General features: G+C 71.6%; 32 protein-coding genes, 2 pseudogenes and 1 riboswitch. Of the genes and pseudogenes, 7 read left to right on the top strand and 27 right to left on the bottom strand.

Features of this window, described 5'->3' with window-relative positions; translation table 11 throughout:
* Window positions 1-50 precede the first annotated feature (50 nt).
* From ACWGIG_RS08535 to ACWGIG_RS08585, 11 genes and pseudogenes are all read right to left on the bottom strand, one after another.
* Window positions 51-1265 carry a phospholipase D-like domain-containing protein gene (locus tag ACWGIG_RS08535; protein ID WP_453320783.1) on the bottom strand — a complete coding sequence of 405 codons (1215 nt, stop codon included), beginning with the start codon at window positions 1263-1265 and terminating at the stop codon, window positions 51-53.
* Between the two features lie 147 nt (window positions 1266-1412).
* The gene (locus tag ACWGIG_RS08540) at window positions 1413-2717 is read right to left on the bottom strand and encodes a class I SAM-dependent methyltransferase (protein WP_453320810.1); all 1305 of its coding nucleotides are present in this window, start codon (window positions 2715-2717) and stop codon (window positions 1413-1415) included.
* A 218-nt stretch (window positions 2718-2935) separates the two neighbouring features.
* Window positions 2936-4342: an NAD(P)/FAD-dependent oxidoreductase gene (locus ACWGIG_RS08545; RefSeq protein ID WP_453320784.1), complete on the bottom strand. Its 1407-nt coding sequence runs from the start codon at window positions 4340-4342 to the stop codon at window positions 2936-2938.
* Between the two features lie 349 nt (window positions 4343-4691).
* Window positions 4692-5615, bottom strand: a complete 924-nt coding sequence (locus ACWGIG_RS08550; protein WP_453320785.1) for a Ppx/GppA phosphatase family protein — start codon at window positions 5613-5615, stop codon at window positions 4692-4694.
* Entirely contained in the window at window positions 5612-6202 is a 591-nt protein-coding gene (locus tag ACWGIG_RS08555) for a DUF501 domain-containing protein (RefSeq protein ID WP_453320786.1), read from the bottom strand. Before ACWGIG_RS08555 ends, ACWGIG_RS08550 begins: the two co-directional genes overlap by 4 nt.
* 64 nt (window positions 6203-6266) lie before the next feature.
* Window positions 6267-6752 carry an FtsB family cell division protein gene (locus ACWGIG_RS08560; protein WP_453320787.1) on the bottom strand — a complete coding sequence of 162 codons (486 nt, stop codon included), beginning with the start codon at window positions 6750-6752 and terminating at the stop codon, window positions 6267-6269.
* A gap of 136 nt (window positions 6753-6888) precedes the next feature.
* Window positions 6889-8175, bottom strand: a complete 1287-nt coding sequence (eno, locus tag ACWGIG_RS08565; protein ID WP_453320788.1) for a phosphopyruvate hydratase — start codon at window positions 8173-8175, stop codon at window positions 6889-6891.
* Window positions 8176-8544: 369 nt separating this feature from the next.
* On the bottom strand, window positions 8545-9261 hold the full coding sequence (locus tag ACWGIG_RS08570) for a transglycosylase family protein (protein ID WP_453320789.1): 717 nt from the start codon (window positions 9259-9261) through the stop codon (window positions 8545-8547).
* Window positions 9262-9263: 2 nt separating this feature from the next.
* Window positions 9264-9461, bottom strand: a riboswitch (cyclic di-AMP (ydaO/yuaA leader).
* A 277-nt stretch (window positions 9462-9738) separates the two neighbouring features.
* On the bottom strand, window positions 9739-10854 hold the full coding sequence (locus tag ACWGIG_RS08575) for a transglycosylase family protein (protein WP_453320790.1): 1116 nt from the start codon (window positions 10852-10854) through the stop codon (window positions 9739-9741).
* Window positions 10855-10971: 117 nt separating this feature from the next.
* Window positions 10972-11259, bottom strand: a pseudogene (locus tag ACWGIG_RS08580) (cytochrome P450); the annotation flags it as partial.
* A 47-nt stretch (window positions 11260-11306) separates the two neighbouring features.
* Window positions 11307-13268, bottom strand: coding sequence for a recombinase family protein (locus ACWGIG_RS08585; RefSeq protein ID WP_453320791.1), 1962 nt, complete (start codon window positions 13266-13268; stop codon window positions 11307-11309).
* A gap of 302 nt (window positions 13269-13570) precedes the next feature.
* Here ACWGIG_RS08585 and ACWGIG_RS08590 point away from each other — a divergent pair, with 302 nt between their 5' ends.
* On the top strand, window positions 13571-14824 hold the full coding sequence (locus tag ACWGIG_RS08590; protein WP_453320792.1) for a cytochrome P450 family protein: 1254 nt from the start codon (window positions 13571-13573) through the stop codon (window positions 14822-14824).
* A 92-nt stretch (window positions 14825-14916) separates the two neighbouring features.
* Here ACWGIG_RS08590 and ACWGIG_RS08595 read toward each other — a convergent pair whose 3' ends face one another.
* From ACWGIG_RS08595 to ACWGIG_RS08610, 4 genes are all read right to left on the bottom strand, one after another.
* Entirely contained in the window at window positions 14917-17004 is a 2088-nt protein-coding gene (locus ACWGIG_RS08595; RefSeq protein WP_453320793.1) for a hypothetical protein, read from the bottom strand.
* Window positions 17005-17046: 42 nt separating this feature from the next.
* The gene (locus ACWGIG_RS08600; RefSeq protein WP_453320794.1) at window positions 17047-18141 is read right to left on the bottom strand and encodes a nucleoside triphosphate pyrophosphohydrolase; all 1095 of its coding nucleotides are present in this window, start codon (window positions 18139-18141) and stop codon (window positions 17047-17049) included.
* A gap of 393 nt (window positions 18142-18534) precedes the next feature.
* Complete coding sequence (locus ACWGIG_RS08605; protein ID WP_453320795.1) at window positions 18535-19230, bottom strand: SurA N-terminal domain-containing protein; 696 nt, start codon at window positions 19228-19230, stop codon at window positions 18535-18537.
* A gap of 63 nt (window positions 19231-19293) precedes the next feature.
* A complete protein-coding gene (locus tag ACWGIG_RS08610; protein ID WP_453320796.1) occupies window positions 19294-20355 on the bottom strand; it encodes a glycosyltransferase family 2 protein in 1062 nt (353 codons plus the stop codon).
* 123 nt (window positions 20356-20478) lie between these two features.
* On the opposite strand from ACWGIG_RS08610, the gene ACWGIG_RS08615 reads away from it, so the two are divergent.
* Entirely contained in the window at window positions 20479-23322 is a 2844-nt protein-coding gene (locus tag ACWGIG_RS08615) for a YfhO family protein (RefSeq protein ID WP_453320797.1), read from the top strand.
* 383 nt (window positions 23323-23705) lie between these two features.
* Here ACWGIG_RS08615 and ACWGIG_RS08620 read toward each other — a convergent pair whose 3' ends face one another.
* The 5 genes from ACWGIG_RS08620 to ACWGIG_RS08640 all read right to left on the bottom strand — a co-directional run bounded on the left by ACWGIG_RS08620 (window position 23706) and on the right by ACWGIG_RS08640 (window position 29865).
* Window positions 23706-24113 carry a GtrA family protein gene (locus tag ACWGIG_RS08620; RefSeq protein ID WP_453320798.1) on the bottom strand — a complete coding sequence of 136 codons (408 nt, stop codon included), beginning with the start codon at window positions 24111-24113 and terminating at the stop codon, window positions 23706-23708.
* Window positions 24114-24123: 10 nt separating this feature from the next.
* A complete protein-coding gene (locus ACWGIG_RS08625; RefSeq protein ID WP_453320799.1) occupies window positions 24124-25059 on the bottom strand; it encodes a class I SAM-dependent methyltransferase in 936 nt (311 codons plus the stop codon).
* A 265-nt stretch (window positions 25060-25324) separates the two neighbouring features.
* Window positions 25325-26860, bottom strand: a complete 1536-nt coding sequence (locus ACWGIG_RS08630; RefSeq protein WP_453320800.1) for a protein kinase domain-containing protein — start codon at window positions 26858-26860, stop codon at window positions 25325-25327.
* The gene (locus ACWGIG_RS08635; protein ID WP_453320801.1) at window positions 26857-27561 is read right to left on the bottom strand and encodes a hypothetical protein; all 705 of its coding nucleotides are present in this window, start codon (window positions 27559-27561) and stop codon (window positions 26857-26859) included. The genes ACWGIG_RS08630 and ACWGIG_RS08635 overlap by 4 nt, the downstream gene beginning before the upstream one ends.
* Window positions 27562-27729: 168 nt before the next feature.
* On the bottom strand, window positions 27730-29865 hold the full coding sequence (locus ACWGIG_RS08640) for an N-6 DNA methylase (RefSeq protein WP_453320811.1): 2136 nt from the start codon (window positions 29863-29865) through the stop codon (window positions 27730-27732).
* Window positions 29866-30093: 228 nt separating this feature from the next.
* Here ACWGIG_RS08640 and ACWGIG_RS08645 point away from each other — a divergent pair, with 228 nt between their 5' ends.
* A complete protein-coding gene (locus ACWGIG_RS08645) occupies window positions 30094-30975 on the top strand; it encodes a DUF4190 domain-containing protein (RefSeq protein WP_453320802.1) in 882 nt (293 codons plus the stop codon).
* Between the two features lie 178 nt (window positions 30976-31153).
* On the opposite strand, the gene ACWGIG_RS08650 is transcribed toward ACWGIG_RS08645, so the two are convergent.
* On the bottom strand, window positions 31154-31903 hold the full coding sequence (locus tag ACWGIG_RS08650; RefSeq protein WP_453320803.1) for an HNH endonuclease family protein: 750 nt from the start codon (window positions 31901-31903) through the stop codon (window positions 31154-31156).
* Between the two features lie 217 nt (window positions 31904-32120).
* Between ACWGIG_RS08650 and ACWGIG_RS08655 the strand changes: the two genes are divergently transcribed.
* Window positions 32121-32315 (top strand): antitoxin, encoded by a 195-nt coding sequence (locus tag ACWGIG_RS08655; RefSeq protein ID WP_453320804.1) that lies wholly within the window; start codon window positions 32121-32123, stop codon window positions 32313-32315.
* A gap of 205 nt (window positions 32316-32520) precedes the next feature.
* On the opposite strand, the gene mfd is transcribed toward ACWGIG_RS08655, so the two are convergent.
* From mfd to ACWGIG_RS08670, 3 genes are all read right to left on the bottom strand, one after another.
* Window positions 32521-36054, bottom strand: coding sequence for a transcription-repair coupling factor (mfd, locus tag ACWGIG_RS08660; RefSeq protein ID WP_453320812.1), 3534 nt, complete (start codon window positions 36052-36054; stop codon window positions 32521-32523).
* Window positions 36055-36276: 222 nt separating this feature from the next.
* Window positions 36277-38868, bottom strand: a complete 2592-nt coding sequence (locus tag ACWGIG_RS08665; RefSeq protein WP_453320805.1) for an ABC transporter permease — start codon at window positions 38866-38868, stop codon at window positions 36277-36279.
* Complete coding sequence (locus tag ACWGIG_RS08670; RefSeq protein ID WP_453320806.1) at window positions 38865-39578, bottom strand: ABC transporter ATP-binding protein; 714 nt, start codon at window positions 39576-39578, stop codon at window positions 38865-38867. The genes ACWGIG_RS08665 and ACWGIG_RS08670 overlap by 4 nt, the downstream gene beginning before the upstream one ends.
* A 592-nt stretch (window positions 39579-40170) precedes the next feature.
* On the opposite strand from ACWGIG_RS08670, the gene ACWGIG_RS08675 reads away from it, so the two are divergent.
* The gene (locus tag ACWGIG_RS08675) at window positions 40171-41859 is read left to right on the top strand and encodes an MDR family MFS transporter (RefSeq protein WP_453320813.1); all 1689 of its coding nucleotides are present in this window, start codon (window positions 40171-40173) and stop codon (window positions 41857-41859) included.
* Between the two features lie 371 nt (window positions 41860-42230).
* Here the strand turns inward: ACWGIG_RS08675 and ACWGIG_RS08680 are convergent, their stop codons facing one another.
* The 3 genes from ACWGIG_RS08680 to ACWGIG_RS08690 form a co-directional block, all read right to left on the bottom strand.
* Window positions 42231-43583, bottom strand: a complete 1353-nt coding sequence (locus ACWGIG_RS08680) for a sensor histidine kinase (protein WP_453320807.1) — start codon at window positions 43581-43583, stop codon at window positions 42231-42233.
* A gap of 139 nt (window positions 43584-43722) precedes the next feature.
* Window positions 43723-44274 carry an SUKH-3 domain-containing protein gene (locus ACWGIG_RS08685; RefSeq protein ID WP_453320808.1) on the bottom strand — a complete coding sequence of 184 codons (552 nt, stop codon included), beginning with the start codon at window positions 44272-44274 and terminating at the stop codon, window positions 43723-43725.
* Window positions 44275-44285: 11 nt separating this feature from the next.
* The gene (locus ACWGIG_RS08690) at window positions 44286-44792 is read right to left on the bottom strand and encodes a YwqJ-related putative deaminase (protein WP_453320814.1); all 507 of its coding nucleotides are present in this window, start codon (window positions 44790-44792) and stop codon (window positions 44286-44288) included.
* Between the two features lie 1327 nt (window positions 44793-46119).
* Here ACWGIG_RS08690 and ACWGIG_RS08695 point away from each other — a divergent pair.
* Both ACWGIG_RS08695 and ACWGIG_RS08700 read left to right on the top strand, forming a co-directional pair.
* Entirely contained in the window at window positions 46120-47142 is a 1023-nt protein-coding gene (locus tag ACWGIG_RS08695; protein WP_453320809.1) for an SMI1/KNR4 family protein, read from the top strand.
* Window positions 47143-47158: 16 nt separating this feature from the next.
* Window positions 47159-48409 (top strand): annotated as a pseudogene (locus tag ACWGIG_RS08700) (SUKH-4 family immunity protein); the annotation flags it as partial.

Raw genomic sequence — 48409 nt, forward strand, 5'->3', positions numbered from 1 at the left:
CCCACGACGTGCGTACGTCGTGGGGGCCGCCCGCTTTTTCCGTTCCGCGACTACGAGCCCTTGCAGTAGCTCATGATCTTCGCGTGGTTCTCCTTGAACTGGTCGTAGAGGCCCGCGTTGTCGATCTTCAGCAGCGTCTCGTCGTTGGCGCGCAGCGCCGCGTAGCTGTAGTTGTGGCTGCCGGTGAAGACCAGCTTGCGGCCCGCCCTGCCCTCGTAGGTGCCGTTCACCAGCACGTACTTGGAGTGCAGTCCGACCGGGTTCTTGCCCTCGCGCTTCTCCGCGCACTCGACGCGGTCGGCGATCTTCCCGGCGAGGATCTTGCGGACGTCGGCGCTCATCGCCGTACCGCCGTCGTTGGCGAGGCGCACCTTGCAGCCGGCCGCCTCCATCGACACCAGCTTCGTCGCGACCTCGCGGCGCGAGAAGAGGTTGGCGGCCACCCGCACCTCGGTGCCGGCCTTGCAGTCGACGTTGCCGAGGATCAGCGAGACGGTGTCGGTGGACGCGTCGCCGTTCCACTGCTTGCCCGCGGCTTCCTTGCGCGGGAAGAAGTAGGTCTTGTACGCGCCCGCCGACGGGGTCCTGTAGTAGTTGTTGTCGATCTTGCGCTGGGCGAGATCGGCGAAGTAGTCCTGGTAGACCCCGTAGAGACCGGCGTCGACGATGGTGACCGCGTTGTTGAACAGGTCGGTGCGCTGCAGGCTCGTCATGTTCGCCGAGGCCTGCACGACGACGTTCCTGCTGCCGCCGGTCTCGGAGAACAGCCAGAACTTGTTGTGGTTGATCGAGCCGTCCTCGGAACCGTCCACCAGCTCGCGCGAGCCGATGCAGCCGCGGTTCTTGCCGCAGTTGGTGACGTAGGAGGCCTTGGACTGGTCCGTGCCCAGCGCTGCCTTCAGGGTGTCGTACTGGCCGCCCGCGCCGGTCGCCGCGTTGTCGATGACGATCTTGACGTTGACGCCGCGCTTCTTGGCGTCCGCGAGGGCGCCCGAGACCTGGGTGTCGGTGAAGGAGTAGAGCCCGGCGGTGATGGTGCTGCCCTCCTTCGCCCCCTCGATCAGGCCCTTCACGTGGTCGCGGATCCGGCTCTGGGCGGCGCTGTCGCCCGCCGGGTCGTTGAACGTCGCGGTCGTCGCCACGGCCGCCTCCGCCTCGGGCGCTGCGCCCGCGAAGGCCACGGCCGGGACCGTGAGGGCTGCGACCGCCGCTCCCGTCCCCCACAGCCACATCCGCTTCGTACGCGTGCTCCTGCGGTGCTGCACGTCGATTCCCCTCTTCCTTGACGTGTCCGTACGTGACTCCCGTACGTGACGAAACTCCGCGCCGGACCCGGGGGCCCGAACACGGAGTTCCGCAAAATCTCAACGTAGCGTCACGCCAGGGGGGTTCGAACACCCTCCCTCAGGTGGTCACTCACTCCCCCCACCCCATACACGGGAGCGCAGCGGCATCCCGGACGCCCCGGAGTCCTCCGGGCGGACGGCCAGGATCTGGTTGACGCCTATCTTGTTGCGCTCGAAGGAGAGCGCGGAGGCGGCCATGTAGAGCCGCCAGACGCGGGCCCGGCCCGGGGTGACCGTCCGCAGGGCGGCGTCCCAGTGCTTCTCCAGGTTGGCGACCCAGTGGCGCAGGGTCAGCGCGTAGTGCTCGCGGAGCGACTCCAGGTCGCGGACCTCGAAACCGGCCTCCTCCAGGAGGCTCGCGGTGCGCCCTGCCGGCGCCAGCTCGCCGTCCGGGAAGACGTAGGAGTCGATGAACTCGTCGACGTGGTAGGCGCCTTCGTCGGCGACCGGGCGCCGGGCGATCTGGTGGTTGAGCAGCTTGCCGCCCGGCTTGAGGAGCGCGTACAGGTCGGCCGCGTACTCGCCGTACCGGACGGCGCCGACGTGCTCGGCCATGCCGATCGAGGAGATCGCGTCGTAGGGTCCGTCCCGTACGTCGCGGTAGTCCTGCACCCGGATCTCGATCCGGTCGGTGAGCCCCTCCTCGGCGATGCGCTTGCGGGCGAAGGCGGCCTGCTCGGTGGAGAGCGTCACGCCGGTGACGTGGACGCCGTACGTACGGGCCGCGTGGATCGCCATCGAGCCCCAGCCGCAGCCCACGTCGAGGAGCCGCTGCCCCGGCCGCAGGTCGAGCTTGCGGGCGATCAGGTCGAGCTTGTCGCGCTGGGCGTCCTCAAGGGTGGCTTCCGGGTCGGGGAAGTAGGCGCAGGAGTAGACCATGGACGGGCCGAGGACCAGCGAGTAGAAGTCGTTGCCCACGTCGTAGTGGTGGCGAACCGACTCCTTGTCCCGGCGCCTGGTGTGCAGCCGGCCGGTGCGGCGGCGCAGCTCCTCGGGCGGTGCGGGCGGCGGCGGGAACGGGCCGCCGAGCTTCAGCAGGCCGCGGGCGGCGGCCCGCAGCCTGGGGTCGCGGGCCGGGTGGACGGCGTCCTTGACGTCGCCGTCTCGCTCCCAGATCAGCCCGGCGATCAGGTCCAGGGCCTCGTACAGGTCCCCGACCACGTCGATCTCACCGGCCACCCAGGCGCGGGCGAGCCCCAGCTCCCCCGGCTTCCAGAGCAGCCTGCGCAGCGCCCGGCGGTCGCGGATCGCGAGGACCGGGGCGCCGGGCGGGCCCGCCTCGCTCCCGTCCCAGGCGCGGATGCGGACCGGGAGCGGGGCGGAGAGGAGTTCCTCGGCAAGACTGGTCAGCCGCATTGCGGCATCGGCCATGGTGCACACCTCCATGTCGTCCATGTCATTCATGTCATCGACGTACTACTGGGACTAACACCGGCCGGTGGCTGCCGCATCCCGAAATCGCGTCACGGGACGGCAAAATAGATGGCACTTACATCTACATATGTACGGATACGCCGAAGGGGCCGCCCGCACCACGGATGGCGGACGGCCCCTTCGGGATCAGAACTCGTGTCGTGGCGGACGACGCGTCAGGAGGCCTTGGCCTCGGTCTTCTTCGGCTCGGCCGCAACCGGAACCTTCACCGCATCGACCGGGGCCGGTGCGGGCTTGGCGGCCTCGTAGAACTCCTCGCGGGGAGTCTCCATGGCGCCGAGCGAGACGACCTCGCGCTTGAGGAACATCCCCAGCGTCCAGTCGGCCAGCACGCGGATCTTGCGGTTGAACGTCGGCATCGCCATGCCGTGGTAGCCACGGTGCGCGTACCAGGCGAGACGGCCCTTGAGCTTGATCTTCATCTTGCCCATGACGATCATCGCGACGCCCTTGTGCAGGCCGAGACCCGCGACCGCGCCCTTGTTGGCGTGGCTGTACTCCTTCTGCGGGAAGCCCCGCATGCCGGAGACCACGTTGTCGCCGAGGACCTTGGCCTGGCGCAGCGCGTGCTGGGCGTTCGGCGGGCACCAGGCGTTCGGGTTGCCGGCCTTGCGGCCGACGAGGTCCGGAACCTGGGCGTTGTCGCCACCGGCCCAGATGTAGTCGCTGCCCTGCACCTGGAGGGTGGCCTGGGTGTCGACGTGGCCGCGCGGGCCGAGCGGCAGGCCGTAGCGGGCCAGTGCCGGGTTCGGCTTCACACCGGCGGTCCACACGATGGTGTTGGAGTCGACCTCAAGGCCGTTCTTCAGCACCACGTGGCCGTCGACGCAGGAGTCCATCGACGTCGAGAGGTGAATCTCGATGCCGCGGCTCTCCAGGTGCTCCTTGCCCCAGCGGCCCAGGTCCGGGCCCACCTCGGGAAGGATCTTGTCGGCGGCGTCCACGAGGACGAACCGCATGTCGTCGCGCGAGACGTTGCTGTACTGCTTGGCCGCGTCGCGGGCCATGTCCTCGACCTCGCCGATGGTCTCCGCACCTGCGAAGCCACCGCCGACGAAGACGAAGGTCAGCGCACGGCGGCGGACCTCTTCGTCGGTCGTGGAGTCGGCCTTGTCGAGCTGCTCGACGACGTGGTTGCGCAGGCCGATGGCCTCCTCGACGCCCTTCATGCCGATGCCCTGCTCGGCGAGGCCGGGGATCGGGAAGGTGCGGGAGACCGCGCCGAGCGCGACGACCAGGTAGTCGAAGGGCAGCTCGTAGGCCTCGCCGACGAGCGGCGAGATCGTGGCGACCTTGCGGTCCTGATCGATGGTGGTGACCCGACCGGTGAGCACCTCGGCCTTGGGAAGGACGCGTCGCAGTGGTACGACGACGTGCCTCGGCGAGATGTTGCCGGCGGCGGCTTCGGGGAGGAAGGGCTGGTAGGTCATGTACGAGCGCGGGTCGACGACCGTGACGGTCGCTTCCGCATAACGCATCTTCTTGAGAATGCGTCGTGCCGCGTACAGGCCTACGTACCCACCGCCTACTACGAGGATCCTGGGACGCTCCGTGGTGCTCATGCAATCGAGTATCCACCCCTCACCGGGGGGTACCTCGTGAGCCCCTTCACAAGGTCTGCGGGGCCCTCTGCTACACTCCGCGGCCCACGTGACTCAGGTCATGGTGCGAAGGGGGAACCACCAGGGGTCGGGGGACGTTGAAAACCCCTTCCCAGCAGGCCCGATGGCCCCTTCCGGACGCTGGACCACTTACGCGATTCATACATCCGTAACACGCCCGGAACCGTCCGTTATGCGCGCACTCGGGGTCGCCGCGCCGCCCGATCGGCTCCCGGACGTAAAAAAGGGGCCCAACAGGCCCCTTTTCCTTGTGAAGAACTTCACGAAGTTCGTTCGGCGGGCTTCCGCGTCAGGCTACGGACCACCCGATGCCGTCCAGAATGTCGTGTTCCGAGACCACGACCTCGGAGGCTCCCGCGCGCTCCATGAGGGCGAGCAGGATGAGCGATCCGGCGACGATGACGTCCACCCGGCCCGGGTGCATGGCGGGGATGGCCGCCTTCTCGTCGTGGGTGGCACCGATCAGCATCCCGGTGACCTCCTTGACGCGCTCGTACGGGATCCGGGCGTGGTGGATCGCCGACGGGTCGTACGCGTCGAGCCCCAGCGCGATCGCCGCGACGGTGGTGACGGACCCGGCGAGGCCGACGAGGGTGCGGGGGGAGCCGTCGGCCAGCGGCACCGTCCGCGCGGCCAGGTCGAGGGCGGCCCCGATGTCCTTGCGGATCGCGGCGACCTGCTCGGGGGTGGCCGGGCTGGACGGCTGGTGCCGCTCGGTCAGCCGTACGCAGCCGATGTCGACGGAGCGGGCGGCCCCGACCGTCCCGCGGCCCGTGACGAGCTCGGTGGAGCCGCCGCCGATGTCGGCGACCAGATACTCCCCGCCCTGGCCCGCCAGCTCCTTGGTGGCACCGGTGAAGGAGAACGCGGCCTCCTGGTCGCCGGAGATCACCTCGGGCTCGACGCCCAGGATGTCGAGGACGCCGGAGACGAACTCCTCGCGGTTCTCGGCGTCCCGGGAGGCGGAGGTGGCCACGAAACGGACCTTCTCCGCCCCGTGCGCCTTGATGATCTCCGCGTACTCGCGGCAGGCGGCGAAGGTGCGCTCCAGGGCCTCCGGGGCGAGCCGACCGGTGCGGTCCACGCCCTGGCCGAGCCGGACGATCGTCATGCGGCGGTCGAGGTCGACCAGCTCGCCCGTCGTAGGGTCGGCGTCGGCGACGAGCAGGCGGATGGAGTTCGTACCACAGTCGATGGCGGCGACCCGGGTCACTTGGCGGTCTCCTCGGTCTGGGCGGCGCCCTCGCCGGCTGCCTGGTCGGCGGCCTTGTCGGCGGCCTTGTCCAGGCACGGGGTGACGCAGGGTCCCTTGGCCCACCACTCGGGCAGCAGTGCGAGGGCCTCGTCGCCGAAGGGGTTCACACCGGGGCCCGCGACCAGGGAGTGGCCGACGAGGACGTGCAGGCACTTCACGCGGTCGGGCATCCCGCCGGCGCTGGGGAAGCCCACCAGCTCCTCGATCTCGTCGCGCCGCTTCAGGTAGTCCTCGTGCGCGGCCCGGTAGGTGTCCGCCAGCTCCTGGTCGGTGGAGAGCCGCGCCTGCATCTCCTTCATCAGGCCGGAGCCCTCCAGGGTGCCGATGGCGCCCGTGGCACGGGGGCAGGTCATGTAGTAGAGCGTGGGGAACGGCGTGCCGTCGTCCAGTCGCGGGGCCGTCTCGACCACGTCGGGGTTGCCGCAGGGGCAGCGGTGCGCGATCGCGCGCAGCCCGCGCGGCGGGCGGCCGAGCTGGAGCTTGAACGCCTCGATGTCCCGGTCGGTGGGCTCGGTGCGCGGCGTGGTCGGGGGCGGGGTGTGCATGCGTGCCTTCTGTCGGTCTGTTCCGTCTGTTTCGTACGGAGAGTGGTTCTTACGCAGAGCGGTTCTACGGTTCCCGGCGGTCGGCCTCGTCGACGCCGCCCCAGACGTGGGAGTACCAGGGCCGGTCGGCGGCCCCGCCCTCGCCCGGCCGCTCGGTGGCGCCGGACGCGTCCGGGTCGTACATGGTGAAGCCGGTCTCCCCCGGCTTCACGTAGTGCAGGTGCTCGCGGGACAGCCGCACGATGTACGCGTCGTCGCGGAGCCGGGCCTTGGCGTCGCGGAGCTGCTCGACGCGCCGCTCCGCCTCGTTCCTGGCCTGCTCCTGGTCGGCGATCTCGGTGCGCTGCGAGAAGTAGCTCCGTATCGGATACGCGAGGGCCACCACCAGCGTGCAGACCACCAGGACCAGCAGCGCCGCCCGGCCCGTGAGCCGGGAGCGGCGGGCCTGGCGGCGGGTCTGGGAGCGGTAGACGCGGGCGGCGGTCTGCTCGCCGAGCAGGCGCAGCCTGGTCGTGGTGGAGAACCGGTCGCGGTTGCCCTTCGCGGCCATCCGTTGTCCCTCCCCGTTACGCGCCGACGTCCCCGCACACGGTACGGGACCGGGTACGGGGACGTACGGAGGCTTAAACCTTCAGCGGGGTCTCAACCCCCTTGAAGGCCCAGCAGGCACAGCTTGCGCAGCAGGCTCAGCCCTTGAAGCGGGGGAACGCCGAGCGGCCCGCGTACACCGCGGCGTCGTCGAGGATCTCCTCGATGCGCAGCAGCTGGTTGTACTTGGCGACGCGGTCCGAGCGGGCCGGGGCGCCGGTCTTGATCTGGCCGCAGTTCACCGCGACCGCGAGGTCGGCGATGGTGACGTCCTCGGTCTCGCCGCTGCGGTGGCTCATCATGCACTTGAAGCCGTTGCGCTGGGCCAGCTCGACGGCGTCCAGCGTCTCGGTGAGCGAGCCGATCTGGTTGACCTTGACGAGCAGGGCGTTCGCGGAGTTCTCCTCGATGCCGCGGGCCAGGCGCTCCGGGTTGGTGACGAAGAGGTCGTCGCCGACGATCTGGACCTTGGAGCCCAGCTTGCCGGTGAGAACCGCCCAGCCCGCCCAGTCGTCCTCGTACAGCGGGTCCTCGATGGAGACCATCGGGTACGCGGAGACGAGCTCCTCGTAGTACTCGGTCATCTCGGCGGCCGAGCGGGACTTGCCCTCGAACTCGTACTTGCCGTCCTTGTAGAACTCGGAGGCGGCGACGTCGAGCGCGAGCGCGATCTGCTCGCCGGGGATGTAACCGGCCTGCGTGATGGCCTCGACGATGAGGTCGAGCGCGGCGCGGTTGGACTCCAGGTTCGGGGCGAAGCCGCCCTCGTCGCCCAGGCCGGTGGACAGGCCCTTGGTCTTCAGCACCTTCTTGAGGGTGTGGTAGACCTCGGCGCCCCAGCGAAGGGCCTCGGAGAAGGACTCCGCGCCGATCGGGGCGATCATGAACTCCTGGATGTCGACGTTGGAGTCGGCGTGCGACCCACCGTTGAGGATGTTCATCATCGGGACGGGCAGCAGGTGCGCGTTCGGGCCACCGAGGTAGCGGAACAGCGGCAGGTCGCTCGCCTCGGAGGCCGCGTGGGCCACCGCGAGGGAGACGCCCAGGATGGCGTTGGCGCCGAGGGAGCCCTTGTTCTCGGTGGCGTCGAGGTCGAACATCGCCTGGTCGATCAGGCGCTGCTCGGTCGCGTCGTAGCCGACGAGCTCCGGGCCGATCTGCTCGATGACGGCGAGGACTGCCTTCTCGACACCCTTGCCCATGTAGCGGTTGGGGTCACCGTCGCGAAGCTCGATGGCTTCGAAGGCGCCGGTGGAGGCGCCGGACGGGACAGCAGCACGACCGGTGCTGCCGTCGTCGAGGCCGACCTCGACCTCGACCGTGGGATTGCCTCGGGAGTCCAGGATTTCCCGGGCTACGACGACGTCGATGGACGGCACGAGCATCTCCTTATGGGATGTGACGCTGAGGAAGCAGGGTGCAGGGTCGCTTTCGGCCTTGCGACATGAGCCTAACCGGATCGCGGACGACAGCCAGCCGATCGACCGCCCGCTGGGACGAAAAGATGCCCGAATGCCTGTATTACGGGACGAAGGACATAAGGGTCGTCGCCATGTGTTACGGATCCGTTCACTCAGCGTGCCTACGGGCCCTGCACATATGAGGGGACGCGGACACAAAAGGGCCCCGGCCCGGCGCGTACAGGGGGAAGTCGCGCCCGGCCGGGGACCAGGAGTGCGGAGCGGACGGGGGTGGGCCGTCCGCTCCACGGGGCGGGGACCGGGCGGGGGTGGGCCGCCGAAGTCCCCGCGGGGTCAGCTCAGGTGGAGCTGCTGACCCGGGAAGATGAGGTCGGCGTCGGAGACGACTTCCTCATTCAGGTCCATGATGTGCTGCCAGCCGCCCTTGACGCCCTTCGCCTCGGCGATCTTCGAGAGGGTGTCGCCGGACTTGACCTCGTACTCGCCGTCACCCTTCTTGATCGGGCCGCCGGCCTTCGACTCGACCTTGGGGACCGAGCGGGTCTCGGAGCGCTGCTCCTGCTTCGGGGCCTTGCGGGACTCGGAGCGGGAGGCCGGGGCCTCGGAGCGCTGCTCCTTCTTCGGGGCGGACTTCTGTGCGCCCGAGCCGGTGCTGACGCCCGGGTCGACACCGTCGTTACTGAGGTTGCCGGCGCCCGCGCAGGCCCAGGCGCCGGGGCCCTGGATCTTGAGGAGCTGCTCGGCCACGGCGATCTGCTGGCCCTTGGAGGCCTGGTCGGCGCGCGGCGCGTACTTGGTGCCGCCGGCGGCGGCCCAGGAGGAGTTGGTGAACTGCAGGCCGCCGTAGTAGCCGTTGCCCGTGTTGATGGACCAGTTGCCGCCGGACTCGCACTGGGCGACCGCGTCCCAGGTGTCGACGGAGGCGGCGGAGGCCGTGGAGGCCCCCATCAGCGGAGCGGCGACCGCGACACCGGTGACACCCGCGAGGGTGGCGACCCGGGTGGCCTTGGACGGACGACGGTGCTTGCCCTTGCCGTTGAACAGCGACATGAAAATCCCCTCACCGACGCCTTCGAGGTGAGCTGTCGGGTTCGGGCTGTGAGTTCGCCCGGCCCTCGGTCGGGTCCGCACCGTGTCGGCTGCGTTCCGTCTCGAAGGCTTCACCCCAAGCCGTTCCCGTCACGTCTCTCAACGTCCGGTCCCGGCACTTACCTTGGGTCCCCCGCTCCTGCCTACGGCGCTTTACGCGACGACTGCTCCCGGGGCCCGCCGGCAGGATTCGGCGTGACGGGCTCCGGTGCTCACCGGTGGCGAGCGAGGACGACCGTAATCACAGGTGTCCCCGATGTTCAAAGAGGCACATCGGGGACATTCGGCCCCTACTTGCCCTCCCTGCACGGCCGTTTACGCAGGTCAGAGGGGGCACGGCAGGACCTTCCCGCAGGGACGCGCCAGTTGGGGCAGAGAGACTCATGTCTCACTTGCGCAGAACCGGACATAAGACCCTGAAGTACCCGTGTTCTGGGCCTAGTTTTCGCTCAGGTCGAGGCTCTGGCCTGGCTTGATGAGGTCCGGATCGCCGCCCACGGCCTTGCGGTTGGCCTCGTAGAGCGCGGGCCAGCCGCCGGGCACGTGCGCCTCGTCGGCGATGTGCCAGAGGTTGTCGCCGGGCCGCACGGTGTAGTTGCCCGGCTCGGGTGCGGTCCCGTCCGCCCCCTTGTCGCCGCCGCGGGAGGCATGACCGCCCGCCTCGCGCCCGTCGGCCTTCTCCGGGGCGGACGAATCGTCCTGTCCGGGAAGGGAGTTCTCGGGAGCGGGCTCGCCGCGGTGCTTGCCCTGACTGCCAGCCGCGGGGTCGGGAGTGCCCGGTGTGGCGGGCGTGGTGGGTGTGGCCGGGGACTCGGCGCCGGGGGTCTGCGCACCGGGCGTGGTGGTGCCGGGGAACGGCTGCCCGGCGTCCGGGGCGGCCGGAGTGTCCGGGCCGGTGCTGGGCTCGATGCTGGAGCCGGGAAGCGGCTCGGCGGGCTGCTCGCCGCCGGGGGTGGCGGGCGTGGCCGGAGTGGTGGGCGTCGCGGGAGGGGTGGGTGTCGCGGGGTCCGTCGGCGCACCCTTTTCCGTACCCGCGTCCGGGGTGCCCTCGTGCTGGGGCTCCGTGCCGGGGGTGTCCGGCTTCACGGAGCCCGCCGGGGGCTTGGGCGTAGCGCCGGTGTCCGTACCGGGGTCGGCGGCGTCGACGCCGCCGGAAGCGGAACCGGAACCGGAGCCACCACCCGGGGCGAGCCCGGAGACGACGGCGCAGCTCGGCCAGGCCTGCGGGCCCTCGGCGGCGAACACCTTCTCGGCGACCTTGATCTGCTGTCCACGGCTGGCGAGGTCGGGGCGCGCGGCGTACGCGGTGCCGCCGTACTGCTCCCACTTCTCCTGCGAGAACTGCAGGCCGCCGTAGTAGCCGTTGCTCAGGTCGGCACTCCACATGCCGCCGCTCTCGCACTCGGCGACGCGGTCCCAGGTGTTCGCCTCGACCGCACTGGCACTGGTCGCGCCCAGGAGCGGAATCGCGAGTGCGGAGCCGGTCACCCCTGCCGCGACGATGAGAGCGGGTGCCTGACGCGGGCGGCGGTGCTTACCGTTCCCGGAGCGCATGCGGTTGCCTTTCAGCTGACGGTGACCCGGCTTCTGGCCGTAACTGCCGGGTCGCCCGTGAACGTAGCCGCAGTCGAACACCCGTCACAAGTCGATGCAGTGCAGATCACGCGAAGGTCACATAGCTGACGCACCATCAGCTCCGGGTGTCCGTACGACTTCCCCGAACTCCACCGGGAGGGTGCGCAGTCCGCGCATGATGAGGCCCCCACGCCACCTCAAATCGGCAGGATCTTCCGCGAGTTGCAGGTCAGGGAGGCGGGTCAGCAGGGCCGCCAGAGCCGTCTGCGCTTCGAGGCGGGCGAGGGGGGCACCGAGGCAGTAGTGGATGCCGTGACCGTAGCCAAGATGCTGGTTGTCCCGACGGCTGAGATCGAGGGCGTCCGCATTCTGGAACCGGTCCGGCCGGTGGCGGCGCTGTGGGACCAGACGTCGCCCCCTTGCACTCCCACCTACCCGCGCTGCCCCTGAGCGACCGGGCCGGAACGAAGCTGAACGGTCACGGCGAGTCCAGGCAGCCGGGGGCGCTGGTACGCGGGAGTGCCCCGGGTCCCCGCCTCCAGCCTGCTCATCACTTCGGGCCACAGCCCCGCCCGCCACCACTTCAACTGACGGGTACGAATGGGGTCGACGACTCCCCAGGTGAGGGGCATGTCTCTCCACCCCATGCCGTGGCGAAGCCTGTGCAGCATGCCGCAGAACTGCTGACGGATGTCGTACTTGCCGGCGAAGTGCTTCTTTGACAGGTGCGGACGCAGCATGTCGACTACGGCCTGCCACTCGGCATCCGTCGGGTCCTGGGGGACCAGCGTTCCGGTCTCCCAGTGCCATTCGCTGACTTCGCACTTGGTCCCGGGCTTGAGCGGCCCCTCCCTCACACCGAGGAGCACCTCGATGTGGAACAGGTCAAAGAACTCCTTGCGCTCCTCCCACGACATGGCCGTAAGGCCCTCCCTGCCGTTCCCGACGAAGCCGTCGAAGCTGCGGGCCCGGCGCTCGTGGGCGGCGTAAGTCTCCAGCCAGTGCTCGGCATGGCCCTTCTGCTCGCGGAAGCTCTCCAGTTCGCCCTGCAACTGCTTCACCGACGCCTTGAGAACCAGGGGATCGACACCGGCCCTGATGTACTCGGGCACCCTCCTGTTGATGAGATCTTCCTGCGCGGCAGCCTTCTCACCGAACTCGATGACGCGCCGCTCGTACTTGGCCTTGTCGCCGGGAAGGGTGTCACCCCGGTCCGCGGTCTGTGCCCGAAGACCGGTTCCCTCCTCCGTCATGAGCTCGGTCAACTCGTCGTAGATGGCCTGTTCGATCGCGTCGGCGTTGAAGTTCGGCTCGCCGCAAGAGGTGCCGCCCCTGAGGGTTCCCTTGCAGCGGTACACACGCTCCTGATTGCCGCCGCCTCTGCTGGTTCCGGTGTACACATCACCGCAAGCCCCCTTGATGTGCCCACTGAGGGGGTAGGGGCGGTTGCTCTGCCGTCCGCGCTGGAATCCGATGTTCTTCAGCGTTTCCAGGAGGAGCCCGGCGCGCTCCGCGCCGAAGATGGGTGGGACGCCGATCTTGACCGGTGCGCCGTGGACGGGTGTGCCGTCCTCATGGAGACCAGTGGAGTTCTTTGCGCCGCTTCGGCACGTCTTCCGGTAGACGACATACCCGTCGTGGATGGTCTCGCTGTAGAGACAGTTGCGGAGGTTGGCAACAGTCCAGGGAACGCCGCTCCGGGTGGACAACTCGCGCTTGTTGAGCTCCTTGACGGCCTCGGTGAAGTTCATGCCGTCATCCACGAGCAGCGCGACGGCCGCACCGAGGACCATGGCTTCGTCTGCGTCCGTGACAAGGACGGAGAACTTCCTCCTGCGCCCACCGATCCACGTCACGTCGTCCTGGATTCGATAGCCGTAGGGTGCCGGGCCTCCGGGCCACCCCCCGTAGCTGATCTTCAACTCGCGGCCGGCGACGGTGCGCTCCTTGATTCGTCGCCACTCCATTTCGGAGAAGGTCACGTACTCCTTGAACCGGGACCAACCGGCCTCGGTGCTTGTGTCGATGCCTTCGCTGACGGAGATGAACGCGATGCCCAGATCCGCCATGTCCCAGGCCCACTGGTAGGCAGCGCGAGCAGTACGCCCGATGCGGTCGACCCGGGGAACGAGGATGCGATGGAAGCACTGCCGGTGGGCGTCTGCCACGAGCCGGTCCATCTCGGGACGGCTTTCGAGAACGCCGGAGACTGCCTTGTCGATGTACTTGCCGAAAAGCGTCGCATCAGGATGGATTTCGAGCCAGCTTCCGCAGATCCCGTCCTGGTCCTCAAGGCCGAAACCATCGAGCTGGTTCAGGGTCGATACACGGCTGTACTGAGCAACAACGATCGACGCCGGGGCGCCAAGGCGTGCGCGTGCCACAATGGGCATGTCCAGTCCTCCCAGACTGTTCCGTCCCCGAGGTGTTGCTTCGCCGTCGGGAAGGTTCCGGCCTCATCGCGCTGCTGCAAGCGCTTTGAGGTCGGCGCCATTTTCCGGGAGCTTACCTTTACCTCTGCACAGCGTCGGAAGAATGAATAAGCCCACTCCATGCGAGTAGCAGAAGCGATCCTCCATATCGCACACCCTTGACACAGTGGAACTGGTCGCCGAATTCCTGTGGGGTGCGGCACACATGTCTTACCAGTCGCACCGGCGAGACCCCACGTCAGCGAGCCCGGTACCGTCATGGCGTGAACACGCCGCACTCCACGCCGGAACTCTTCACCTGGGAGTTCGCCACCGACCCGTATCCCTCGTACGCATGGTTGCGGGAGAACTCTCCCGTCCACTGGACAACCCTGCCCAGCGGAGTCGAGGCGTGGTTGGTCACCCGGTACGCCGATGCGCGGCAGGCGCTCGCCGATCAGCGGCTGAGCAAGAACCCTGCGCACCATGCCGAGGATGCGGCAGGGAAGAGCAGGACCGGCATCCCCGGCGAGCGCAGCGCCAACCTCATGACGCACCTGCTCAACATCGACCCCCCGGACCACACCCGACTCCGGCGCCTCGTCTCCAAGGCGTTCACCCCGCGCCGGGTCGCGGAGTTCGCACCCCGGGTGCAGGAGTTGGCCGACGGACTCCTGGATCAGTTCGTGGCCAAGGGGGAGGCCGATCTCATTCACGAGTACGCGTTCCCGCTGCCTATCTACGCAATTTGCGATCTCCTGGGCGTACCCCCCGAGGACCAGGACGACTTCCGCGACTGGGCGGGCATGATGATTCGCCATGGGGGTGGTCCGCGGGGCGGGGTCGCGCGGTCGGTGAAGAAGATTCGGAATTACCTTACCGAGCTGATTCACCGTAAACGCGAAACTCTCGGGACGGACGGATCGGAAGACGACTTGATCTCCGGCTTGATCAGGGCCAGCGATCACGGCGAACACCTCACCGAAGCAGAAGCAGTGGCCATGTGCTTTGTGCTTCTCTTTGCGGGCTTTGAAACAACGTTGAATCTGATTGGTAATGGGGCGCTTGCCCTCATGACAGACCCCGAACAGAGGAGCCTTCTCCAGGAGAGCCTCGAACGTGGCGAAACGGCGCTACTGGAAACAGGTGTTGAGGAACTCCTGCGATTCGACGGCCCTGTCGAGATGGCCACCTGGCGGTACGCGACGCAGCCTCTCGAAATCGGCGGTGTCCCGATCGCCGTCGGTGACCCCGTCCTGGTCGTACTCGCGGCTGCCGATCGTGACCCGGAGAAGTTCGAAGGCCCGGACACCCTTGACCTCTCCCGCAAGGACAACCCTCACCTGGGATACGGCCACGGCATCCACTACTGCATCGGCGCCCCGCTTGCCCGGCTGGAGGGACAGACCGCGCTGGCCACACTGCTGCGACGCCTGCCGGACCTGGAACTGGCGGTGGCTCCGGAAGAGCTTCGCTGGCGTGGGGGGTTGATCATGCGGGGGCTTCGGGTGCTGCCGGTGGCTTTCACGCCGCGTTGATCGCGCGTGGGCCCTCGCCTCGACGGCGAACTCCCAGGTGAAGAGGGTGGGGGCGGGAGATTGGGGGCGGGGGGATGGGTCACGCTCCGGCGCTAACCCGGGTCGGACGTGGGGGCGTTTCCACGATGCCTCGACGGCGGCCCGGGGAGAGAGCCGGTGTTTGGCGTGTACCAGGACGGGGGCGTGTAGTGGATCTCGGGGACCTTTTCCAGGTCCGCGAAGGCGGTCGAGGCCGGGGCGTACCCCTGGTCGGCGGCCTTGCGCAGCCAGCGACGGGCCTCGTCCTGCTGTTCCCCGCGCGCAAGCATGAGCCCCAGCTGGCACTCCTCGGCGGCGCCGCCCTCCTTCGCCGCCGTACGGAGGCACTCCAGCGCCTCGTCCCGCCCGCCCTGGCCTTCCAGTACGAGCCCCAGGCGCACCCAGGCCCACGGGCGCCCGCCTTCGGCTGCCCGCCGGAACAGGGTCGCCGCCTCCGCCTCGGAGGGGACGTCCCCCTTCTCGACCAGCAGCGAGGCAAGGTTGTTCACTGCCCGCAGGTCGCCCCCCTCGACGCCGATGCGGTACCAGTGCTCGGCCTCTTCCCGGGCGCCCGTCGAATGGAGGAGGCTGCCGAGGCTCGCGGCGACCGTGCTGCGGTACTTGGTGTTCGCCGCGGCCTGGCGGTAACGGCGCAGGGCTTCGTCGGTGTCGCCGCTGCCGACCAGCGTGTCACCGAGGCGGTGGGCGGCTGCGGAGCCGCCCCGGTCGGCGACGACGCCCAGCCAGTGCCGGGCCCGGTCGAGGTGGAGCTCGCCGAGGAGCACGGCCGCGTAATTGTCCCCGGCCCGCACCGCCCTCTCCAGGTACGTGACGGCCCTGCCGTGCTCCCCCTTCTCCGCCAGGGCCCGCCCGGCGGCCCAGGCCGCACCGACAGCGCCCTCGTCCGCGTCCGAGGCCCGGACGAACCAGTCCGCCGCCTCCGTGTCGCCGAACTCCTCCAGCAGCCGGCCCAGGTCGAACATCGCCCTGCCGTCCCCGGCCTCGGCCGACTCGCCGAACGCCCCCTTGGCCGCCTCCAGGATCTCCGCCCTGTCGCGCTCCGGGGCGGCCCGGGCGGCGGCGAACCAGGCCATGGCCGCCACGTCCGAGAGGTCGCGCGGCTGCGGCTCACAGCCGAGCAGCGCGCCGTGCACCCGCCAGGTCCCCTCGTCGGCACCGGCGACCAGCATCCCGGCCACGCCGTGGCGCACCTTCGCGGCCCAGGCCAGCGCCTCTTCGGCGGACTCCAGCTCCGGCTTCCGGGACTCGTACTCCTCGTACTCCCAGTGGATCTCCCGCAACGAGATCAGCGGAACCGCCCCCGGGTACCCGCACCGCGCCACGTCCAGCGCCGCCCGCACCAGCAGGTGTCCCCGCAGGTGCCCGCCGGACTCGCCGGCCCACTGCCACTCCTCCCGGAGCTCGGAGCCGACCGCCAGGTACTTCGTCACGTCCTTCTCGTCACGGACGGCCCGGTGCCGGGGGTTCGGGCTCTCCGCGAGACGGGCCCGCTCGGCCCCGCTCCAGCCCTCCGCCACCCTCAACACCTTTGCACTGCGCAGCAGTTGGCCGTGGCCGTCCTGCCCGAAGCGGTACGTACCGTAGTCCGCGTCCGACATCGTGGCGACGATCGGCACGCCCAGGCGGTGGAGCTGGCCCGCCACGTCCAGGTCGAGGCCGCCCGCCCCCAGGTGCCCGACGAGATCGTCGAGCCACAGCACGCAGCGGTTGCCGGCCGGCCCCTGGCGCAGGGCGGAGGGCAGCGTACGGAAGTCCGTGCCCTTCGGGGGCGCGTAGATCCGCAGGCCGGGGCCGACCTCCCGGATCGCCGCCCATGCGCTGAAGGTCTTACCGGCCAGAGGCGGCCCCGTGACCAGCACGAAGGGGTGGGTCCTCAGCAGTGTGCACAACGCCGGGTCGTGGTCCCGGGGCAGGTACGGCAGGACGTCCGAACCGCCCTTGACGGTGGGCGCGCTCTCCGGGGCCTCGCGCGCCATGGGCCAACTCGCCGGGTCAGGAAACGCGTTGCCCTGCGTCGCGATGTAGACGGACCCGACGTGGCTCGACTGGACGACGGACCCGACGTGGTCCGCCTGGACGACGGGCCCGAGCACCCGCCCGGACACCTCGTTGGACACATCCCGGCGATCGCCGCTGCCCACAGTCCCCCACCCACTCCCTAGCGCGCCACTCCCGCCACCGTACTAACCCAACTCCCCCTCCACCGCCAGGATCGCGTCCCGGTACGCCCGCGAGGCGGCGCGCAGGGCGGTCTCCGGGTCCACCCCGTCGGCCTCGGACCGGGCGGCCAGGGCGAGGAGTTGGTGGCCGATGCCCGCGTCGCCCGCCGGGAGCGGGACGTCGAGGCCTGCGGAACGTACCCGTGAGGACAGCTTGGCGGCCAGTGCCAGGGCGGGCTGGGAGAGGGGGATGCCCTCCGTCACCGAGTCGCGCTGCTTCTCGACGGCCTTGGTGCGGAGCCAGGTCGCCTTCACGTCCGCCGGGGTTTCCGCCGTCTCGTCGCCGAAGACGTGCGGGTGGCGGTGGATGAGCTTTTCGATGAGGGTGGCCGCGACGTCGTCGATGGAGAAGGGGGCGTCGCCCGCTTCGCCGTCCTCGCCCTCCTCGCCGGTGGCCTCCTGTGCGATGCGGGCGTGGAAGACGACCTGGAGGAGTACGTCGCCCAGCTCCTCGCGGAGCTCGGTGCGGTCGCCGGCCTCGATGGCTTCGACGAGTTCGTACGCCTCCTCGATGCCGTACTTGGCGAGGCCCTCGTGGGTCTGCTGCGACGACCACGGGCACTCCCGGCGGATCCGGTCCATGACGTCGACGAGGTCGAGGAGGCGGGCGCCGGGGAGGTCGTACGAACCGGGGAGGAGTTCGAGGTCCGGCATCTGTACGCGGTTCGAACCGGCGAGGCGCGCGAGGCCGTCGGTGAGGCGGGCGTCCCCCTCGCCGGAGGGTCCGGTGGGCAGGACGACGACGGTGCGTCCGCCCCCGCCCGCACAGAAGGAGACCAGCTCCTCCGCCGTCGGCACGGCGTGCTCGACGGTGACGCCCGCCTCGTACAGGTACGGCAGCTGCGGGTGCTGCTCGTCCGCGCACAGCACCCGGTCGGCGCCGCGCAGCGTCTGCCAGGCCGGCCACGACAGCAGGCCGGGGGCGACCCGGTGGCTGGCGGTCAGCAGGACGATGCGGCCGGGGCCGGGGCCGGGGCCGTGGGCAGGGGCCGGGGTCGCACCAGGCGACGCGTCGGAGGGGTCGGGGGCGCCGGGTGCTCCGGGTGCTTCTGTGGTCACTCCTCGACGGTACCCGGGAGGTACGACAGCGCAGGCGGGACGGCCCTCGCGGGACGAGCGGGAGCACGAGGGCTGCAGGCGGGGTCCGCCCTCGCTGGAGGACCGGCAGCACGAGGGCCCAGGTGGGGGCCGCCCCGCCGGGCAACCGGGACCACGACAACGCAAGTGCGGACCGCCCTCGCAGGGCAACCAGGAGCACGAGGGCCCAGGTGGGGGCGCCCTCGTCGGGCGACCCGGAGGTACGACAGCGCAGGTGCGGTGGCAGCGCGGTCAGGCGGCCCCGCCCCGGCGGTGGGCACCCGCCGGGCTGCGGGACGCGTCCGGATGCGGGACGCGTCCGGATACGGGCCTCTTCCTGATGCGGGCCGCCTGCGGATTCGGGCCGCGTTCGGGCTACTGGGTCTGGGGGACGCCCGCCTGCTCCGCCGCCTGGGCCTCCGCGTTCTTCGTCTTCTGGGTGATCCAGGGGGCGCGGCGGTCGGTGAGGCCGATCTTCTCGTTGTCCCAGCTGCCGTAGCGCGGATTGACCGTGATCTTCAGGGCCTTGGACGCCTCGGCGAGGACCTTGGTCACCTTTGCCTGGCCGTCCGGGGTGGAGAGGCTGGCCCGGTTCGCTGCGGCGATCTTGTTGAGGAGGATCTCCTCGCGTACGGCCTGCTCGATCTGGTCGGGGGCGATGCCGCGCTGGACCAGCATCTCCCCGAGCTTCTTCTCGCCCTGCGCCTGCTGGACGGCGGCGGCCCGCGCCTGCTGGATCTCCTTGCGGCTGACCTCGACGCCCGCGTCGGCCGCCGCGCGCTCGACGACCTTGCCGAAGAGCATGCTGTGCAGCTTGGCGCGGCTCATCTGGCCGGTGCTGCTGATCAGTTGGGTGGCCTGAGGGGCCTTCGCCTGGGCGGCCCGTACGTCCTTGACCTGGTTCTGGACGGAGGACGTCTCGATGCGTTCGCCCCCCACGAGGGCTGCCGCGCCGGGGTGGGCCTGGCTGCCGCAGGCGGTGAGCACGGGGACTGCGGCGAGCAGGCCGGCGGAGAGGAGGAGCGTGGTGCGGGTGCGGCTGCGGGCGCGGACGTGAGTACGGCGGTGCAAAGGGGGCCTCCCGGGGCGGTGATCGTGCGGCATTGCGACGAACAGGCCTTGCAGTTGTTGATGTTAAGCAGCCGGAGTGGTCCGGGCCACCGGTTCGACCAACGAGTCGTTCACGCGTGGGGATGCGGCGGGTGCGGAGCGGGGGCCGGTGTTCGTCTCGCCGATCAGGAAGTGCGGGCGGCGCTTCGCCTCGTAGTAGATGCGGCCGACGTATTCGCCGACGACGCCGAGCAGCACCATCTGGACGCCGGAGAGGGCCGTCACCGCGACGAGCAGGGTGACATAACCGGGAGTTTCCACGCCGTTGACGAGCGCGTCACCGACAATCCACGCGGTGTACGCGGCGGCAATGGCGAGGAGGAAGAGGCCGAAGTAGAGGGCGGCCCGCAGTGGTTTGTTGTTGAAGGAAATGACGCCGTCGAGGCCGTAGTTGAGGAGTTTTCCGAAGGTCCATTTCGAGCCGCCCTGTTCGCGCACCGCATTCTCGTACTCGAATGTCGCCGTCGGGAATCCGATCCAGGCGAAGATCCCTTTCGAGAAGCGGTTGTATTCGGTGAGGCTGAGCACTGCGTCCACGGCGCGGCGGGAGAGCAGCCGGAAATCGCCGACGCCGTCGACGAGCTCGACGTCGACGAGGCGGTTGACCAGGCGGTAGTACGCGCGGGCGGTGAGGGTGCGGGTGACGCGGTCGCCGGTCCTGGTGCGGCGGGCCACCACCTGGTCGTGGCCCTGGTGGTGCAGGTCGACCATGCGGGCGACGAGTTCGGGCGGGTGCTGGAGGTCCGCGTCCATGATCACCACGGCGTCGCCCGTGGCGTGCCGCAGACCGGCCAGCATGGCGGCCTCCTTGCCGAAGTTGCGGCTGAAGGACACGTACCGGACGCGCGGGTCGGCGGTGGCGAGCGACCTGAGGTGGTCGAGCGTCGCGTCCCGGCTGCCGTCGTCGACGTACACGAATTCGAATTCTGCGGCCGGAGCGGGCTCCGGGGCGGATTCCCGGTCCGCTCCCGGGACGGACGCCGGGGTGGGCAGGGCCAGCGGAGCGATTTCCCGTGACACATGGGCGTGGAATCGCCGGACGATCTCCGCCTCATTGAAACAGGGCACGACGAGGGAGATGAGCATGTGTCATGGCAACGCGGGCAGATGACGTTTCCTCACGCGTTGTGTGACGGGTGGAGGGCGGTTCGGTTAACGGAATTGCGCGGTGCTGGTGAAGTGCCTGGCGGGGTGTTTACGGTCGGCCTCATGCTGAATCGTCCGCGCCGACCGCTGCGCCTGTCCCCCGCCGCACGGACCGTCGCCGCACGTCCCGTTGCCGCACGTCCCCTCGCGGCAGGGACCGTCGCCGCACCCCATGCCGCCGCGCACCGCATCGCCGCGCATCCCGTCGCCGCGGCCTCGCTGCTCGCTGCCGTGGTCGCCGCGCTCGCGCACTGTCTGGGATCCGCGCTCGCGGGGAGCCAGCCCTTCGGGCGGATGAACCGGAACGTGAACGACCTGGGCACACAGTTCGTCCCCTTCCACGCCCACCTGTGGGACGTCCTGCACGGCCGCGCGGACGGTGGCTGGCTGGTCAACTGGCAGTCGGGGTACGGCTCCAGCTTCCTGCCCGACGTGGGGACGTACCTGTCGAGCCCGTTCGCGCTGCTCGTCGCGCTGTTCCCGAAGGAGCAGATAGACCTCGCGGTGTACGTGACGTCGGTGGCGCGGATCGGGACGGCGGGCGCGGTGATGGCGTGGCTGCTGCTCACGCTGCGTCCGGGCGGACGGTGGTGGCCGGCCGGGACCCTCGGGGCGGCGTACGCGCTGTGCGGGTGGGCGGTGATCGAGGCGTCGTACAACCCGATGTGGCTGGACGGGCTGATCGGGCTGCCGCTGCTGTGCCTGGTGGGCGAATGGGTGCGGACGGGGCGCGGGTTCCGGGTGTGGTTCGGGGCGGGGGTGCCGCTGGTCGCGCTGGTGTGGACGGCGAACTTCTACACCGCGTACATGGCGACGATCGGGGCGGGCCTCGTACTGGGGGTGCGGCTGCTGACCGAGGGGACGGGGTCGGGGGCGGAAGCCGCGGGGGTCGCTCGGGGCGGCATGCGTCTCGTGCGTACCGCGGTACGGGCGTGCGGGGTGGTGGTGCTCGGGATCGGGCTGTCGGCGCCGGTGCTGTTCACGGTGTTCGCGGGGACGCGGCACGCGTATCCGGGGATGGGGCTGAGCTTCCGGCAGGCGGGGTGGGGGGATGTGCTGGCGCGGCTGCTTCCGGCGACGTACACCTTCAGCTCGCCCGCGATGTACGTGAGTTCGGTGGTGCTGGTGCTGGCGTGCGCGCTGCCGTTCCACCGGGGGATCGCGGTGCGGGTGCGGGTGGGGTGGTGCGTGCTGGTGGTGGCGGTGCTGGTGTCGATGCAGTGGGGGCCGACGCATCTGGCGTGGCACGCGTTCGCGGAGCCGAACGGGAGCTCGTACCGGCAGACGTTCGTACTGAGCGGGGTGCTGGTGATCGCCGGGTGGCTGACGGTCAGTCATGTACGGCTGCCACGCCTGGCCTTGGCGGGAGGCACCGCGTGCGTGGCGCTGGCGGCCCTGGCGGGGGTGGGGACTTCCTTCGCCGGGCGGTGGGCGTGGGCCGGGGCGGCGGCGGGGCTGGTGGCTGTGGCGGGCGCGCTGTTGCTGTTGGGGCGTACGGGGCGGGAGGTGGGACAGGACCCGGGGCGGGCGGGGCCCGTGCGGTCGGGGCGTGCGCGGCGCTGGTACACCGTGGCGGCTGCGGTGCTGCTGGTCGGGTGCACGGTCGGGCAGTCCGCCCTGGCGACGGCGTGGGCGGCGAAGCGGCGGGTGGCCGCGCAGGACGACCACGCCCCGTACGGCGCACGGCAGAGCGCGCAGAGCGCGGTGATCGACGGGGTGGACGAGTGGCCCCGCATGCGCACCGAGCCGGGGCGCGCGCAGACCGTGCACAACGACGCGATGGTGGTGGGCGGCCAGGGCGCCTCGTACTACAGCAGCATGACCTCCGCCGTGCTGACCCGGACCCTGGGCGCACTCGGCGACGGCTGGAACGGCAGCGGACGCGCCCCGCACAGCCTCGACAACCCGGTGACGGACGCACTGTTCGGAGTCGGCGTCCGGCTGCGGTCGACGTACCGGAAGGGCGCGGACACCGACTTCACGGTGGTACGGCGGGAGGCGGCGCCGCTGGTGACGGTGCGGGACTCCTTGCCGGAGGGGACGAAGTACGGGCACTCGGCCTTCTCCAACCAGGAGTTGCTGCTGGGAGCGAAGGTGTACGAGAGGCTGTCGGGGACGGGAGAGAGGGCGGGTACGGCGGGTACGGCGGGCACGGCAGGCACGGCAGGTACGGCAGGTACGGCAGGTACGTGCACGCCCGGGGCGCCGGTCTTCCTGTGGGCGCCGGGATTCAACGGCGTGGCACGGATGGCCGCCCCGGCGGGTGAGGACAAGGGCGTGCCCTTCGAGGCCAAGCGGGGCCGGGTGCGGGCGGCGATGCAGCAGCTGGGGGTCGCCCCGGCGGACGGGCGGGTCCGGCTCTCCCTGCGCGGAACGGGGTCGCGGGGCGCGGAGGCGGCATGCCTGCGCGAGGACCGGCTGACGGCGGCGGTACGGGCGCTGCGCGCGGGCGGGGCGCGCGAGGTGGCAGTGGAGGACGGGACGATACGGGTGGGGCTGGGGGCGGCAGGGTCCGGGGTGGGCGGTGCGTACCGTGCGCCCGGGACGCCGCGGACCGCGGTGTTCGCCGTGCCGCGGATCGCGGGCTGGCAGTGCGCGGTCGACGGGGGCGAACTCACCCCTGCCGGGAACTACTTGGGATTGCTGGCGGTTCCGCTGGGCGAGGGCGGACGGGCCTCGGAGATCCGCTGCGCGTTCCGGCCGCCGGGGCTGCGGGCGGGGGTCGGGGTGGGCCTGGGCTCGGTCGTGATCGCTGCGGCGGCGGGGGCGTTGCATGTGGTGCGACGGCGGAAGGGGCATGGCGAGGAGGCGGGTACTGCGACGCAGGACCGACCTGCACCGACCGAGCCCCATCCTGGAACCGGGACCGGGACCGGGACCGACGCGCCGGTGACGGCGCGGCCGTAGGGGGAGCGCGCCGGGGGCGGGGCGGGAGCGGAAGTGCCGGGGGCAGGGCCGGATCGGCGGACCGGAGCCAGGGCGGCGTGAGTCGAGGGGGCCGCCCTCGCTCGCCGAGCCCGGGACCGACGCGACGGAGACGGCCCGACCGCCCAGGGAGCGCGCCGGGGGCGGAGCGGGGGCGTGCCGCGAGTGCGGGGCGGGGGTGGTGGGTGTTTGCCTGCGGCGCCTGCCCCTCCCCGCTCCTTCCCGAAAACGCTGCCGCGGGGCGGGGTGGGGGCTGAGGTTCGGGGCTGCGCCCCGTGCACGGCTGCGCCGCGCGTCCTCGAACGCCGGACGGGCTGAAAGCCGGACGGGCCGAGGGGACCGCGGCGAGCCTTGGATGCCCCCGCTCAGCGGCCCGCTTCCGCCAGCTCCTTCCCCGCCGGGTCCGTCAGGATCCGGCGGGACAGCACGAACGTCACCGGAATCGCTGCCACCGCCGCCGCCAGCGGGGCGACCCTGTCGTTCAGGTCGCACCACTCCACCAGCACGAACACCCCCACCGAAGTGACCACGAAGTTCGTCAGGTTGGTCAGCGGGAAGAGGAGGAACTTCCGCCACGTCGGGCGGGTCCGGTACGTGAAACGGGTGTTGAGGAAGAAGGAGCCGATCATGCTCAGCACGAACGCCGCCACATAGGCCGGGTAGTACGGCAGCCACCGGTGCAGCACCAGGTACGCCCCGTAGAAGGTGGCCGTGTTCACCACCCCCACCAGGGCGAACCTCAACACCTGTGCGAACACCGGGCGTTGTTGCATCAACCCGCCGTCAGCCCTTCCGCAGGAAGCCGGACGTGGCCACCTGCCCCAGGAAGGTCAGCCGCGAGCCGTCCCCCTTCGTACGGGCGTCCGCCAGGTGCTCCTCCCACGCCTCCTGCACCCCCGGCCACGCCGTGTCCCCGAAGTCGTCGAGCACCACGATGCCGCCCTCGGCGACGATCTCCTCCGCCCACCCGAGGTCCGCGAGCACGCCCTCCCTGGAGTGGTCGCCGTCGATGACGATCACTCCGTACTTCCGGTCCGACACCGCCGACCTGACCTCCGGGTCCTGCGAGAAGCCCTGCTGGATGCGGGTCCCGGACGTCCCGCCGGGAGCCACGCCCGCCAGCGCCAGGTTCGCCCGTACGACGTCCTCCCGCACCGGTGTGCCCGTCGGGTCCGCGCTGGTGCGGACCGCGTCCGGCTGGAGCTGCGCGCCGACCAGCGGATCGACGATGGTCAGCCTCGGCTCGATGCCCTCGCGATGCATCATCTTGGTCAGCGCGGTCGCGAACAGGCCGTACAGCGTGCCGATTTCGAGTACGTCGCGGTGCGCGGGCGGCGCGAGCAGCGGCAGCGTGGCGAGCTTCCCGCAGACGTTGGACGTGCCGCCCGCGAGCCGCCCGACGCCGAGCGCCTCCAGCACCACGACCGTACGGAACGCGGAGGTCACCGCCCGCCGCGCGTGCGCGCTCCCGCTCACCTCCGCCACCTGGGCGACCAGGGTCGAGATCTGCCCGGCGGACGGCATCCGGTGCGCGCCCCTTCCCGTGCGGTCGAGCAGCATCTCCACGGCGTGGCTCTGCTTCTTGAGAACGTCCAGTTCGGCGCGCAGGGCGGCGAGTTCGCCGCTGGTACGGCTGGTGTGGGTGCGTACGCGCTGATCGACAAGGGCCGCGAAGGGGCGCAGGGCGCGGCGGGCGATGGGGTGGGTCAGCAGTGGCATGGCCGGGACGCTAGACGACCCGGCCACCGGGGGCATGGCATCCGTGCGACGGCGGGGCGAACCCGGGGTGACGGGGCGGGCCACGGCCGTCGAAAATCGGGCGGCGGGGCAGGGGCGGGGGCCGGGTCGGCGGGGCAGAGTCAGCGGGGCCGGGTCGCGGGGGAACCGGTCGGCGGGGCAGGGGCGGGGGCCCGGTCGGGCGGACCCAGTCGGAGGGATCCGGTCGGCGAGGCCCGGTCCGCAGCCACCGGGCTCAGCCCCCGGCTCAGCCCCGTCCGCCCAACTGCCGTTGCCTCTCCAGCCCCCTCCGTACCTCCGCCACCAGGGGGTGGTACGCCCCGTACGCCCGCTCCGCCTCGTACAGCAGCCCCTGCAACTGCCTTTCCGCCTCCCCGTGATCGCCCATCGCGAGCAGCAACTGCGCGATCCGGTGCCGGAGTTCGAAGGCGCGGGCCGGGTCGCCGCCCGAGACGTAGCCGTTCTCGTGGTACGCGAGGAGTGCCCGGTACTCGGCGAGTGCGGCGGCCGGTTCGCCGAGCTGTTCCAGGCACTGCGCCGCGTCGTGGCGGAACTGGAGCGCCTGCGGGTCCGCAGGGCCCGATTCGGCGGCCCTGTCCTCCGCGAGGCGGCGCAGTTCGGGCAGGGCGCGCCGGTACTGGCCGTCGTCCAGGAGCGTCGCCGCGTACTGCTTGCGCAGGATGCGCACCACCGGGGAGCGCTCGCCGTGCTCCGCCGCGGCGGCCGGGAGGATGCTGCCGAGGATGTCGACGGCCTGGGTGATGCGGCCCTCGCCGAGGAGTTGCTTGACCTCGTCGACGGCCCCCGCGACGTCCGGCCGGGACGGCGCGGGCACGGGCCGCTGCACGGGCACGGGCGGGGGCACGGTCGCCGCCCGGTCGGGCCACGGCGCGTGCGGGCGCAGGAAGGGGCGGGTCGGGTCGAGCGGCCCTGTGGGCCGCACGGCGCGCGTCGGGAGGAGGGGCGCGAGCCGTTCGTACACCTCCTGTGCCGAACCCGGCCGGTGCTGCGGGTCCTTGGCGAGGAGGTGGAGGACGAGGGCTTCGAGTGGCTCGGGGACCTCGGGGCGTCCCTGCCGCACCGGCAGCGGCGGCTCGTGGAGGTGGCGGTGCAGGATGCCGAGAGCGGTGGTGCCCGCGAACGGGACGTCCCCGGTGAGCAGTTCGTGCAGGAGGACGCCGAATGCGTACAGGTCCGTGTACGGGCCGACCGCGCCGCCCATCGCCTGCTCGGGCGCCATGTACGCGGGCGTACCGATGGGGGTACCGGTGTGGGTGAGGCGGGTGGTGTCCGTGTCGAGTACGGAGGCGACGCCGAGGTCGAGAACGGTGACGGTGCCGTCCGGCTTGACCATGACGTTGCGCGGCTTGAGGTCGCGGTGCACGATCGGCACCGCGTGCACGGCGGAGAGCACCGCGCACAGTTGGGCGGCGATCGAGACGACCCACTGCCAGGGGTACGGGTCGTGCTCGGCGAGGTGGTCGGCGAGGTCGGCGCCCTCGACGTACTGCATGACGAGGTAGAGGTCGTCGTTGTCGCTGCCCGCGTCGTGCACGGTGACCAGGCCCGGGTGGTCGACCTGGGCGGTGACCCGGCACTCGCGCACGAAGCGGCGGCGCATGTCGTCGGCCTGGGTGGCGGCGGCCATCCGGTCGGGGCGCAGCAGCTTGACGGCGACGCGGCGGTCGAGGCGCTGGTCGTACGCCGTCCAGACCTGGCCCATGCCGCCCTGGCCGATGAGGGCGGAGAGCTCGTAACGGCCCGCGATGACACGTCCGTTCACCGGGGGCCGCCCGGGGTGCCGCCACGGCCCGTGTCCCGGTCCTTGCGCAGGAGCTCGCTGAGCTCGTCGAGCTCGGCACGGACCTGGTGGATACGGGGCTGCGGCTGGACGGACGGCTGCGGCTGGGGCTGCGACTGCGGGGCGGGGCGCTGCGGCTGCGGCTGCGGGGCGAGTCGCTGCGGCTCCGTCGGGTACTGCGGCGCCCGGTACTGCTGCGGCGGGTTCTGCTGCGCCCGGTACTGCTGCGGCGGATATCCGTACGAAGCGCCCGAGTAGGGCGGCTGTACCGGTGCGGCCGGGGCCCAGCCCTGCGGCGGCGGCCCGGGAACCGCGGCCGGCCGCAACGGGTAGTGCCGGATGTCGGCGATCAGGAAGTGCACCGGCACCCCGACCGTCATCCCGAGCATCACCGCGAGCGCCACCCAGTCGGCCGCGCTCGGCGGCGCCGCCTGCTCGGCCGCCACCTCGGCGGGTGTGCCCCAGATGCCGATGACCGCGATCGAGCCGATCGACAGTGCCAGGGCCGCCGCGAACAACAGCCAGTCCAGCGGCCTGCGCCGCACGCACGCGACCCGCAGCATCGCTCCCCAGGCCAGCAGCCCGAGGCTGCCCACCGCGAGGATCGTGAAGACCACCCGCCACAGCACCAGGACGGCGGTGTGCGGTCGGCTGCGCGGCGGCGTGAGGCCGGGGCCGTGCATGGCTGCTCCTGGGGGACGGCACGCGGCAAGTCGTGCTGGGGGACGTACAACGAGCGTATACAGCGACTCCGACAACGGCCCCAGGGTTGTACCGATCGGACGACTTCTCGCGTTCTCGCCGCAACCTCTTCGAGGCGGCGCCCCTCCAGGCCCGGCCGTCCGCCCCGGCTACTCGGTCGGCGCCGGCCGCTCCGCCTGCGTCGGCCGCTCCCTCTGCTCCTTCTGCTCCGGCCGCTCCGTCTGCGCCCTCTGCTCCGGCCGCTCCGTCTGCACCGTGCCGTCCGCCAGTCCGTCGTACAGGCCCTGGACGAGCTGCTCGCCGAGCCGTCCCGCGGTGCGCAGCGCGTCCTCGAAGGCGGCGAGGGCGCGAAAGCGTTCGCCGTACCGCTGCTGGTCGGCGAGCGGCAGCCGGGGCAGTTGGAGACGGCGGACGTCGAGCCGGGCGGCGGTGGAGGCGTAGCTGCTGGCCCGGCGGTTGTTGGCGGTGCCGCGCAGGAACCCGGCGAGGAACCACGGGTCGACGACCGTCGGGTCCGGCCGCAAGAGGTGCAGATTGCGCCCGAGGACCGCCCCCGCGCCCGCCTCGTCGACGACGCGGGCGACGGCGCCGCCGCCGAGGAGGGGCACGACGACGTCACCGGGCGCGGTGAGCACGGCGTCACCCTCGCCGCCGTCAACGGCCGCGCCGGAGGGGGCGGTTGCGGCGAGTACGTCCGTCTCGGTGAGCACGGGCGCCCCGTCGGGCCCGATCCCGCTTCCTCCCGTACGGAGCAACAGCGCGCCCGCACGGGCGAGTTCGCCGACGGTGGTGTGCGGCCAGTGGGCGGCGCCCCCCGCTTCGGCGGCCGGGGCCGGCCGCGGGTTGAGCTCGGCGGTCAGTCGCAGGGTGTCGGCCAGCCTTTCCCGTACGGAAGCCAGCTCGGCCGCACCGCCGCCGGCGGCCGGGGGCGGCAGGTGGCGGGCGGGGGCGAGGTCCACGTCGTCGTCGAGCAGCTCGATGACGGGCACGCAGCGGCTCACCCCCGGGCGCTCCTCGACCGTGCCGTCACGGTCGAAGGCCTGCCAGGTGTCGAGGACGGCGGTGTGCAGGGCGGCCCAGTCGAGCCTGCCGCGGCCGGCGTCCGAGAGGTCGGCGGTGTCGACGACGAGCAGTTCGGGGGCGGGGCGGGCGCCCTGCCCCGGCTTGCGCAGTACCCACAGATGCAGCGGCACCCCGTACGGCGGGGCCGCGCCTGCGGGCAGGGCGACCACGGCGCGCAGAGCGCCCCGGCGCAGCAGGTCGGCCCGGATGCGGCGCCCCGAGCGGCGGGACGCGGCGGCCGGCGGCATCAGCAGGACGGCGGTGCCGCCGCCGCGCAGCCGGGCCAGGGCGTGCTGGACCCAGGCCAGTTCGGACTCCGTACGGGCCGGGAAGCCGTACTCCCAGCGAGGGTCGTAGGCCAGTTCGTCGTGGCCCCAGTTGCGCTCGTTGAACGGCGGGTGACTGACCACGGCGTCGGCGACGAGCTGCGGGAAGGCGTCCGCGCGCAGGCTGTCGGCGGCGGCGGCGCGCACTTCGGTGGTGGCCGCGTCGGCGCACAGGGCGAGCCGCAGCGCCGCGAGGGCCGCCAGGTCGGGGTCGGCGTCCTGGGCGTACAGGGCGGTGGGCCCGTCCCCGCCGGTGGCGGCGGTGACGGCACACAGCAGGGAGGCGGTGCCGCACGCGGGGTCGAGAACGGTACGGGGCCGCCCGGCCAGGGCCGCCATCAGCGCGGCAGGTCCCGGCGGGGTCAGCGTGTACTGGCGCGGGTTGGCATCGAGGTGCCGCCCGAGCAGGAACTCGTACGCCTGCCCGGCGCCGGATTCGGCGGCCAGCTCGGCGGCGGCGCGCAGCAGCGGCACGGACGCGGCGAAGTCCGGTGCGGCGGGCACGGCCACCGCCCGGGGCGCGGGCCCCAGCCGGTTGCCCAGCACCTGCTCGACGGCCACCGGCAGCAGCTCGGCGCACTTCGCGTCGGAGACGGCGGCGATCCGGAGCCACTCGGTGGGCCTGTCCCGTACGAGAAGCAGCGCGCAGCCGGTGTGCAGGAGGGCGGCGACGGCCCCGGCGGGATGGCCGGCCACCTGCTGCCAGACCCGCTCCCGCAACGGAACCTCGGCGAGTTTGCCCTGGGTGCGCAGCCAGCCCTCGACCTCGGCGAGCGCGAAGGAGGGGCTGGTCTCGGTGCCGCCGACGGGCTTGGGGAAGTCGGGGTGGCGGCGCCGCCAGTTGCTCACGGCGGCCCGGCCGACTCCGGCCAGCCGGGCGATTCCGGCAGCGGTCACCTCTGTTGCGCTGTTGCTCGTCACGGCCTCCGGCACCGGCTGCTGCTCCCTTCGTACGCACGTACACACACCTGAACTGTGGACCCGAGCATACCGACAGTTGCATACACACCCGATTCACGGCGTGAAGAGATCAATACCTGTGAATCGTGTTGACTCGGTTCACAGCTTCTGTTGTCATTGACCCATCGCAACCCGTTCCCACGTGGCTTCGGCCGGAGGACACCCATGTCTCAGTACTCGAACCAGCCGCCGTACACCCAGGACCCGCAGCAGCAGTACGCGCCGCAGCAGCACGGCGGCCACGGCGGTGGCGGCAGTCACGGCGGTCACGGTGGCCAGGGCGGCCACGGCGCTCCTCGGGCCGCCCGCAACGGACTCGGCACCGCCGCCCTGATCCTCGGCATCGTCGGCGCACTGTCCGGCCTGATCCCGCTGCTCTTCTGGGCCGCCGGAATCCTCGGCCTGACCGCCCTGATCCTGGGCCTGATTGGCCGGGGCCGGGTCAAGCGCGGCGAGGCCACCAACAAGGGCGTCGCCCTGACCGGAGCGGCTCTCGGCCTGGTCTCACTGATCCTGTCGGTGGTGGGCGCGGTGCAGCTCTTCCAGGCGGTGGACGACGGCATCAAGGAGATCGACAAGGCCCTGTCGGGCCAGGAGGCCACGAAGAAGGGCGCCGACAAGGGCGCAGCCGCCGCAGACGGCAGGAGCAAGGGCAAGGCCCTCGCCGCGGGCGACTCCGCCGAGTACGAGGACAAGCTCACCGTCACCGTCTCGCGGCCCAAGCCGTACACACCGGGCGAGTACGCGATCGGCCACACCAAGGGCAACAAGGCCTACACGGTCACGGTGGTCGTCGAGAACCGCGGCACCGCGAAGTTCGACGCCACGCTCGTCACCGCGACCGCCCGGGCCGGCCAGGACGGTGTGAACGCGGAGCAGATCTACGACGGCGAGAAGGTCGGCGCGGGCTTCTCGGGGACCCTGCTCCCCGGCAAGAAGGCCACCGTCAAGCTCGCCTTCGACGCCCCGGCCACGGCGAAGAACCTCACCGTCGAAGTCACCCCGGACTTCACGCACAAGGCCAACCAGTGGGAGCTCAAGCTCTGAGGCAGGGGCAGGGGCAGGGGCAGGGGCAGGGGCAGGGGCAGGGGCAGAGGCAGGAGCAGGAGCCGACCGCACCGCGCGAGAACCCCGGTAGGGCCGCAGGAGAAGGCGGCCCGACCGGGGTTCTCCCCTGTGCCCCGCCCCCCTACGGCCCTACGCCCCTACGCCCCTACGCCCGTCCCTACCTCCCCACCTTCGCCTCCGTCGGATTCCCCCCGGCCGGCAACCGCTGCTCCGGGCACCCGCTCAGTTCCTTCCGCATCGCGTCGCGCTCCCCCGCCGTGACCCACACCCCGTACTTCTTCTTCACCGCCACCTGCGAGGCGACGTACGCGCACCGGTACGCCTTGTTCGGCGGCAGCCAGGTCGCGGTGTCGCCGTCGCCCTTGCGGCGGTTCGCGGAGGCCTCCGCGGCGAGCAGGTTCAGCGGGTCGTTGGCGAACGCGAGCCGCTTGCCCGGCTTCCACTGCTGGGCGCCCTTCTGCCAGGCGTCGGACAGGGCCACCAGGTGATCGATGTCGACCTTGCTGGCGCCGCGCTTGTACTCGATCCGGCCGCCCGTGTACGGGTCGTTCTGCAGCACCCCGGAGGCGACCTTGCACTTGCCGTCGGTGAACTTCACGTTCTTCAGGTCGCGCTTGAGGATGTCGTCGCGGGTGCCGCACCCGTTGGCATCGGTGTCGGCCCAGGCCCGCCCGAACGCCTTCCGCTCGTAACCGGTCTTCGCCGCCCGCCCCTTGACGGTCAGTTCGCCCACGGCGGCCAGTGCGGAGCCCGGCTTCCCGACGGGCCCGCCCTGCCCGCCGCCCGCGCCCGAGCCCTTGTCCGTATTCGTGGCGGAGCCGCAGCCCGCGCTCCCGAGCAGCAGCACCGCCCCGAGTCCCGCCGCCGACACGGCCTGCCAGGTCTTCTTGGTCGTACGAGATATCAAGACGGGCCACCCCAAGGAAAGTCCAACACCGGCAAACGCCCCACCATAGGAATGAGTGCCCCGAACCGACCGGCCGACCCGCGACACACCACCGGACTGTGGCCCGGTCCACACCACGCGCCGAAGGCCGCGCCCGGCGGCGCCCCGGCGCGCGCAATCCGCACCCCGGGCGTAGCGTCGGAAATGTCCCGTTCTCTTCTGCGGAAGGAGCCCGCCCGTGGGGATCTTCGACAGGTTCAAGGACCAGGCCCAGGACAAGGCGAAGGACATCGTCGACAACGTCGACAACGTCGGCGACGAGGTCGACGAGAAGACCGGTGGCAAATACGCCGACAAGGTCGACCAGGCCCAGCAGAAGGCAACAGACGCCCTCGGAAGGGGCGAGAACCAGAAGGACGACCCCGCACCCTGAGCCGGTGCAGGTGCCGTCCGACACCGAACGGGCCTCCTGAACCCCCGCCCGCGAAGCCGATCGACTCGGCATCGCGGGCGGTGTGTTGTCCGGCGGGGACCGGGACCCCGGGCCGCTGCCCGAGGATCTTCTGCTGCCCGAGGGCCGTCGGCTATCCGAAGACCGTCGGCTGCCCGAGGATCGTCGGCTATCCGAAGACCGTCGGCTACCCGAGGATCGTCGTCAGGAACTCGCCCGTCCACGCCAGCAGTTCGCGGCCCACGACCGGCTTGCCGCCGATCTGGCCCGAGCTCGGGCGGGGCACCAGGATCTGGTGGGCCGTGCCCTTGATGACCGTGCGGGGGTAGAGCCGCTTGAGGCGCAGCTCCTGGGACTCGCGGAGTTCGACCGGGGCGAACCGGATGTTCGGGCCCTGGAGGACGATCTCGCCGACCCCGCAGGCGCGGGCGAGCATCCGCAGGCCTGCCACCAGCAGGAGGTTCTCGACCGGCTCCGGGAGCTTGCCGTAGCGGTCGGTGAGTTCCTCGCGCACGGCGGTGATGTCGGCCTCCGTGTTCGCGGAGGCGATCGCGCGGTACGCCTGGAGGCGCAGGCGCTCGCCGGGGGCGTAGTCGTGCGGGACGTGGGCGTCCACCGGGAGTTCGATCTTGACTTCCAGGGGGGCTTCCGGCTGCTCCGCGCCGCCGTCGACGGCCGCCCGGTAGTCGGCGACCGCCTCGCCGACCATGCGGATGTAGAGGTCGAAGCCGACGCCCGCGATGTGTCCGGACTGCTCGCCGCCGAGCATGTTGCCCGCGCCGCGGATTTCGAGGTCCTTCATCGCGACGTACATGCCCGCACCCATCTCGGTGTGCTGGGCGATGGTCGCGAGTCTCTCGTGCGCGGTCTCGGTGAGCGGCTTCTCCGGCGGGTAGAGGAAGTAGGCGTAGCCGCGGTCGCGGCCCCGGCCGACCCGGCCGCGCAACTGGTGGAGCTGGGAGAGGCCGAAGTTGTCGCCGCGCTCGACGATCAGGGTGTTGGCGTTGGAGATGTCGATGCCGGACTCGACGATCGTCGTCGAGACGAGGACGTCGAACTTCTTCTCCCAGAAGTCGACGACGACCTGTTCGAGGGCCGTTTCCGACATCTGCCCGTGGGCCGTGGCGATGCGCGCCTCGGGGACGATCTCGCGGAGCTTGGCCGCTGCCCGGTCGATGGACTCGACGCGGTTGTGGATGTAGAAGACCTGGCCCTCGCGCAGCAGTTCGCGGCGGATCGCGGCGCCGATCTGCTTCTGCTCGTACGGGCCGACGAAGGTGAGCACCGGGTGGCGCTCCTCCGGCGGGGTGGTGATCGTGGACATCTCGCGGATGCCGGTGACCGCCATTTCGAGCGTACGGGGGATGGGCGTGGCCGACATGGTGAGGACGTCGACGTTGGCCCGGAGCTTCTTCAGCTGCTCCTTGTGCTCGACGCCGAACCGCTGCTCCTCGTCGACGATGACCAGGCCCAGGTCCTTGAACTTCGTCTCCTGCGAGAAGAGGCGGTGGGTGCCGATGACCAGGTCGACGGAGCCGTCCTTGAGGCCTTCGAGGGTGGCCTTCGACTCGGTCTCGGTCTGGAAGCGGCTCAACGCGCGCACGTTGACCGGGAATTGGGCGTAGCGCTCGGTGAACGTGCCGAAGTGCTGCTGGACGAGGAGCGTCGTGGGGACCAGCACCGCGACCTGCTTGCCGTCCTGGACGGCCTTGAAGGCGGCCCGTACCGCGATCTCCGTCTTGCCGTAGCCGACGTCGCCGCAGATCAGGCGGTCCATGGGGACGGACTTCTCCATGTCCTCCTTCACCTCGGCGATGGTGGACAGCTGGTCGGGCGTCTCCACATACGGGAAGGCGTCCTCCAGCTCGCGCTGCCAGGGGGTGTCGGGGGCGAAGGTGTGGCCGGGGGCGGCCATCCGCGCCGAGTACAGCTTGATGAGGTCGGCGGCGATCTCCTTGACGGCCTTCTTGGCGCGCGCCTTGGTCTTGGTCCAGTCGGCGCCGCCCAGGCGGTGCAGGGTCGGGGCCTCGCCGCCGACGTACTTGGTGACCTGTTCCAGCTGGTCGGTGGGGATGTAGAGGCGGTCGCCCGGCTGGCCGCGCTTGGCGGGTGCGTACTCGACGAGGAGGTACTCACGGGTGGCGCCCTGGACGGTGCGCTGCACCATTTCGATGTAGCGGCCCACGCCGTGCTGCTCGTGCACGATGAAGTCGCCGACCTGGAGGGTGAGCGGGTCGACGGACTTGCGGCGGCGGGCCGGCATCCGGCCGAGTTCCTTGGTGGCGGTGCGCTGGCCCGTCAGGTCGGTCTCGGTGAGGACGGCGAGCTGGAGGACCGGGTCGACGAAGCCGTGGTCGAGGACGCCGCAGGCGACGTGCACGACGTTCGGCGAGAGGGTGGCGAGGTCCGCGTCGAGGCGGGCGGCGATGCCCTCGCCGGAGAGGACCTCGACGGTACGGGCCGCGGTGCCGTGGCCCTCGGTGACGAACACGGTGCGCCAGCCGTCGGCCAGCCAGCCCTTGGTGTCGGCGAGAGCCCTGGCCGTGTCGCCCCGGTACAACTCCGGCGCGTGCATGCCCAGTTGAAGGGTGTCGTCCTCGTGGTCGACGTCGTCGGCGGCGAACGGGGAGACCGACCACCACATCATCCCGAGGTCACGGGCGTGGTCGCGGACGTCGGCGATGCCCCAGAGGGAGGCGGCGCCGAGGTCGATGGGCGCCACGCCTCCGCCGGCGGTGGCGGCCCAGGAGGCCTGGAGGAATTCCTGCGACGTCGCGACGAGGTCGGCGGCCCGGGTGCGCACCCGCTCGGGGTCGCAGACGACGGTCATCGAGCCCTCCGGCAGGACGTCGAGCAGCAGCTCCATGTCGTCGACGAGGACCGGGGCCAGGGACTCCATGCCCTCCACCGCGATGCCCTCGGCGATCTTGTGGAGGAGCTCGCCCAGCTCGGGGTGGGCCTCGGCGAGGGCCGCCGCCTTCTCCCGCACGTCGTCGGTGAGGAGCAGCTCGCGGCAGGGCGGGGCCCACACACCGTGCTCGGCGACTTCCAGGGAGCGCTGGTCGGCGACCTTGAAGTAGCGGATCTCCTCGACGTCGTCGCCCCAGAACTCGACGCGGAGCGGGTGCTCCTCGGTCGGCGGGAACACGTCCAGGATGCCGCCGCGGACGGCGAACTCGCCGCGCTTCTCGACCAGTTCGACCCGGGAGTACGCGGCTGCGGCGAGGGCGGCGGTGAGCTCGCCGAGGTCGGCGCTCTGCCCGGAGCGGATGGACACGGGGACGAGGTCGCCGAGACCCTTGACCTGCGGCTGGAGCACGGAACGTACGGGTGCGACGACCACGCTCACCGGGCCTGCCGCCGGATCGTCGGCGCGGGGATGGGCGAGCCTGCGCAGTACGGCGAGACGGCGGCCGACGGTGTCCGAACGGGGTGAGAGCCGCTCGTGCGGCAGCGTCTCCCAGGCGGGAAACTCCGCCACGGAGTCCTCGGGAAGCAGGGTCCGCAGGGTGGCGGCCAGCTCCTCCGCCTCCCGCCCGGTCGCGGTGACCGCCAGCACGGGCCGTCCGGCGTCACGGGCGAGCGCGGCGAGCGCGAAGGGGCGGGCGGCGGAGGGCCCGACGAGGTCGACGTGCATGCGGTTGCCGTCGACGGCGGCCTTCACCGCTTCGGCGAGCGCCGAGTCTCGTACCACTGCGTCCAGCAGGCCGTGCAGGCTCATGAAGGGCATCCATCCGATGCTTGAGAACACTTTTGGTGGCCGCGCAGGGCCACCTGCCGGTGCGGCCGGTGGGCAACGCGAACCGCCCGACACGTCGCACGGGCCGGGGGCTTCCAGCCTACGACGCCCCACCGACAGCCGCTGGCCGAACCCCTTCAGGGGCGCGGGGAACTGCGCGACCAGCCCCCGCGCGCCCTCGGAGAACGCATCCCGCCCGGCCGCTCAGTCCGTGGCGATGGCCGTCAGGACATTCATACGGCCTGCCCGGAAGGCCGGGACCAGGGCGGCCAGCAGGCCGACCAGCGCCGATGCCACGAAGACCGTCAGGATCGTCGGCCAGGGGATCTCCAGGACGGATATGCCCTCCAGCGCCAGGAGCTTCTGGGCGGACATGCCCCAGACGAGACCGAGCCCCAGACCGAGCAGCGCGCCGAAGAGGGCTATGACGACCGACTCCAGGCGGATCATCCGGCGCAGCTGGCGGCGGGAGAGGCCGATGGCCCGCATCAGGCCGATCTCCCGGGTCCGCTCGACGACGGAGAGGGCGAGGGTGTTGACGACGCCCAGGACCGCCACGACGATGGCCAGCCCGAGGAGCCCGTAGACGATGTTGAGCAGCTGGTCGATCTGCGCCTTGAGGTCCTTCTTGTAGTCGGTGGAGTTCAGGACGCGGTACTGCGGGTACTTCGCGACAGCCGCCTTGAGCGAGGCGTACGCCGCGTCCGCCTGCCCTTCCGCCGCCTTCGCGAAGACCGCCATGTCCTGCGGCATCAGGGCGGCGGGGGTGTGCGCGGCGGCGGTGGTGATGTTGAGGTAGAGCGCCCCTTTGTCGACGTTGACGTCGTCGGAGGTGATCGCGGCGATCTTCAGCCGGGCGCTCTTCCCGCCGGGGAAGACGACCTGCAGCGCGTCGCCGACCTTCAGCCCGCGCTGCTTCGCGTAGTCCTCGCCGACCGATATCGCCCCCGGTGCGTAGGCGGCGGCGAGATCGCCGGACACCGTCTCGCGGCGCAGGTCCTGGAGGTAGGAGGGGTCGGTGGCGGCGAGCGACTTGCGCTCCGAGGTGCCGTCGGGGGCGGTCACCCGGGCGTCGACCAGCTTGTAGTGGGTGAGGCGGGCGATGCCGTCCGCCTTGGCCAGGGCCTGCTGGGCCTGCGGCAGAACGGGCTGCCGGTTGTTCGACCGTACGGTGAAGTCCGCGCCGACCGACTTGTCGAGCTCCTGCGTCGCCGAGGCGACCATCGAGGACGCGCCGACCGACAGGCAGGCCACCAGGGCGAGCCCGATCATCAGGGCCGAGCCGGTCGCTCCCGTGCGGCGCGGGTTGCGCAGCGCGTTGCGCTCGGCCATCCGGCCGACCGGGCCGAAGACCCGCAGCACGACGGCGCTGAGCCCCTTCACGATCACCGAGACCAGCAGCGGTCCGACGACCACGAACCCGACCAGGGTGAGGACGACACCGACGCCGAGGAAGAGCGAGCCCTCGCTCGCCTTCGCCGACCGCGCGGCGGCGTACAGCCCCGCCCCGCCGAGCACGGTGAGGACCAGACCGATGCCCGCCCGGACCCGGCCGGACTTCGCGTCGGTGGGGGTGCCGACGTCGCGCAGGGCGGCCATCGGGGACACCTTGCCCGCACGGCGGGCGGGCAGGTACGCGGCGACGACAGTGACGACGACGCCCAGGACCAGGCCGATGACGGGGGTGGGCCACTTGAGGGTCAGGTCGCCCGTGTCCAGCTTCATGCCGATCACGCCCATGAACTTCATCAGCCCGACGGCGAGGCCCACGCCCGCCGCGATGCCCAGCAGCGACCCCACCACACCGAGCAGGAGCGCTTCCAGCAGCACAGACCGGTTGATCTGCCTGCGGCTTGAGCCGAGCGCCCGCATCAGGCCGATCTCACGGGTGCGCTGGGCGACCAGCATCGAGAAGGTGTTGATGATCAGGAAGATGCCGACGAGGAGGGCGACCCCGGCGAAGCCGAGCATCGCGTACTTCATCACGTCCAGGAAGGAGCCGAGGTCGTCCTTGCTCTTCTCGCCGGCCTCCTGCTTGGTCTGGATCTCGTACGGGGCGGCCCCCGGTGCGCCGGGCCCGAGCGCGGCGGCCACCTTGCTCTTCAGCTGCTCGTCGCTCACCCCCGGCCCGGCCTGGACGTTGATTCCGGTGAACCGGTCCTGGCCGCCGAGCAGCTGCCGCTGCGCGGTCGCGCCGTCGAAGAAGACGACCGTGGCCCCGGGGTTGGTGGTCCTGAAGGTCGCTATGCCGCTGATCCGTGCGGTGAAGTCGCCGGTGACGGCGATCGTGCGCAGTGCGTCGCCGAGCTTCAGCCCGTGCTTCTCGGCGGTGTCGGCGTCGATCATGACGTCGGCCGGGCCGCGCGGCGCGCGCCCTGAGGTGATGTCCATGGAACGGGCGTCGTTGGCCGACCAGTTGCTCGCGATGGTCGGGGCTCCGGTGCTGGAGCCCATGTCCTTGTTGTCGGCGTTGACGACGGTGATCGACATGCTGCCGACCGTGCCCTCGGCGGACTTCACGCCGTCCGCGCCCGCGACCGTACGCACGGCGGAGGCGGGCAGGACGGCGGGACGGCCCGCATTCTGCGCGGAGCGGTCGTCCTTGTCGGTCTTCGGCGTGACGGTGACGTCGGCCGACGTGGTGGCGAAGAGCTTGTCGAAGGTGGTGTTCATGGTGTCGGTGAAGACGAGGGTGCCGCAGACGAACCCGACCGACAGCAGGACGGCGACGGCGGAGAGCGCCATGCGGCCCTTGTGCGCGAGGAAGTTGCGCAGCGAGGTCTTCCAGACGGTCATGATGTGCGCCCCCGCCCGTCAAAGGCCTTCATCCGGTCGAGGACGAGGTCGGCCGTCGGGTGGCGCATCTCGTCGACGATCCGCCCGTCGGCCAGGTACAGCACCCGGTCCGCGTACGAGGCGGCCACCGGGTCGTGCGTCACCATCACGATCGTCTGCCCCAGCTCGTCGACCGAGCGGCGCAGGAAGTCCAGCACCTCCGCGCCGGAGCGGGAGTCCAGGTTTCCGGTCGGCTCGTCGCCGAAGATGATCTCGGGGTGGGCCGCCAACGCCCTTGCCACCGCGACCCGTTGCTGCTGTCCGCCGGACAGCTCCGTCGGCCGGTGCTTCAGCCGGTCCGCGAGCCCGACGGTCTCCACGACCCGCTGGAGCCAGGCCGCGTCCGGCTTGCGGCCCGCTATGTCCATCGGCAGCGTGATGTTCTCGATCGCGTTGAGCGTCGGGAGCAGGTTGAAGGACTGGAAGATGAAACCGACGCGGTCCCTGCGGAGTTGGGTGAGCTGCTTGTCCTTGAGGCCGGAGATCTCGGTGTCGTCGAGGAAGACCTGCCCCGACGACACCGTGTCCAGCCCGGCCAGGCAGTGCATCAGCGTCGACTTGCCGGACCCGGAGGGGCCCATGATCGCGGTGTACTCACCGCGGGCCATGTCGACGTCGACGTGGTCGAGCGCGACGACGCGGGTCTCCCCCGCCCCGTACGCCTTGACCACCTGCCGGGCCCGCGCGGCAACGGCCGTGTGCCCGCTCGCGTCGCCGCGCCCGGGGTCGTTCCTGTGCCCGTTCCCGGGCCCCTTCCCGTTTCCGTTTCCCTTCCCGGACCCATTTCCCTTCCCGGACCCGTTTCCCTTCTCGGACCCGGACTCGGATCCGTTCCCGTGTCCGGGAATTCCCACTGCCGTTGTCACGTCAATTCCCCCTGTCCGACCGGTAATTCCCTGTAAAGCCAAGCTAAGGAATCAGCCCCTTCCCGCGCGTCGCCCTCGGGAACGAAGCCCTACCTGCACCTGAGTAGGGAAGCGGGCCCCGACCCCTCAACCCTCGGGTGGAGCGCCCGAGGGGAGCGCGTCCACCCGCTCTGCACCCTCCCCCGCCCGACCTGCGAGTGAGACGCTGTCCCGACGGAAATACGTGCAGGGGGAAGGGACTTCGGTGGGCGGCAAGGATGTAAGAGGCACGGAGGGTGGGGAGGACGCGGGGGAGATACCCGGGGCCGTGCGGGACCGTGCCGTGCAGCGCGACCCCGTGCAGCGCGACCCCGTGCAGCGCGACCCCGGTCGGCGTGGGCCGGTCGTCGCCGCACTCATGCTCGGGATGGCGCTCGCCGCGCTCGACGGGACGATCGTCTCCACCGCCGTCCCCCAGATCGTGGGCGATCTCGGCGGGTTCACGGTCTTCTCCTGGCTGTTCGCCGGCTACCTCCTGGCCGTGACCGTCACCCTCCCCGTGTACGGGAAGCTCTCCGACACCTTCGGCCGCAAGCCCGTACTGATCACCGGCATCGCGCTCTTCCTCATCGGCTCCGTGCTGTGCGCGCTCGCCTGGAACATGCCGGCGCTGATCGCCTTCCGGATCGTCCAGGGGCTGGGCGGCGGCGCCATCCAGGGCACCGTCCAGACCGTCGCGGCCGATCTGTATCCGCTGAAGGAACGCCCCAAGATCCAGGCGAAGTTGTCGACCGTGTGGGCGGTCTCGGCGGTCGCGGGCCCCGCGGTCGGCGGGATCCTGGCCACGTACGCGGACTGGCGGTGGATCTTCCTCATCAACCTGCCGGTGGGGGCGGTGGCGATGTGGCTGATCGCCAAGTACTTGCGGGAGCCGGGGCGGGAACCAGGGCGGGAACCAGGGCGGGAGCCTGGGCGGGAACCAGGGCGGGAGCCTGGGCGGGAACCGGGAGGGGTGGTCGTACGTTCTCGTATCGACTGGCCCGGTGCGCTTGCCGTATTCGCCTGCGGCGGGGTGTTGTTGACGGCACTGGTGCAGGGCGGAGTGGCCTGGCCCTGGCTCTCCGCCCCGTCCCTGGCGCTGTTCGCCACGAGCGCGGTGCTGGTCGCGGTCGTCGTGCTGGTCGAACGTCGCGCGGCCGAACCCATCCTCCCCGGCTGGGTCTGGCGGCGCCGCACGATCGCCGCGGTCAACGTCGCGCTGGGCGCGCTCGGCCTGCTGATGGTCGCCCCGACCGTCTTCCTGCCGACGTACGCCCAGTCCGTGCTGGGGCTCGACCCGACGGCGGCCGGGTTCGTGCTGTCCATCATGACGCTGAGCTGGCCGGTGTCCGCGGCGCTGAGTCAGCACGTGTACCGGCGGATCGGCTTCCGGCAGACGGCGATCATCGGGATCTCGCTGGCGACGGTGATTCTGCTGGCGTTTCCGCTGCTGCCGTTCCCGGGCGCCGCGTGGCAGCCGGCGCTGATCATGCTGTTGCTGGGCGGGGCGCTCGGGATCTTCCAGCTGCCGCTGATCGTCGGGGTCCAGTCGACGGTCGGCTGGTCCGAGCGGGGGACCGCGACCGCGTCGATCCTCTTCTACCGACAGCTGGGGCAGAGCGTGGGGGCGGCGCTCTTCGGAGCGGTGGCCAACGCGACGCTGGCCGCGCGGCTGGAATCGGCGCCGGGGGCGATCAGGGAGGGGCTGCCGGAGGACCTCGACTCGGTCTCCCACGCGCTGACCGACCCGGGTTCGGCGCTGGGTGCCGGGGCGGCGGACTATCTGCGGCGGGCGGTCGATACGGCGGTCGACCATGTGTACGTGGGGGCGGCGGGGGCGGGAGTGGTGGCTCTGGTGGCGCTGGTGGTGTTGGCGCCGAGGAGGTTTCCGGTGTTGGGGGAAGTGGGGTTGCCGGGGGTGGAAGGTGGGGCCGAGGGGAGTCCCGGGGTGGGCTCCGGGTCCGGGTCCGAGGCTGGGTCCGAGGCCGGGTCCGAGGCCGGGTCCGGTTCCGAGGCCGAGGTGGGGCCCGGGGCGGGGACGGGTCCCGGGGCGGGGACAGGGCGGTGAGTGGGGAGTGGTGCGGTGAGTGGGGAGTGGTGCGGGTGCGTTCGCGCCTGCGGCGGGCCGTGCCCCTCCCCGCCCCTTCCCTAAACCGCTGGCCGCGGGGCTGGGAAGCAGCACGGCCGGCGCCGGTGGGGGCTGGCGTCCCGGGCTGCGCCCGGTGCACGGCTGCGCCGCGCGTCCTCAAACGCCGGACGGGCTGAGGGTGTGCGCCTCCTCAAACACCGCACCGGCTGAGGTTGCACGTCCTCAGGCTCCGGACGGGCTGAGGGTGCGCCTCCTCAAACACCGGACGGGCTGAGGGTGCGCCTCCTCAAACACCGGACCGGCTGAGGGTGCGCGACCTCAGGCATCGGACCGGCTGAGGGTGCGCGGCCTCAGGCTCCGGACGGGCTGAGGTTGCCCGGGTCCTTTACCGGGAGGACGGCCGAGACTCGGAAGCCGCCCGGGTCGGTGGGGCCTGCGACGAAGACGCCGCCGAGGGTCTGGACGCGTTCGCGCATGCCGACCAGGCCGTTGCCCCCGCTGGGGAGGCCGGCCTGGGGGGCGTCCGCGTCGGACGCGGCGTTTTCGACCTGCATGGCGATCTCGGTGCCGTCGCGGTGCGCGATACGGACCCAGGTCTTCGCCCCGGGGGCGTGTTTGTGGACGTTGGTGAGGGCTTCCTGGACGACCCGGTAGGCGGTCTGCTCGACCAGGGCGCCGCAGGGCACGGGTTCTCCGTCGACGGAGAGTTCGACGGTCATTCCCGCGGCCCGGGACTGCTCGACGAGGGCTTCCACGTCGGCGAGGCAAGGGCCGTTCTCGGCCGCTTCGGCGGCTGCCGCGGCAGCGGCGCCCGCTGCGGCTCCCACCGCCGCCAGGGGGATCGAGGGGGTGGGGGCCGGTGTGCTGGGAACGGGAGAGCGCAGGACGCCGAGCATCTCGCGGAGTTCGGTCAGGGCCTGGCGGCCCATGTCGCCGACCAGGGCGGCGTTCTTGACGGCCTTCTGGGGGTCCTTGAGAGCGACCGCCTGGAGGGCTGCCGCGTGGACCACCATCAGGCTGACGCGGTGGGCGACCACGTCGTGCATCTCGCGGGCGATGCGGGTGCGTTCTTCCGTACGGGCCCACTCGGCGCGCTCCTCGGCGCGGTCCGCGAGGAGGGAGAGTTCCCGCTCCAGGGAGTCGGCCCGCTCGCGGAGGCTCTCCATCAGGCGGCGGCGGGCGCCTATGTACAGGCCGAGGAGGAGCGGCGGGGCCGTCATGCCCAGTGCGAGTACGAAGGAGATGACGAGGGTGTAGCCGGCGCTGGGGTCGAATTCGGTGCCCTCGTCGCCCGCGAGGGAACGCATGCGGACCAGGGACACGATGAACGTGCCGACGAACGACATGCCCGCGATGACGGTGGTGATGCGGCGGGGCACGTCGGAAGCGGCCAGCGAGTAGAGCCCGACCACACCCAGTACGAAGCCCATCTCGGCCGGGGTCACGGCGAGCGAGACGAGGACCACGGCGATCGGCCACCGGCGTCGTACGAGAAGGGTGGAGCCCACCAGCAGGCCCAGTAGCACGCTCAGTACGACCGGCACCCCCGTCTCTGTGGCGAACGCCACCCCTTCCACCGCGCACTCGGCCGCCGAAGCAGCCGCCAGTCCTGAATCGAGCACGACGCTGCGTCGCCGCTCCCACCACCAGAAGCGTGGACTGGTCAGGTCCACGTCGCTGCGGTCTGCCCCCGTAACGGTCATACGGACCAGCCTACGGGCGGGCCGAGTCCTTTTTCCTGCGACTTCTCGACCCGGTTCGGGAGGCGGGACGGGGGCTCGTCCGGGCAGTGGGACGGGCAGTGGGAAAGGCGCTGGACCGGGCGCTGGACCAGGCGGTCGTTCAGGCCGTGCCGAGGCGGTGCGGCTGGGCGCCGGAGATCAGGGTGGCGAGGGCCTGGTCGAGGGTGTGGCCCAGGAACCAGTCGCCGGTGTGGTCGAGGCTGTAGATGCGGCCTTCGGAATCGATGGCGAGGGCGGCCTGTATGTCGCCGCCCTTGCCGTTCTCCCGGCCGAGCGGGCAGACCTCGGTGTCCAGGGCGCGGCCCAGGTCCGCGAACGTACGGGCGAGGTGGAGGCCGTGGAGGGGGTCCAGGAGCGCGGGGGTCGGGGCGATCCGGCGGCCGGTGCCCGGCGGGTTGATGTGCAGTCCGCCGAACTCGGCCCAGGCCTCGACCGCCGCCGGGAAGACGGTGTGGCGGTGACCGGCCGGGGAGACGTGGGCGCGGAGGGTGTCCGCCCAGTGCTCTGCCTGCCGTATGTCCCAGCGGCCCGGCTGCCAGCCCGCCTCGCGCAGGGCGGCGTCGACGGCCACCGGGAAGCGGGTCGTGCTGGTGTTGGGGTGGGGCTGGGGCTGAGGGTGCTGCTGGGGGTGCTGCTGGGTGGTGGGGGGCATGGCGGGTGTGGTCAGCCCTTCTCGGCGGTGGGGTCTACCGGGCGTACGCCGAAATGGGCGAGGAGCGGTGCGCAGGAGCGGCAGGGCGGGGCGTAGCTGCCGTGCAGCGGGTCGCCGTCCTCGCGGATGCGGCGGGCGGTGAGCTTGGAGTGCTTGAGGGAGCGGCGGGCCTCGTTCGCGGTGAGCGGCTTGCGGGAGGCGCGCTTGGAACGGCCCGACTCGGCCGCCGAGATGTGCCGGGAGAGCAGGATCGCCTCGGGGCAGCGGCCGGTGAAGCGGGTGCGCTGACCGGTGGTGAGGGTGTCGAGGAAGTCCTGGACGAGGGGGTGCAGGGCGGGCGGCTGGTCGGCCTTGCCCGCGGTGCAGGTGAGGGTGTCCGCACCGCGTACGGAGAGGGCGGCGGCGACGGCGGGAAGTATGCCGTCGCGGCGGTGCCGGAGCGTGGGCGGCGGGCTCGTTACGGCGCTGCTGCTCCAGGAGAGACGAGGGTCGCCGGACTGGCGGGGGTCACCGGACAGGCGGGGGTCGCCGGAGGGGGCGGAGTCGCCGGGGCGGGAACGGTCGCCGGGATACGTGGCATCGCCGGGGTGGGCGGAGTCGCCGGGGCGGGAACGGTCGCCGGGATAGGTGGCATCGCCGGGGTGGGAAGGGCCGCCGAGGTGGCCGGCATCCCCGGGATGGGGCAGGCCGCCGGGGTGGGAAGCGGGGTGGGAAGTACGTGCGTCACGGGTCGCCGGACCGTGGGCCGGAGCCGCTGCTTCGCGTGCCGCAGGCGGGGCCGGGGTCGTGATCGGGGCCCCGGAGCCCTGCGCCCTCGCGGGAGTCGTGGAGCCCTGCGCCGACGCCGGGGCCGTGAAGCCCTGTGCCGACGCCGCCCGAGCCGGGCCTGGGGTCGTGGTCGCCGAGCCCTGTGCCGACGCCGGGGCCGGGGCCGTGAAGCTCTGCTGCGCCGACGCCGACCGGGCAGGGCCCGGGGTCGTGGTCGCCGAGCCCTGCTCAGACGCCGGGGCCGTGAAGCCCCGCGCTGACGCCGACCGAGCCGGGCCCTGTGCCGACGCCGGGGCCGGGGCCGGGGCCGTGAAGCTCTGCTGCGCCGACGCCGACCGGGCCGGGCCCGGGGCCGGAGTCGCCGAGCCCTGTGCCGACGCCGACCGGGCAGGGCCCGTTCCCGGGCCGGCTCCTGCGCCTCCGCCCGTTGCGGTCCCTGCGCCCACGCCTGCTCCCGTGACCGCGCCTGCCCCCGCGCCTGTCGCGGTGCCAGTGCCCGTGACCGCGCCTGTCGCGGAGCCCGTGCCCGTGCCTGTCCCCATGGCCATGGCCGTGCCCGCCCCCGTGACCGCGCCTGCCCCCGTGATCGTCCCCGTCCCCGTCCCCATGACCGTGTTGCCCGTCGGTGCGGTACCCGTCGGTCCGTCCGTGCGCGGGTTGCCCGCCGTGCGCGTGGCCTTCATCGTGGCTGCCGTTGTTCCCGGTGCGCCCGCCGCCCTTGGTGCCCCCGTTGTCCTTGTTGTCTGCGGTGCGTGCAGATTTCCTGTTTGTGCAGTGTGCATGGTGGTGCGTTCCCTCCCTGCAATCCCCCGAGTTGCGGGGACAGCCTGCCAAATGTGCCCTGTCGTGGGGAAGCTGGGGCACTGGTTCGGGCGCGTCCCCCAGGAGAGGGGCGTCGCGAGGGGGCCTTGGGGCGGGTGTGCGTGACCCCCCGTGGACCTTCCGTGGACCCCCCGTTACGGGGCCGCCGTGCAGGTCTCGTACAGGCATCGCAGCAGCCCTCCGGGGGCAGGACCCCTTGTTGCACCACCGCATAGGCTGTGGTGAATCAGCCAGACGCAGCAGGGGGCATCAGCCATGACGACAGGTCGGCTCGGGCAGGGGGCACCTCCCGGTCCCCAGGGCTCGGGGAACGCCGCGCCGCCGAACGCGGCCTACGCCGGGCAGCTCGTGAACTTCCCGGACCCCGTCAGGGCCGCCCGCCACCCCCAGGGTGTGCCGGTGGACGAGGACGGCCACCCGGACTTCGCGGCCTACGCACGCGCCGCCGCCGAGATCGCCGAACCCCCCGAGGGCTTCGGCGTGGACGAGCTCCGGCTGACCGACTACGTGTCGGCCAACGCGGCCCTGCACGCCGAGGGCCACGAGCTGTGGGAGACGCTCGACCCGGTCGCGACCCCGCACGGCTGGACCTGGCACCACGTTCCGTACAGCCGCCGCATGTACCTCGTGCCGGTGGAGGTGAAGGCGCTGCTCCGCCACCACGGCGGGCTAGCCACGACCCCCGTCGACCAGGAGAAGCGCGGCACGCGGCCGTTGCAGGAGACGCGGCCCGTCCACTTCGGGCTGCCGAAGGGGACCGTGGCCGTCTCCGAGAGCCAAGTGCTGGGCGTGGAGGAGGACTTGGGATACCGGCTGCCCGGTGCGTACCGCTCCTTCCTGAAGGCGGCGGGCGGCTGCGCACCCGTCGGCGCGGCGCTGGACGCCGAGCTGGGCCTGCTGGTCGACCAGCCGTTCTTCACGGTGCGCGACGAGGCGGGCGTCAACGACCTGGTCTACGTCAACAAGTGTCTGCGCGACCACCTGACGAAGGACTACCTCGGGGTCACCTTCGTGCAGGGCGGGATCCTCGCCGTGAAGGTGCGCGGCGAGGACGTCGGCTCGGTGTGGTTCTGCGCGTACGACGACGCGCGCGACCAGGACGGCTGGTCGGTGCAGGAGCGGGTGGAGCGGCTGCTGCTGCCCTGCGGCGAAGATTTCGACGAATTCCTGCAGCGGCTGGCGGGCAACCCGCCGGAGCTGCAGACGGTGGCGAATCTGATGGTCGACGGCGGCTTCGCGCGCGCCGTGGACGTTTCGGATGTTCTGGACGAGGGATGACGGGGTTGACTGTCCGATGGTGACTTTCGCGCAGGCGCAGGAGCGTGCGGACGAGTGGGTCAACGGGGACGTGCCCGCGTACCAGCACCGGGAGGTGCGGGTCCGGGAATTCGACCTCGGTTTCGTGGTGTGGGCCGAGGACCGGGAGAACGGCCCGGTCTCCGACGGCGGCCGGCAGCGGCTCGTCATCGCCCGCGACAGCGGCGAGGCCACGCTGTGGCCGGAGCTGCCGGTGGGCGAGGTGATCCGGCGGTACGAGGAGGAGTACGGAGCTGTGGCGAACGGCGTGCAGGAGCCCGCTCCGGAACCGCCGCAGCGCGTCGACCTGCAACAGACGTCGTTCTTGCTGACGCCGCCGGAGTGGTTGCAGGAAGCGGCGGACAAGATCGGCATTCCGGACCGGAGGTCGGGAGCGGGGAGCAGCTCCGGGGCGGGGTCCAGCTCCGGGTCCGGGTCCGGTGCGTCGGCTCGTGGAGCGGATACCGGTTCCGCAGCGAATTCCGGTTCCGCATCGAATTCCGGCTCGGGCGCGGGTCCGGCTTCGGGTCGGGCTTCGAGCCAGGCCTCGGGTCCGGCTTCGAGCCAGGCCTCGGGTCCGGTTCCTGCTTCGGTCGATTACGAGCCGACGGCCTCCGACGGCGTGCCCGCCTCGTCGCCGGGGTACGGGACCGGCCCCGCCCAGGGCTCCTCCGGCACGGCCGGTGCGCCGCCCGCCGGGGTGACGCCGTGGGCCGGTACGGACACCAACTCCGCCGACGCGGGCGGCGTCCCGCTGCCCGCCACCGTGTTCGCGCCGCCGCTCGTCGGGGCGGACGACGACGACACCCCGCCGCCCGGGGTCGCCCCCGAGGCCAAGACCTCGCTGCTGCAGGGCGGCAGCCAACTGCCGAGCACTGCCGTGGCACCCGCCGTACCGGACCCGTCGGCTCCACAGCCGTTGCCCGGAGCCGGTACGGGCGCGGGGACAGGGGCAGGACCGGGTTCCGGTACGGCTTCCGGTACGCACGGTGCTCCCGGTGCTCACAACGCCCCCGGCACCCCCGGCTCCCCCCGCCGCCCCGACCTGTCCGCCGGCGCCGAGGACATCGCCGACGCCGCGACCAGCAAGGCCACCCTCCCGCCCGGTGCCCGGCGCGGCGGGGGTTCGACGACTCCGCCGCCGCCCGGTGCGCCCGGCACCCCGGGGGCGCGGCCCGGCGCGACGGCACCGCCGTCGGGTCCTGGCACCCCGGCCGGGGGCTACGTACCCACGGCGATGGTTCCGCAC

Source organism: Streptomyces sp. NPDC054863 (assembly GCF_053610825.1).

Bases quoted from the DNA above. Each gene is read 5' to 3' on its own strand.
- ACWGIG_RS08645 (WP_453320802.1), top strand. From the start codon at position 30,094: ATGTCTCAGTACTCGAACCAGCCGCCGTACACCCAGGACCCGCAGCAG.
- ACWGIG_RS08555 (WP_453320786.1), bottom strand. From the start codon at position 6,202: ATGCACACCCCGCCCCCGACCACGCCGCGCACCGAGCCCACCGACCGG.
- ACWGIG_RS08545 (WP_453320784.1), bottom strand. From the start codon at position 4,342: ATGAGCACCACGGAGCGTCCCAGGATCCTCGTAGTAGGCGGTGGGTAC.
- eno (WP_453320788.1), bottom strand. From the start codon at position 8,175: ATGCTCGTGCCGTCCATCGACGTCGTCGTAGCCCGGGAAATCCTGGAC.
- ACWGIG_RS08665 (WP_453320805.1), bottom strand. From the start codon at position 38,868: ATGACCGTCTGGAAGACCTCGCTGCGCAACTTCCTCGCGCACAAGGGC.
- ACWGIG_RS08675 (WP_453320813.1), top strand. From the start codon at position 40,171: ATGCTCGGGATGGCGCTCGCCGCGCTCGACGGGACGATCGTCTCCACC.
- ACWGIG_RS08575 (WP_453320790.1), bottom strand. From the start codon at position 10,854: ATGCGCTCCGGGAACGGTAAGCACCGCCGCCCGCGTCAGGCACCCGCT.
- ACWGIG_RS08680 (WP_453320807.1), bottom strand. From the start codon at position 43,583: ATGACCGTTACGGGGGCAGACCGCAGCGACGTGGACCTGACCAGTCCA.
- ACWGIG_RS08615 (WP_453320797.1), top strand. From the start codon at position 20,479: ATGCTGAATCGTCCGCGCCGACCGCTGCGCCTGTCCCCCGCCGCACGG.
- ACWGIG_RS08570 (WP_453320789.1), bottom strand. From the start codon at position 9,261: ATGTCGCTGTTCAACGGCAAGGGCAAGCACCGTCGTCCGTCCAAGGCC.
- ACWGIG_RS08625 (WP_453320799.1), bottom strand. From the start codon at position 25,059: ATGCCACTGCTGACCCACCCCATCGCCCGCCGCGCCCTGCGCCCCTTC.
- ACWGIG_RS08635 (WP_453320801.1), bottom strand. From the start codon at position 27,561: ATGCACGGCCCCGGCCTCACGCCGCCGCGCAGCCGACCGCACACCGCC.
- ACWGIG_RS08540 (WP_453320810.1), bottom strand. From the start codon at position 2,717: ATGGCCGATGCCGCAATGCGGCTGACCAGTCTTGCCGAGGAACTCCTC.
- ACWGIG_RS08560 (WP_453320787.1), bottom strand. From the start codon at position 6,752: ATGGCCGCGAAGGGCAACCGCGACCGGTTCTCCACCACGACCAGGCTG.
- ACWGIG_RS08620 (WP_453320798.1), bottom strand. From the start codon at position 24,113: ATGCAACAACGCCCGGTGTTCGCACAGGTGTTGAGGTTCGCCCTGGTG.
- ACWGIG_RS08610 (WP_453320796.1), bottom strand. From the start codon at position 20,355: ATGCTCATCTCCCTCGTCGTGCCCTGTTTCAATGAGGCGGAGATCGTC.
- ACWGIG_RS08585 (WP_453320791.1), bottom strand. From the start codon at position 13,268: ATGCCCATTGTGGCACGCGCACGCCTTGGCGCCCCGGCGTCGATCGTT.
- ACWGIG_RS08685 (WP_453320808.1), bottom strand. From the start codon at position 44,274: ATGCCCCCCACCACCCAGCAGCACCCCCAGCAGCACCCTCAGCCCCAG.
- ACWGIG_RS08695 (WP_453320809.1), top strand. From the start codon at position 46,120: ATGACGACAGGTCGGCTCGGGCAGGGGGCACCTCCCGGTCCCCAGGGC.
- mfd (WP_453320812.1), bottom strand. From the start codon at position 36,054: ATGAGCCTGCACGGCCTGCTGGACGCAGTGGTACGAGACTCGGCGCTC.